The 55550-nt window shown below is 34.9% G+C and carries 75 protein-coding genes, 2 tRNA genes and 1 pseudogene (1 of these 78 cut by a window edge); 38 read left to right on the plus strand and 40 right to left on the minus strand.

Going from position 1 to position 55550, the window contains the following annotated elements; all coding sequences use genetic code 11:
* Positions 1-202: 202 nt before the first annotated feature.
* Positions 203-763 carry a hypothetical protein gene (locus GQ596_RS00535; RefSeq protein ID WP_160399744.1) on the plus strand — a complete coding sequence of 187 codons (561 nt, stop codon included), beginning with the start codon at positions 203-205 and terminating at the stop codon, positions 761-763.
* Between the two features lie 89 nt (positions 764-852).
* Here GQ596_RS00535 and priC read toward each other — a convergent pair whose 3' ends face one another.
* On the minus strand, positions 853-1362 hold the full coding sequence (priC, locus tag GQ596_RS00540) for a primosomal replication protein PriC (RefSeq protein WP_160399745.1): 510 nt from the start codon (positions 1360-1362) through the stop codon (positions 853-855).
* 14 nt (positions 1363-1376) lie between these two features.
* Complete coding sequence (gene yfbV, locus GQ596_RS00545) at positions 1377-1847, minus strand: terminus macrodomain insulation protein YfbV (RefSeq protein WP_370516471.1); 471 nt, start codon at positions 1845-1847, stop codon at positions 1377-1379.
* Positions 1848-2016: 169 nt separating this feature from the next.
* Between yfbV and GQ596_RS00550 the strand changes: the two genes are divergently transcribed.
* Both GQ596_RS00550 and pta read left to right on the plus strand, forming a co-directional pair.
* On the plus strand, positions 2017-3222 hold the full coding sequence (locus GQ596_RS00550) for an acetate kinase (protein WP_160399747.1): 1206 nt from the start codon (positions 2017-2019) through the stop codon (positions 3220-3222).
* A 65-nt stretch (positions 3223-3287) separates the two neighbouring features.
* The gene (gene pta, locus GQ596_RS00555; protein WP_160399748.1) at positions 3288-5438 is read left to right on the plus strand and encodes a phosphate acetyltransferase; all 2151 of its coding nucleotides are present in this window, start codon (positions 3288-3290) and stop codon (positions 5436-5438) included.
* A gap of 225 nt (positions 5439-5663) precedes the next feature.
* Here the strand turns inward: pta and GQ596_RS00560 are convergent, their stop codons facing one another.
* Positions 5664-6131, minus strand: coding sequence for a MarR family winged helix-turn-helix transcriptional regulator (locus tag GQ596_RS00560; RefSeq protein WP_160399749.1), 468 nt, complete (start codon positions 6129-6131; stop codon positions 5664-5666).
* A gap of 3 nt (positions 6132-6134) precedes the next feature.
* Positions 6135-6566, minus strand: coding sequence for a hypothetical protein (locus tag GQ596_RS00565; RefSeq protein ID WP_160399750.1), 432 nt, complete (start codon positions 6564-6566; stop codon positions 6135-6137).
* A 243-nt stretch (positions 6567-6809) separates the two neighbouring features.
* On the opposite strand from GQ596_RS00565, the gene guaA reads away from it, so the two are divergent.
* Complete coding sequence (gene guaA, locus GQ596_RS00570) at positions 6810-8393, plus strand: glutamine-hydrolyzing GMP synthase (RefSeq protein ID WP_160399751.1); 1584 nt, start codon at positions 6810-6812, stop codon at positions 8391-8393.
* A gap of 147 nt (positions 8394-8540) precedes the next feature.
* A complete protein-coding gene (locus GQ596_RS00575; RefSeq protein ID WP_160399752.1) occupies positions 8541-8732 on the plus strand; it encodes a thermostable hemolysin delta-VPH in 192 nt (63 codons plus the stop codon).
* A 38-nt stretch (positions 8733-8770) separates the two neighbouring features.
* Here GQ596_RS00575 and GQ596_RS00580 read toward each other — a convergent pair whose 3' ends face one another.
* From GQ596_RS00580 to GQ596_RS00590, 3 genes are all read right to left on the minus strand, one after another.
* On the minus strand, positions 8771-9925 hold the full coding sequence (locus GQ596_RS00580; RefSeq protein ID WP_160399753.1) for a sugar diacid recognition domain-containing protein: 1155 nt from the start codon (positions 9923-9925) through the stop codon (positions 8771-8773).
* Positions 9926-10161: 236 nt separating this feature from the next.
* Positions 10162-11307, minus strand: a complete 1146-nt coding sequence (locus GQ596_RS00585; RefSeq protein ID WP_160399754.1) for a glycerate kinase — start codon at positions 11305-11307, stop codon at positions 10162-10164.
* Positions 11308-11323: 16 nt separating this feature from the next.
* Positions 11324-12628 (minus strand): GntP family permease, encoded by a 1305-nt coding sequence (locus tag GQ596_RS00590; RefSeq protein ID WP_160399755.1) that lies wholly within the window; start codon positions 12626-12628, stop codon positions 11324-11326.
* Between the two features lie 313 nt (positions 12629-12941).
* Between GQ596_RS00590 and yegQ the strand changes: the two genes are divergently transcribed.
* Positions 12942-14285: a tRNA 5-hydroxyuridine modification protein YegQ gene (gene yegQ / locus GQ596_RS00595; RefSeq protein ID WP_160399756.1), complete on the plus strand. Its 1344-nt coding sequence runs from the start codon at positions 12942-12944 to the stop codon at positions 14283-14285.
* A gap of 58 nt (positions 14286-14343) precedes the next feature.
* On the opposite strand, the gene proA is transcribed toward yegQ, so the two are convergent.
* From proA to gpt, 6 genes are all read right to left on the minus strand, one after another.
* Positions 14344-15597, minus strand: coding sequence for a glutamate-5-semialdehyde dehydrogenase (gene proA / locus GQ596_RS00600; RefSeq protein ID WP_160399757.1), 1254 nt, complete (start codon positions 15595-15597; stop codon positions 14344-14346).
* Between the two features lie 304 nt (positions 15598-15901).
* Positions 15902-16321: a hypothetical protein gene (locus tag GQ596_RS00605; RefSeq protein WP_160399758.1), complete on the minus strand. Its 420-nt coding sequence runs from the start codon at positions 16319-16321 to the stop codon at positions 15902-15904.
* A 36-nt stretch (positions 16322-16357) separates the two neighbouring features.
* Positions 16358-16654: a hypothetical protein gene (locus GQ596_RS00610; RefSeq protein WP_160399759.1), complete on the minus strand. Its 297-nt coding sequence runs from the start codon at positions 16652-16654 to the stop codon at positions 16358-16360.
* A 12-nt stretch (positions 16655-16666) separates the two neighbouring features.
* Complete coding sequence (gene proB, locus GQ596_RS00615; protein ID WP_160399760.1) at positions 16667-17779, minus strand: glutamate 5-kinase; 1113 nt, start codon at positions 17777-17779, stop codon at positions 16667-16669.
* 25 nt (positions 17780-17804) lie between these two features.
* Complete coding sequence (locus GQ596_RS00620; protein WP_160399761.1) at positions 17805-19061, minus strand: alpha/beta hydrolase; 1257 nt, start codon at positions 19059-19061, stop codon at positions 17805-17807.
* 23 nt (positions 19062-19084) lie between these two features.
* Positions 19085-19618, minus strand: a complete 534-nt coding sequence (gene gpt / locus GQ596_RS00625) for a xanthine phosphoribosyltransferase (protein WP_160399762.1) — start codon at positions 19616-19618, stop codon at positions 19085-19087.
* Between the two features lie 148 nt (positions 19619-19766).
* Between gpt and GQ596_RS00630 the strand changes: the two genes are divergently transcribed.
* The 6 genes and pseudogenes from GQ596_RS00630 to serC all read left to right on the plus strand — a co-directional run bounded on the left by GQ596_RS00630 (position 19767) and on the right by serC (position 27517).
* Complete coding sequence (locus GQ596_RS00630; RefSeq protein ID WP_160399763.1) at positions 19767-21230, plus strand: aminoacyl-histidine dipeptidase; 1464 nt, start codon at positions 19767-19769, stop codon at positions 21228-21230.
* 237 nt (positions 21231-21467) lie between these two features.
* Positions 21468-22478, plus strand: a complete 1011-nt coding sequence (gene argC, locus GQ596_RS00635; protein ID WP_160399764.1) for an N-acetyl-gamma-glutamyl-phosphate reductase — start codon at positions 21468-21470, stop codon at positions 22476-22478.
* A 76-nt stretch (positions 22479-22554) separates the two neighbouring features.
* Entirely contained in the window at positions 22555-23334 is a 780-nt protein-coding gene (gene argB / locus GQ596_RS00640) for an acetylglutamate kinase (protein ID WP_160399765.1), read from the plus strand.
* Positions 23335-23438: 104 nt separating this feature from the next.
* Positions 23439-24656: pseudogene (locus tag GQ596_RS00645) on the plus strand (argininosuccinate synthase); the annotation flags it as partial.
* Positions 24657-24899: 243 nt separating this feature from the next.
* Entirely contained in the window at positions 24900-26273 is a 1374-nt protein-coding gene (gene argH / locus GQ596_RS00650) for an argininosuccinate lyase (RefSeq protein ID WP_160399767.1), read from the plus strand.
* Positions 26274-26431: 158 nt separating this feature from the next.
* Positions 26432-27517 carry a 3-phosphoserine/phosphohydroxythreonine transaminase gene (gene serC / locus GQ596_RS00655; protein WP_160399768.1) on the plus strand — a complete coding sequence of 362 codons (1086 nt, stop codon included), beginning with the start codon at positions 26432-26434 and terminating at the stop codon, positions 27515-27517.
* Between the two features lie 68 nt (positions 27518-27585).
* On the opposite strand, the gene GQ596_RS00660 is transcribed toward serC, so the two are convergent.
* Positions 27586-27945: a DUF4156 domain-containing protein gene (locus GQ596_RS00660; RefSeq protein WP_160399769.1), complete on the minus strand. Its 360-nt coding sequence runs from the start codon at positions 27943-27945 to the stop codon at positions 27586-27588.
* A 211-nt stretch (positions 27946-28156) separates the two neighbouring features.
* Here GQ596_RS00660 and GQ596_RS00665 point away from each other — a divergent pair.
* Positions 28157-28233, plus strand: a tRNA-Ile gene (locus GQ596_RS00665).
* A 26-nt stretch (positions 28234-28259) separates the two neighbouring features.
* Here GQ596_RS00665 and GQ596_RS00670 read toward each other — a convergent pair.
* The 26 genes from GQ596_RS00670 to GQ596_RS00790 all read right to left on the minus strand — a co-directional run bounded on the left by GQ596_RS00670 (position 28260) and on the right by GQ596_RS00790 (position 40688).
* Positions 28260-29306: a site-specific integrase gene (locus GQ596_RS00670; RefSeq protein WP_160399770.1), complete on the minus strand. Its 1047-nt coding sequence runs from the start codon at positions 29304-29306 to the stop codon at positions 28260-28262.
* 553 nt (positions 29307-29859) lie between these two features.
* Complete coding sequence (locus GQ596_RS00675) at positions 29860-30219, minus strand: hypothetical protein (RefSeq protein WP_160399771.1); 360 nt, start codon at positions 30217-30219, stop codon at positions 29860-29862.
* A gap of 98 nt (positions 30220-30317) precedes the next feature.
* Entirely contained in the window at positions 30318-30632 is a 315-nt protein-coding gene (locus tag GQ596_RS00680) for a hypothetical protein (RefSeq protein ID WP_160399772.1), read from the minus strand.
* 57 nt (positions 30633-30689) lie between these two features.
* Positions 30690-30992, minus strand: a complete 303-nt coding sequence (locus GQ596_RS00685; RefSeq protein ID WP_160399773.1) for a hypothetical protein — start codon at positions 30990-30992, stop codon at positions 30690-30692.
* Positions 30993-31062: 70 nt separating this feature from the next.
* The gene (locus tag GQ596_RS00690; protein ID WP_160399774.1) at positions 31063-31326 is read right to left on the minus strand and encodes a hypothetical protein; all 264 of its coding nucleotides are present in this window, start codon (positions 31324-31326) and stop codon (positions 31063-31065) included.
* 98 nt (positions 31327-31424) lie between these two features.
* Positions 31425-31985, minus strand: coding sequence for a hypothetical protein (locus GQ596_RS00695; protein ID WP_160399775.1), 561 nt, complete (start codon positions 31983-31985; stop codon positions 31425-31427).
* Positions 31986-31991: 6 nt separating this feature from the next.
* On the minus strand, positions 31992-32438 hold the full coding sequence (gene ssb, locus GQ596_RS00700; RefSeq protein ID WP_160399776.1) for a single-stranded DNA-binding protein: 447 nt from the start codon (positions 32436-32438) through the stop codon (positions 31992-31994).
* A complete protein-coding gene (locus tag GQ596_RS11145; protein ID WP_255475400.1) occupies positions 32428-32553 on the minus strand; it encodes a hypothetical protein in 126 nt (41 codons plus the stop codon). The genes ssb and GQ596_RS11145 overlap by 11 nt, the downstream gene beginning before the upstream one ends.
* Before the next feature lie 2 nt (positions 32554-32555).
* A complete protein-coding gene (locus GQ596_RS00705) occupies positions 32556-32882 on the minus strand; it encodes a hypothetical protein (protein ID WP_160399777.1) in 327 nt (108 codons plus the stop codon).
* Between the two features lie 2 nt (positions 32883-32884).
* Complete coding sequence (locus GQ596_RS00710) at positions 32885-33184, minus strand: hypothetical protein (RefSeq protein ID WP_160399778.1); 300 nt, start codon at positions 33182-33184, stop codon at positions 32885-32887.
* A 1-nt stretch (position 33185) separates the two neighbouring features.
* Positions 33186-33452, minus strand: a complete 267-nt coding sequence (locus GQ596_RS00715) for a hypothetical protein (protein ID WP_160399779.1) — start codon at positions 33450-33452, stop codon at positions 33186-33188.
* Between the two features lie 2 nt (positions 33453-33454).
* A complete protein-coding gene (locus tag GQ596_RS00720; protein WP_160399780.1) occupies positions 33455-33658 on the minus strand; it encodes a hypothetical protein in 204 nt (67 codons plus the stop codon).
* A 3-nt stretch (positions 33659-33661) separates the two neighbouring features.
* Positions 33662-33913, minus strand: coding sequence for a hypothetical protein (locus tag GQ596_RS00725; protein ID WP_160399781.1), 252 nt, complete (start codon positions 33911-33913; stop codon positions 33662-33664).
* Between the two features lie 227 nt (positions 33914-34140).
* Positions 34141-34368 (minus strand): hypothetical protein, encoded by a 228-nt coding sequence (locus GQ596_RS00730; RefSeq protein WP_160399782.1) that lies wholly within the window; start codon positions 34366-34368, stop codon positions 34141-34143.
* A 201-nt stretch (positions 34369-34569) separates the two neighbouring features.
* Positions 34570-35250, minus strand: coding sequence for a ribonuclease H-like domain-containing protein (locus GQ596_RS00735; RefSeq protein WP_160399783.1), 681 nt, complete (start codon positions 35248-35250; stop codon positions 34570-34572).
* Complete coding sequence (locus tag GQ596_RS00740; RefSeq protein WP_065560686.1) at positions 35237-36112, minus strand: ATP-binding protein; 876 nt, start codon at positions 36110-36112, stop codon at positions 35237-35239. Before GQ596_RS00740 ends, GQ596_RS00735 begins: the two co-directional genes overlap by 14 nt.
* Complete coding sequence (locus tag GQ596_RS00745) at positions 36099-36260, minus strand: hypothetical protein (RefSeq protein ID WP_160399784.1); 162 nt, start codon at positions 36258-36260, stop codon at positions 36099-36101. The genes GQ596_RS00740 and GQ596_RS00745 overlap by 14 nt, the downstream gene beginning before the upstream one ends.
* A gap of 5 nt (positions 36261-36265) precedes the next feature.
* Positions 36266-36442 (minus strand): hypothetical protein, encoded by a 177-nt coding sequence (locus GQ596_RS00750; protein ID WP_160399785.1) that lies wholly within the window; start codon positions 36440-36442, stop codon positions 36266-36268.
* Positions 36443-36856 (minus strand): hypothetical protein, encoded by a 414-nt coding sequence (locus tag GQ596_RS00755; protein WP_160399786.1) that lies wholly within the window; start codon positions 36854-36856, stop codon positions 36443-36445. It abuts the gene before it with no gap.
* Entirely contained in the window at positions 36856-37149 is a 294-nt protein-coding gene (locus GQ596_RS00760; RefSeq protein ID WP_160399787.1) for a hypothetical protein, read from the minus strand. The genes GQ596_RS00755 and GQ596_RS00760 overlap by 1 nt, the downstream gene beginning before the upstream one ends.
* Before the next feature lie 93 nt (positions 37150-37242).
* Positions 37243-37494: a hypothetical protein gene (locus GQ596_RS00765; protein ID WP_160399788.1), complete on the minus strand. Its 252-nt coding sequence runs from the start codon at positions 37492-37494 to the stop codon at positions 37243-37245.
* Between the two features lie 19 nt (positions 37495-37513).
* Positions 37514-37783, minus strand: coding sequence for a hypothetical protein (locus GQ596_RS00770; RefSeq protein ID WP_160399789.1), 270 nt, complete (start codon positions 37781-37783; stop codon positions 37514-37516).
* A 462-nt stretch (positions 37784-38245) separates the two neighbouring features.
* On the minus strand, positions 38246-38407 hold the full coding sequence (locus tag GQ596_RS00775; protein ID WP_160399790.1) for a hypothetical protein: 162 nt from the start codon (positions 38405-38407) through the stop codon (positions 38246-38248).
* A 2-nt stretch (positions 38408-38409) separates the two neighbouring features.
* Positions 38410-39456 carry a serine/threonine-protein kinase gene (locus GQ596_RS00780; protein ID WP_160399791.1) on the minus strand — a complete coding sequence of 349 codons (1047 nt, stop codon included), beginning with the start codon at positions 39454-39456 and terminating at the stop codon, positions 38410-38412.
* Positions 39453-39911 (minus strand): hypothetical protein, encoded by a 459-nt coding sequence (locus GQ596_RS00785; RefSeq protein ID WP_160399792.1) that lies wholly within the window; start codon positions 39909-39911, stop codon positions 39453-39455. The genes GQ596_RS00780 and GQ596_RS00785 overlap by 4 nt, the downstream gene beginning before the upstream one ends.
* Before the next feature lie 87 nt (positions 39912-39998).
* The gene (locus GQ596_RS00790) at positions 39999-40688 is read right to left on the minus strand and encodes a S24 family peptidase (protein ID WP_160399793.1); all 690 of its coding nucleotides are present in this window, start codon (positions 40686-40688) and stop codon (positions 39999-40001) included.
* Between the two features lie 115 nt (positions 40689-40803).
* Between GQ596_RS00790 and GQ596_RS00795 the strand changes: the two genes are divergently transcribed.
* The 25 genes from GQ596_RS00795 to GQ596_RS00915 all read left to right on the plus strand — a co-directional run.
* On the plus strand, positions 40804-41034 hold the full coding sequence (locus tag GQ596_RS00795; protein ID WP_160399794.1) for a Cro/CI family transcriptional regulator: 231 nt from the start codon (positions 40804-40806) through the stop codon (positions 41032-41034).
* Between the two features lie 5 nt (positions 41035-41039).
* Complete coding sequence (locus tag GQ596_RS00800) at positions 41040-41774, plus strand: replication protein (RefSeq protein ID WP_160399795.1); 735 nt, start codon at positions 41040-41042, stop codon at positions 41772-41774.
* Positions 41774-42454, plus strand: coding sequence for a replication protein P (locus tag GQ596_RS00805; RefSeq protein ID WP_160399796.1), 681 nt, complete (start codon positions 41774-41776; stop codon positions 42452-42454). Before GQ596_RS00800 ends, GQ596_RS00805 begins: the two co-directional genes overlap by 1 nt.
* Positions 42455-42931: 477 nt before the next feature.
* Entirely contained in the window at positions 42932-43093 is a 162-nt protein-coding gene (locus GQ596_RS00810; protein WP_160399797.1) for a DUF1187 family protein, read from the plus strand.
* Between the two features lie 2 nt (positions 43094-43095).
* The gene (locus GQ596_RS00815; protein ID WP_160399798.1) at positions 43096-43446 is read left to right on the plus strand and encodes a hypothetical protein; all 351 of its coding nucleotides are present in this window, start codon (positions 43096-43098) and stop codon (positions 43444-43446) included.
* An 8-nt stretch (positions 43447-43454) separates the two neighbouring features.
* Complete coding sequence (locus GQ596_RS00820) at positions 43455-43697, plus strand: DUF3310 domain-containing protein (RefSeq protein WP_160399799.1); 243 nt, start codon at positions 43455-43457, stop codon at positions 43695-43697.
* A 3-nt stretch (positions 43698-43700) separates the two neighbouring features.
* The gene (locus GQ596_RS00825; RefSeq protein WP_160399800.1) at positions 43701-44096 is read left to right on the plus strand and encodes a recombination protein NinB; all 396 of its coding nucleotides are present in this window, start codon (positions 43701-43703) and stop codon (positions 44094-44096) included.
* Between the two features lie 60 nt (positions 44097-44156).
* Entirely contained in the window at positions 44157-44444 is a 288-nt protein-coding gene (locus GQ596_RS00830; protein ID WP_160399801.1) for a DUF1364 domain-containing protein, read from the plus strand.
* A complete protein-coding gene (locus GQ596_RS00835) occupies positions 44441-44785 on the plus strand; it encodes a DUF1064 domain-containing protein (protein WP_160399802.1) in 345 nt (114 codons plus the stop codon). The genes GQ596_RS00830 and GQ596_RS00835 overlap by 4 nt, the downstream gene beginning before the upstream one ends.
* A gap of 9 nt (positions 44786-44794) precedes the next feature.
* Positions 44795-45400 (plus strand): hypothetical protein, encoded by a 606-nt coding sequence (locus GQ596_RS00840; protein WP_160399803.1) that lies wholly within the window; start codon positions 44795-44797, stop codon positions 45398-45400.
* A 110-nt stretch (positions 45401-45510) separates the two neighbouring features.
* On the plus strand, positions 45511-45924 hold the full coding sequence (locus tag GQ596_RS00845; protein WP_160399804.1) for a hypothetical protein: 414 nt from the start codon (positions 45511-45513) through the stop codon (positions 45922-45924).
* A complete protein-coding gene (locus GQ596_RS00850; RefSeq protein WP_160399805.1) occupies positions 45917-46240 on the plus strand; it encodes a DUF1870 family protein in 324 nt (107 codons plus the stop codon). Before GQ596_RS00845 ends, GQ596_RS00850 begins: the two co-directional genes overlap by 8 nt.
* Positions 46233-47165 (plus strand): hypothetical protein, encoded by a 933-nt coding sequence (locus GQ596_RS00855; protein WP_160399806.1) that lies wholly within the window; start codon positions 46233-46235, stop codon positions 47163-47165. Before GQ596_RS00850 ends, GQ596_RS00855 begins: the two co-directional genes overlap by 8 nt.
* A 205-nt stretch (positions 47166-47370) precedes the next feature.
* Positions 47371-47448, plus strand: a tRNA-Met gene (locus GQ596_RS00860).
* A 174-nt stretch (positions 47449-47622) separates the two neighbouring features.
* Entirely contained in the window at positions 47623-47919 is a 297-nt protein-coding gene (locus tag GQ596_RS00865) for a hypothetical protein (protein WP_065569028.1), read from the plus strand.
* Positions 47919-48299 carry a DUF5675 family protein gene (locus GQ596_RS00870; protein ID WP_160399807.1) on the plus strand — a complete coding sequence of 127 codons (381 nt, stop codon included), beginning with the start codon at positions 47919-47921 and terminating at the stop codon, positions 48297-48299. The genes GQ596_RS00865 and GQ596_RS00870 overlap by 1 nt, the downstream gene beginning before the upstream one ends.
* Positions 48292-48765, plus strand: a complete 474-nt coding sequence (locus tag GQ596_RS00875; protein ID WP_160399808.1) for a hypothetical protein — start codon at positions 48292-48294, stop codon at positions 48763-48765. The genes GQ596_RS00870 and GQ596_RS00875 overlap by 8 nt, the downstream gene beginning before the upstream one ends.
* Before the next feature lie 407 nt (positions 48766-49172).
* Positions 49173-49667, plus strand: a complete 495-nt coding sequence (locus tag GQ596_RS00880; protein ID WP_160399809.1) for a ParB/Srx family N-terminal domain-containing protein — start codon at positions 49173-49175, stop codon at positions 49665-49667.
* A complete protein-coding gene (locus GQ596_RS00885; RefSeq protein WP_160399810.1) occupies positions 49660-50730 on the plus strand; it encodes a DNA cytosine methyltransferase in 1071 nt (356 codons plus the stop codon). The genes GQ596_RS00880 and GQ596_RS00885 overlap by 8 nt, the downstream gene beginning before the upstream one ends.
* Positions 50717-51361, plus strand: coding sequence for a methyltransferase domain-containing protein (locus GQ596_RS00890; protein WP_160399811.1), 645 nt, complete (start codon positions 50717-50719; stop codon positions 51359-51361). Before GQ596_RS00885 ends, GQ596_RS00890 begins: the two co-directional genes overlap by 14 nt.
* 19 nt (positions 51362-51380) lie before the next feature.
* The gene (locus tag GQ596_RS00895; protein ID WP_160399812.1) at positions 51381-51896 is read left to right on the plus strand and encodes a hypothetical protein; all 516 of its coding nucleotides are present in this window, start codon (positions 51381-51383) and stop codon (positions 51894-51896) included.
* Positions 51841-53268, plus strand: coding sequence for a phage terminase large subunit (gene terL, locus GQ596_RS00900; protein WP_160399813.1), 1428 nt, complete (start codon positions 51841-51843; stop codon positions 53266-53268). Before GQ596_RS00895 ends, terL begins: the two co-directional genes overlap by 56 nt.
* Entirely contained in the window at positions 53265-54533 is a 1269-nt protein-coding gene (locus GQ596_RS00905) for a DUF1073 domain-containing protein (protein ID WP_160399814.1), read from the plus strand. The genes terL and GQ596_RS00905 overlap by 4 nt, the downstream gene beginning before the upstream one ends.
* A complete protein-coding gene (locus GQ596_RS00910; protein ID WP_160399815.1) occupies positions 54490-55329 on the plus strand; it encodes a phage minor head protein in 840 nt (279 codons plus the stop codon). The genes GQ596_RS00905 and GQ596_RS00910 overlap by 44 nt, the downstream gene beginning before the upstream one ends.
* A gap of 62 nt (positions 55330-55391) precedes the next feature.
* A protein-coding gene (locus GQ596_RS00915; protein ID WP_160399816.1) for a DUF2213 domain-containing protein crosses the window boundary here: on the plus strand, positions 55392-55550 show its start. Its footprint extends 975 nt past the window's final position; 159 of the gene's 1134 nt are visible here — the first part of the coding sequence; it begins with the start codon at positions 55392-55394; the stop codon falls past the right edge of the window.

Below are 55550 nucleotides of genomic sequence, written 5' to 3' on the forward strand. Positions count from 1 at the left end.
AATAAACACTAATTCCGTATAATGTTTTTTTAATTTTATTTTTATCATCATCTTAAATGATAGATTTTTTGTTATTATATTAACGCAATTAATAGATTAATTTGACCGTAGCTTAATGAGAAAACGACTAAAACCAACAAGATCAAAGCCAAAAATAGAAATATTAGGACCGTTCCAAAAGTCTTTAATTTGTACCTTGATAATGGCTAGTATTACAGGAATATTGTTAGGGGCTGTGTGTTGTGTTTTATTTATTTTTGTAATTGATTTTTATTTTGTCGATACTTTACTTTTTTTTGACGCAGTTAATCGTTTTTTAGGTTTGAATTTATTGAATTTTAATAGTTGTATATGTGGGATTTTTTTAATTACTAGTCTGTTGTATATAGTGAAAATGTTTTTTTCGCCAGTTTTTTCTATAGTTAGCAATAATAAAATTATTGTATCACGAAAATTTAGGCGAGATATTTGTTATGATATCAATAGTGATCTTAATGTTAAAATTACTATGCGATTATCTCGTCAGCATGATGGAATAAATAGGTATAGATCTTCAGCATTCGTAAATTCATGTTTGTTATGTTTGACTTTCAAAAATGATAAGCTTAAGTTAAATAAACGTTGGGTAAGTGGTTTTTATTCGTATGAGGAAACAAGCGCATTTATCTACGCTTTGAAAAGTCGTCAGGTTCAATTTTATTTTAAAGGCTATGGTGCTAAATATTTTTCTCAATTAATGGGTTTTAAATCATCAAATCATTGATAATGATTTATTAAAGGCTGGTATTTAATTTTATAATTTTATGCAATAGTTATGTAACTATTTTGTTTACGACATTAAATTGGCTTTTATTAGAAATCATTGATATCACTTTCCATCTCAAACTCAATTTTTTTAATTGCTTGTTCACAGCGGTAAATTCGATTATCAAGTGCAGCTATTTTGCTTTGATTAATGATGTCAGATGATAGTTCTAACTCGTATTTCATTTCTTGCAATCGACGTAAATAATCTAAATGGCGCATGTGTTTTTGAGCTAGGGTTTCTTCAATAATGATTTGGGGCTCTTTTTTGCGCAAATTGTGGGTGGCTAGTTCACGTGTTAGGGCTGTAATTTGGTTGACTAACATGTCTGATAAAAAAGTGATTTGTTCGACTTTTTCTGATTCGATATTAGCAACTAATGTTTGATAGGTGTGTTTTATTTTTTCAAGATAAAATGTTTTGTCTGTCACAATTTTATTGGTTTGAAATAGTTGTTCGTCAAAATAGGGCTCTTGATATTGCCTTTCGTTTGCTAAATTGATTTGTTGTTCTAGCTGGTTAATTTGATTTTGTAGTGTTGTGAGTAAATCTGCCATTATTGTCGGCCTTTTTAATAAGGTAAGGTATCATCTGAACCAAAGTAATCACCTAAGTGCAATTTGGCTAAATTTATAATTTTCATAAATGCTTCAAATGTTAGTTTATTGTCTTCTGAGCTATTTTCTGCGATGATTTTTTTAGCAATCAACTTTAATTTTAATTGATTATAACATTCAATTAAGTTAAGTGGTAAAGGTGATAGTGCGCGTCGTCCTAGCCAAAATATCCCTTGTAAAGGTAAACTTAAGGCAAATAATATGGTTATTGCTGTTACTGCAATTTGAGCAGGCAGGCAATATTGCCAAACTAGTAGGCCAATAATGATAGGGGGCAAGTATTTATTTGCGGTTTTTATGTGGTTAATGATTTTTAATTCAGGAAATGAATGCATTAGCTGTTTGTCCGTCGGACAAAGCTTCATATACCTTATCCCTGCTTTAATTGTGTTTATTAGGTTCATCTTTTGCGGATTCCTCGACATTCACTTCTTATTGTCTTAAAATAGTGTTATTCAAATTGGAGACTCCTCTATTTTATCTCAAAAAGCAAGATATCAGAAGTCACCTAGTGTAGTCACATTGATTTTATCATGTGCTGAGTTACCAATTTTGATTGGTATATGTCTTTTTATTCAATCTATAGGAATTACTATGTCATCAAGTAATAACGCTCTTGTTCTTAATTGCGGAAGTTCATCATTAAAATTTGCCATTATAAACCCTGAAAACGGTGATGAATTTTTATCTGGTTTAGCTGAATGTTTTAACCTTCCTGATGCACGTATTAAGTGGAAACTTGACGGTGTTAAAGGTGAAGCCTCTTTAGGTGCAGGTGCTGCACATAGTGAAGCAATTCGTTTTATTGTTAATAGCATCTTTCCACAAAAACCAGAATTATTAGATAGCATTAAATCGATTGGTCATCGTATTGTTCATGGTGGTGAAAAATATACTCAATCGGTAGTTATTGATGATTCAGTATTAAAAGGAATCGAAGAAGCAGCAGCATTTGCACCATTACATAATCCTGCTCATTTAATTGGTATTCGTGAAGCATTTGCAGCGTTTCCACATTTAAAAGATAAAAATGTAGCTGTATTTGATACTGCTTTCCATACTACAATGCCAAAAGAAGCATATTTATATGCTATTCCTAACGAACTTTATACTAAACATGGTGTTCGTCGTTATGGTGCACATGGCACTAGCCATTATTATGTTAGTCGTGAAGCAGCAAAATTATTAAATAAACCAGTTGATCAAACTAATGTTATCACTTGTCATTTAGGTAACGGTGCTTCAATTACAGCTGTTAAAAATGGTAAATGTGTTGAAACTTCAATGGGCTTAACACCACTAGAAGGTTTAGTAATGGGTACTCGTAGTGGTGATATCGATCCTGCTATTATGTTTTTCTTACATGACAATTTAAAAATGTCTGTTTCTGATATTAATAATCTATTAAATAAAAAATCAGGTTTATTAGGTTTAACAGGTGTAAGTAGTGACTGCCGTTATGTAACTGATAATTACGAAACAGATGAAAATGCTAAAAACGCTTTAGATGTTTTTGTTCACCGTTTAGTTAAATATATTGGTGGTTATGCAATGCTTTTAGATGGTCGTTTAGATGCTATCATCTTTACCGGTGGTATTGGTGAAAATTCTGAAGAGGTTCGTCGCATGGCGTTACAAAAATTAAGTATTCTTGGTTTTGAACTTGATCAAGAGCGTAACTTAGCTGCTCGTTTTGGTAAAGGTGGCACAATCACTAAAGATGGTTCAGCTATCGCAATGGTAATTCCAACTAATGAAGAGCTTGTGATTGCTCAAGATGCTGCGCGTCTAACTGCGTAATATTCAATAAAAACCGCCTTAATGGCGGTTTGTTTTTATTTAATAAAGAATTAAGAGGTAAAATTATGTCTCGTACAATTATGCTCATTCCAACCGGTACTAATGTCGGGTTAACCGGTGTGAGCCTTGGTGTTATTCGAGCAATGGAGCGTCAAGGTATTAACTTAAATGTGTTCAAGCCAGTAGCACAACCAAGATCTGGTGGTGATGCTCCAGATAACACAACAACTTTAGTTAGCCATAACACGTCAATTCCAACTTTGAAACCGCTTAAAATGAGCCATGTTGAAAACCTATTAGGTTTGAATCAACAAGATGTGTTAATGGAAGAAATCGTTGCGCTTTATGCTGAAAACACTAAAGGTTCTGACGTTGTTTTAGTTGAGGGTATTGTACCAACATCTGATTATCCTTTTGCTAATGAGCTTAATAATAATATTGCTAAAACACTTGGTGCTGAAATTATTTTTGTTGTCAATATGGGTAAAGATTCACCAGAGCAACTTAAAGATCGTATTGAAATTGCACGTTCTAATTTTGGTGGTATCAAAAATGAAAAAATCATTGGTGTTATTGTTAATAAAGTTAATGCACCAGTTGAAGAGCAAAGTCTTGCTCGTCCTGATGTTGCAGAAATTTATCATACGCCTAAATTTGACGGTAAAAAAGTCACAATCAAAGATTTAAATGAGTATAGCCCACTTCCTGTTCTTGGTTGTATTCCTTGGAATATGGACTTAAGTGCTTGTCGATCTGTTGATATTGCTAAACATTTTGATGCAAAAATTATTAACGAAGGTGATATCAAAAACCGTCGTATCAAACATATTTCTTTCTGTTCACGTAGTGTTCCTAATATTATCAGTCATTTACAACCAAATGCTCTTTTAGTAACATCAGCCGATCGTTCAGATGTATTAACCACTATTTGTTTAGCTGCAATGAATGGCGTTTCAATTGGTGGTGTTTTATTAACTGGTGGTTATGAAATCGATGAAAAAGTCGCAAAATTATGCCAACCAGCTTTTGATACAGGTTTACCTGTATTTACTGTTAAAACCAATACTTTCCAAACCTCTATCAATTTACAACAATTCAATTTAGAAATTCCTGTTGATGACAAAGAACGCATGGAAAATACCCAGAATTTTGTTGCTGATCATATAGATGCAAATTGGATTAAATCATTAAATGAAGTAGTGAATTCTGCACGTCGTCTATCACCACCAGCTTTCCGTTATCAATTAACTGAACTTGCGCGTAATGCTAAGAAAGTTGTTGTATTACCAGAAGGTGATGAGCCAAGAACAGTCAAAGCTGCGGCAATTTGTGCTGAACGCAACATTGCAAAATGTGTGCTTATTGGTAATCCTGATGAAGTACGTAAAGTTGCTGCTTCACAAGGTGTGACTTTAGGACAAGGGGTTGAGATCGTTGATCCTGAAAATATTCGTGAAAAATATGTTCCTCGTCTTGTTGAATTACGTAAAAATAAAGGCATGACAGAAGTGATTGCTCGCGAGCAATTAGCTGATAACGTAGTACTTGGTACGATGATGCTTGAAGCTAACGAAGTTGATGGTTTAGTATCAGGTGCGGTGCACACAACAGCTAACACTATTCGTCCACCATTACAATTAATTAAAACAGCACCAGGTAGTTCACTTGTTTCATCAGTATTTTTTATGTTAATGCCTGATCAAGTTTACATTTACGGTGACTGTGCAATTAATCCTGATCCAAATGCACAAGAATTAGCTGAAATTGCGATTCAATCAGCTGATACAGCTATCGCATTCGGTATTGAACCACGCGTTGCAATGATCTCTTATTCAACAGGTAGTTCAGGTCAAGGTGCTGATGTAGAAAAAGTAAAAGAAGCCACTCGTATTGCTCAAGAAAAACGCCCAGATCTTATGATCGATGGTCCATTACAATATGATGCAGCCGTAATGCCTGATGTGGCTAAATCAAAAGCGCCTAATTCGCAAGTTGCTGGTAAAGCAACTGTATTTATCTTCCCTGATCTTAATACGGGTAATACGACTTATAAAGCAGTACAGCGTTCTGCAGATCTTGTTTCAATTGGTCCAATGCTACAAGGTATGCGTAAGCCAGTTAATGACTTGTCTCGTGGTGCATTAGTTGATGATATCGTTTACACTATAGCATTAACCGCAATTCAATCGGCTCAAGAACAAAACGCTTCAAAATAAGTTTAGTAATACATTTTAACTATAGATAAAAGGTGATGAAATATCACCTTTTTTCAATTAAATTGAGCCAAGTAATAAGCTTTAAAAAGTTTGAGTTATAACGATTCAGTTTTAAAGTATTTTGTTCTAGAAATTTGAGAGAAGGTCTTCAAAAACTTATTTTGAGTCAAGTCTAAGCATTCAAAGTTGATAAAAACAATAAATAATAAAAAGTTATAAATGATTTTATCCCTTCATGTTGGTTTTTAATAGTGTTAATAACATTTTCATAAATTGTTCTTTATTACCTTGTAATGTTGAAAAAAAATCTTTATCTATTTGTTCAACCAAAGGTACAGTTTCATTCGCTTTATTCAATCCTTTTTCTGTTAATTGAATGGATTTTGCCCGGCTATCTTTAATTGAGCAAGAGCGTTTTATATAATCCTTTTTTTCTAAATTCTCTAATATTTGGGAAATTGTCATCACATCGATATTTGTTTTATTTGATAAAATAACTTGTGTTATTTCGTCTGGTTGCTGTGATAGATAAGCAAGTGTTGCAAGCACAATAAATTGAGGATGAGTGATAGACTGTTTTTTCAAGCAATTTTTGATATTCGTATGCCAGGACGAATAAGTTTTCATAAAAACAAAACCAATAGATTCAGAATCAGTTTGGAATTGAGTCAAAAACTTATTGTCCTTTGTCATAATTTACCCTTCAACTAAGCTATTTAATTTGTAAGCTTTATCAATAATATCATCTGAAATCTGTTTTATAAAATCATAGGATGCTTTAGTATCCATTTTTTTGTTCGGTTTTAGAGAAATTTCTGATTTTAATGCATATTGATTATGCGATATTTCAATAATTTGATGTGAGAAAAATAGTAAACCTATTTCAGGCATATCAAATTGTTCTGTAAATTCTTGCTCATCAATGATCTTTGATAAAGTAACTTCCATTTCTGGTATATTTTGTAATTTGAAAATACCTTTAGATCCTGTTTTTAAGTCACCAAATATACGAAATTCTTCAAGATCAGTTTCCCATAATTTTCTTAAATTAAGATCAGTATAGTATTGCCAAATTTGAGTTGGTTTAGCTTTGGTTGGTAATATGAAAGAAATTGAAATGGTATCCATAGCATCTCCTTTTAATAAGTTTACTTATTAACTGAGTAAAGGGAATTTAATTTTTTTGATTTGCTGACTTATCACAAGGTTAGTCTGATGACCATGATATTGAATTCTGTAATAAGGTGATTTGAAAATTATTGATGATATAAAATATTTATAATTGTTTTTAATTAATGCTCTCAATTTATTTGGTAAATGGTACAATATCACCCTAATTTTGTATTAGTTCATAGTTTAGGAATAAAATTGATGAAAAAAGACATCCACCTGCAACGCATTTTAATTCTTGATTTTGGTTCGCAAGTTACTCAGTTAATTGCTCGTCGTATTCGCGAAATTGGTGTTTATTGTGAACTTTGGCCGTGGGATGTATCGGAAGAAAAAATCAAACAATTTAATCCCAAAGGTATTATTTTATCAGGTGGCCCTGAAAGTACTACTGAACCAAACAGCCCACGAGCCCCCGGATATGTGTTCAATGCAGGTGTGCCAGTATTGGGGATCTGTTATGGCATGCAAACTATGGCAGTTCAAGTAGGTAAAGGAGGGCAAGTTACCGCTTCTAATCAACGAGAGTTTGGTTATGCCAAAGTGGATATTGTTGGATCATCTAAGTTAACTGATGGCATTTTAGATAATACGACTGATACAGGGATTAACCAACTCGATGTATGGATGAGCCATGGCGATAAAGTCACAACGCTACCAGACAGTTTTACACTTATTGGTCGTACCGAAACATGTCCATTTGCTATTATGGCTAATGATGAAAAACAATTTTATGGTGTGCAATTTCACCCAGAAGTGACGCATACGATTAAAGGTTTTGAATTACTGCAACGTTTTGTGATCGACATTTGTCACTGCGAAAAACTTTGGACTCCATCATCAATTATTAGTGACGCTATTGCTCGCATTAAAGAAAAGGTTGGTAATGACAAAGTGTTACTTGGCTTATCAGGTGGAGTGGATTCTTCTGTAACTGCATTATTATTACATCAAGCTATTGGTGATCAGTTAACTTGTGTATTTGTTGATCATGGTTTATTGCGCCTGAATGAAGCGCAGCAAGTTATGGATATGTTTGGTAATAAATTTGGCTTAAATATTATTGCTGTAAACGCCGAAGATCGCTTTTTAGCTGCACTAAAAGGTGAAGCGGATCCGGAAGCTAAACGTAAAATTATTGGACGTGAATTTGTTGCTGTATTCGATGAAGAAGCAGCAAAACTTAAAGATGTAAAATGGTTAGCACAAGGTACTATCTATCCTGATGTTATTGAATCGGCAGCAGCCGACACAGGTAAGGCTCATGTGATTAAATCACATCATAATGTTGGTGGTTTACCTGAAGATATGAAAATGGGCTTAGTTGAACCATTAAGAGAGCTATTTAAAGACGAAGTACGCAAAATAGGTTTAGAACTTGGCTTACCTTACGATATGCTTTATCGCCATCCATTCCCAGGACCAGGTTTAGGTGTACGAGTTCTTGGTGAAGTTAAAAAAGAGTATTGTGACTTATTACGTCAAGCTGATGCTATTTTTATCGAAGAACTTTACAAAGCTGAACTTTATCATAAAGTTAGTCAATCCTTTACTGTGTTTTTACCTGTACGTTCAGTAGGTGTAATGGGGGATGGGCGTAAATATGATTGGGTTGTTTCACTGCGGGCAGTTGAAACGGTTGACTTTATGACTGCTCATTGGGCTCACTTACCATATGAATTCCTTGGGCGAGTTTCTAACCGCATTATTAATGAAGTTAACGGAATATCCCGTGTTGTGTATGATATAAGCGGAAAACCACCAGCTACTATTGAGTGGGAATAATCCCAATTTAAAGTAGATATATTTTATAAAAACCTTGTTAATCAAGGTTTTTATTTTATACCACTTAAAATAATATTTGATAGGTTTTAGAGTATGGTATGTTTATATTAAATTGTTATTAAATTCGCCAAACGGAATCATAAATCTATGGGGTATTTTAATTATCATGCGAAAGCAAAGAAGTTAATCAAAGATGGGGAGCTTGTTAAATATGAATTTGTTGATAATTGGAATGGTATTAAACCGGCTTTAGTTTTATATTTTAAAAATACTAACCCTATGCCAATTAGAGAGTATCGATGGGATGAATATTTACCATTGTTGAATAATAGCGATTAATTTTATGCAAAAAAATAGTTTAGGATTTTTTTAAATAATTATTTGTCTAGTTGAAGTGCAATATATAGTAGTACTCGATCATCAAATTTAGATAGATTTAGTCCAGTTAATTTAGAAATACTATTTAGACGATATTCTAATGTATTACGATGAATAAATAATGTGCTAGCTGTTTTGCTATTTTGTAGATTTTGATTAAACCAAGTTGTGAGTGTTTTTTGTAATATTCCACTATGGTCAAAAGATTTTAATTTTCTTAATGGTGATAGCAATTCTTCTGCCTGCCAGTCATGGTTTAAACTATCTAAAAGAACAGGTAGAATTAATTCTTGATAGTAAAAATGACGACAATTTGGCATTCTTTTTTTCCCAACCAACATTGCTATTTTAGCAGTTTGATAAGAGCGGGCAATCATATCAATACCGTGATGGAAGTAGTTTCCTAAAGAAATTTTAACTAAAACTTGGCAAGACGTTTTAATATAATTGACCAACTTTTCTAAGTTACTTTTGTGTTCAGCAAGGTCCCAGCGATTAAACTTATTTAATGCAGGAATCAGCATAACAATTTCGGTTAAAGACTTTATAGCAACTAGTTTACTTTTTGTGATAATTTGTAGTTCATTTTGAATATGTTGCAATTCACTCATTGCTGTTTGAATACCTAATTGTCCACTATCTATTTCGATTATAACAGCTACATGAGGTAGAGAAATATTGATATTGAGTTTTCTACTCCATTCGGATAGATCCGAAACTTTATTATCCGATTGGATAATGGATAAAATAAACTCTTCTTTTAAACGGTTATCTTGAGATAATTGTTTTAATAAATGCTCCTGTTCCATCATCATTTCTGCTGACATGCAAACTAATTTTGCAAACTGAATGATTTTTTTAGGTTCTCCTGTAACGCCAATTACTCCTACGATTTCATCATTTAATTTAAGCGGAAAATTGACTCCTGGTTTTACTCCTTTTAATTTTTTTGCTGTTGGATTATCAATTGTTACAACTCTTTTTTGTGAAATGGCTAGCATAGCTCCTTCATGTAATTCCCCAATTCTTTCTATATCTCCACTACCAATAATTTTGCCACTATTATTCATTACATTAATATTACAATCAATAATCTTCATTGTGCGATCAACAATATATTGGGCAAGTTTAGGGGTGATACTTATAGATTTCATTGATGTAGATTCCTAATTTTATTGTTAATGAAACGATTGTTTTTAATACAATGACTGTGATTTTAACTTGTTATAACTAATTATTTATATCGTTTTTATAATTAAATTTTTATTAATCAAAATTATTAACTGATTATAGTGAACTAAATTTAGTTGATATTATTATTTTAAATAAAAAGAGGAATAGTATTGTCAGTATGCTATTCCTCTTTTGCTATTAATTTATTTTTAGGATGTTAGATTTGAGTTATTTTAATTAAACGAGCTATGTTTTCGCTAGTTCGTTCTATATTTTTAAAACCGTTATTTAGTAATTCTTCTATTGTGGAAGCACTAGGAATGATACCAAAAATAGTATCTATTCCTTCAGGATATAGCTCTTCAATATTTTTTCCAATTGTGCCAGCTAAAGCAATTACAGGAACTTGCTGTGCTTTAGCTGCTTGAGCTACGCCAAAAGGTGTTTTGCCAAATTTAGTTTGGAAATCAATTCCTCCTTCACCGGTAAAACAAAAATCAGCACCTTTTAATTTGCTTTCTAAATCACTATATCGAATAACAATATTAATTCCTTTTTCCATTTTGCTGTTAGTAAATGCCATTAATCCGGCGCCCAATCCACCAGCAGCTCCTGCGCCAGGAATGGTTGAAACATCTTTTCCTAATTGTGATTTTATAACAGATGCATAATGCTGTAGATTTTTATCTAATTGCTTAACCATTTCAGGTGTTGCCCCTTTTTGTGGACCAAAAACGCTTGATGCTCCTTTTTCTCCACATAATGGGTTTGTGACATCACTAGCAACAATAAACTCTACATTATCAAGTAATGAGTTAACTTCTGATACATCGATTTTTGCTAATTTATCTAAGCTCCCACCACCTTTGCCTAATAATTGATTATTTTTATCATAAAATTTGACGCCCAAAGCTTGTGCCATTCCTGCACCACCATCATTGGTGGCGCTACCGCCAATACCTAAAATGATTTTTTTTACCCCATGTTTTATACAAGCTAAAATTAATTCGCCAGTTCCATAAGTGGTAGTTATTAATGGGTTACGGCTTTCTTTGGGTACAAGTTGAATTCCACTTGCTGACGCCATTTCAATCACGGCAGTGGTTTTATCTCCTAAAATACCAAAATGGGCAATCACTTTATTACCTAGAGGCCCAGTTACTTCACAAGTATGTAATGTCCCATTTGTGGCATCAACTAATGATTGTGTTGTGCCTTCGCCACCATCGGCCATTGGTACATGAACAAATTTAGCATCAGAAAATACTTTTTTTATACCTGATTCCATTGCTTCACAAACTTCTTTGGCTGTTAGACTTTCTTTGAAAGAATCGGGTGCAAGTACAAATGTTTTTTGTTTCATAAAGTTATTCCTGATATTAAATAATGAAGCCATATAATAAAGTTGCAATAATTGTCATTGTTCCACCAACAAGCGCTTCGTATGGGATTAATTTCATACGCTGTTTAATTGACATATTCATGCTGTTACCAGTGACATGGAAGTAATTTCCTTGAGGTAATGAATCAATAACTGTAGCACCTGTATGCATCATGACAGCAGCACTAATTGCCGGTATACCCATATTAGTAATTGTCGAGCCGAAAGTTCCTGTTGCTAAAATGACCCCAGTTGAAGTTGAAGCAGTAGCTGCAGCCATTAGGACGCCTGAAATTGGTGATAAGTAATAACCGGAAATGCCCATTGATTGAATTATATGAATAACTTGGCCAGCAAGATTCGATGCACCAATTAAACCTGCAATTGCCCCTGCGCCGATTAAAATAAGAACAGTAGGTGTCATCTTATCTATTCCTGATTTTGTGTACATTGCTATTTTACGATGTTGACCCATAGCAAACATTCCAATCATTCCTGCTATTGGTAGTACATACAATGCGTCAATTTTTAAATTAGCTAAAAAATCAATATGACAAATATTACCAATTGGGCTAATCATTAGCAGAATTATTGCTGTAACTGGAGCAACAATAGCTTTGATTAAAGATGGCGTATTGCTTTTATTTTCTGGTTCATCTTTTTTTAAAGCAAGCACTTCTTGCTCAACGATTTTGTCTCCTTTATTCTTGATTAATGAGGCAATAACAACAGTTGCAGTTAACCCAAATATAGCTGGAATAAAACCACCTATCATGACATCACTTAAACTTAAGTTAAAACCATTTGCTGCGGCGATGGTATTAGGGTTAGGTGATATAATATTTCCTGCCTTACCACCACCAGATAAAGCTAGCAATAGTGCCAATCGTGATATGCCCATTTTATTCCCAACAGATAAAGCAATTGGTGCAACGATTAGTACCGCTACAGGAATAAATACACCAGACGCAGTAATGATTCCTGTTGCAAGAGCTAAAGCTAATAGCGCTTTCTTTTCCCCTAACTTTTTGACCACTGCTTGAGCTATAGTTTCGGCGGCTCCTGATTCCATCATAACGCCAGCTAAAATACCTGCAGCCAATACTCGAATGACTGTGCCCATAATACTTTGTGTTCCACTAACTAAAATAGATACAGTTTGAATTAAATTAGCACCACCAATAAATGCTCCAATTATTGCGCCAAAAAATAACGAATAAACAGGATTTATTCCTCGCAATATTAAAAATATTGCAAGAAATAATCCTATTAGAGCACCATACCAAGAAATTATTTCATTCATTAGATTTTCTCTTATTTCTATACAGTTAATTTATAAGATTGACTAATTTTATTATTGTACTAAGCATTATGCTATGTAGTTTTGCATAAAAATTTTATTTTAAAATTAGAAAAAATTAGGCATAGTTACAAAATGGTGTGAATTTAGTCACACTATTTGCTAAAAAATGTTCATAATGATTATGAATAGTTAATTATTTAGCTAAGTTATTTAATTAATTTGCCAACTGACAAGCTAAAGCGTAAAATCCCCATCCTATTTTGCTTAACCTATTACTAATAAGTAATACTGACTTGAAATCAGAGGCATTTTAATGACAACTTTATATACAAAACCAGAGTTACTTTCTCCTGCTGGTTCTCTTAAAAATATGCGTTACGCTTTCGCTTATGGAGCGGATGCGGTTTATGCTGGTCAACCTCGTTATAGTTTACGTGTACGGAATAACGAATTTAATCATGAAAATTTAGCTATTGGTATCAATGAAGCTCATGCTCAAGGCAAAAAGTTTTATGTGGTAGTTAATATTGCTCCTCATAACTCTAAACTAAAAACTTTTATTCGGGATTTAGAGCCTATTGTAAATATGAAGCCAGACGCCTTTATCATGTCTGATCCAGGCTTAATTATGTTAGTTCGTGAACATTTTCCTGAAATGGAAATTCATTTATCGGTGCAATCCAATGCGGTTAACTGGGCAACGGTAAAGTTTTGGCATCAAATGGGATTAACTCGTGTTGTGTTATCCCGTGAATTATCACTTGATGAAATTGCTGAAATCCGTGAAAAAGTCCCTGAAATGGAATTAGAAGTGTTTATTCATGGTGCACTTTGTATGGCTTATTCTGGGCGTTGTTTATTGTCCGGTTATATTAACAAGCGTGATTCAAATCAAGGTACTTGTACTAATGCTTGCCGTTGGGAGTACAAAGTTGCTGAAGGTAAAGAAGACGAAGTAGGGCAAATTGTTCATAAATGCGAACCAATCCCCGTACAACAGGTTGAACCAACTTTAGGCATTGGTCAAACCACGAATAAAGTGTTTATGCTTGAAGAATCGGGTAGGCCTGGTGAATACATGCAAGCTTTTGAAGATGAACATGGTACGTATATCATGAATTCAAAAGATTTAAGGGCGGTTGAACTTGTGAATGATTTAACCAAAATTGGAGTACATTCTCTTAAAATTGAAGGACGTACTAAGTCATTTTATTATTGTGCAAGAACTGCACAAGTGTATCGTCAAGCCATTGATGCAGCGAGTGAAGGTAAGCCTTTTGATCCTCGGTTATTAGCAGAACTGGATTCGCTTGCGCATCGTGGTTATACCGAAGGTTTTTTACGTCGCCATAAACATGAAGATATGCAAAATTATGTACATAGCCATTCTGTGTCTGAGCGGCAACAGTTTGTCGGTGAATTTAGTGGTCAACATTTAAATGGTCTTGCTGAGATTATTGTTAAAAATAAGTTTTCAGTCGGTGATAGCGTTGAAATGATGACACCAAAAGGCAATAAGACCTTTATTATTGAGCGTATGGAAAATAAAAAGGGACAGCCAGTACCTTCAGGGCTTGGCGATGGTCATATTGTTTATATTCCAATTCCTGAAGAAATCGATTTAAATTTTGCATTATTAATGCGTAATTTTGATTAGTTTTATTCGGTTTAAAAACTGTTCAGCTAGTCTGAACAGTATATTCACTTTGATTTTGTTATTGGCGAATTAAATCATCACCATAACCAATCCATTTATAGGTTGTTAGTGCTTCAAGTCCCATCGGTCCGCGGGCATGTAGTTTTTGTGTACTAACTGCAACTTCTGCTCCTAAACCAAATTGTCCACCATCAGTAAAACGTGTTGATGCATTAACATAAACTGCAGCCGCATCAACTTGATTTACAAACTGTTCAGCATTAAGTAAGCTACGCGTTAGAATTGATTCTGAATGACCTGTTCCATATTCACGGATATGCTCTATAGCCAGTTCAAGCGAATTAACAATAATCACATTCAAATCTTTTGATAACCATTCTTGCCGTAATTCTTCATTTTTAACGGGAACGACAGTTGCAGGTTCTGTTTTTAATATGTCATAACAGCTTGGGTCGGCATGTAATATAACGTTATTATCTGCCATAGCTTGGCTGAGTTTAGGTAAAAATTGCTTTGCAATATTTCGATGAATTAGTAGCGTTTCAAGTGTATTACACGTGCTTGGGCGCTGAGTTTTGGCATTAACAATAATTGGTAGTGCTTTATCAAACTCAATCGTTTCATCTACAAAAATATGACAGACACCAATACCACCTGTAATAACGGGAATTGTTGAATGTTCACGGCATAACTTATGTAAAGATGCACCTCCACGGGGGATAATCATATCAATATACTTATCGAGTTTAAGTAATTCATGAATATATTTACGATCAGGATTATTAATACATTGGATAGCTGTTTGAGGTAATCCGACTTGTTTTAATGCTTTTTGGATCACAGAAATTATGGCAACATTGGTATTGATTGTTTCTTTCCCTCCACGAAGTAGTGCTGCGTTGCCTGTTTTTAAACAAAGGGCAGCAATATCAATCGTGACATTTGGGCGAGCTTCATAAATCACACCAATAACGCCTAAAGGTACTCTACAACGTTGTAACTTTAATCCGTTATCTAAAATTGAACCATCAATCATTTGTCCAATGGGATCTGCTAAGGAAACTACTTTGCGGATATCATTGGCTATAGATGATAATCGCTCAGGTGTTAAAAGTAGACGATCTAAAATGGCTTCGTCTAAACATTGTTCTTTCGCTGCTTGGATGTCCTTTTCATTTGCAATGAGTATATTTGCGCTATGCTGTTCTAATAAATCAGCCATAACCATCAACGTGTTATTTTTCATTGCGGTTGGACATTGTGCTAGTTGATATGAAGCAAGTTTAGCAGTTTTTCCCATTTGCTGTAACATTGTTATTGTCTCTAAAGTTTATTTTTAATAATTCTACTTGTTTAAGCATTATTTTTATAAAATAATTTCTTATATAACGTTAATATTTTGTTGAAATTTAACAATAAATTTTTATTTCATTATTTACTCAGTATTCTCTTACGTTCTATTTATCTTTAATGATGATAGATATCAAAAGTATACTTTTGCTGAAAAGAAGTAAAATCTAAGTAGGATATAATAATGTTTTCTATTTAAGTATTGCAGCTGTATAAATAGAAATAAGAGCAAAGAACTGTGCTTCTTTGCTCTTGTAAACATCAATTTATGACTCTTTATCTTTTAAAACTGTATGTAAAGTATTTAAAAGTTCTGCTTTTGTAGCATTATCTAAAACATTTAAATATATTTTTAAGGTAGATTCCTGTTTACTTATTTTATTACAATATTCTATAAATATTTTTTGAGGTTCATATCTAACTGATTTAACTTCATCAAAAAGTACGCTTATATTACTTCTTATTGGTGCAGGTTTAAGTGTAATAAAATCTTCACCAATAGTAATATATACCATAAAATATTGCCAAATGGATATGACTAGTACTAATAGTAATAATATAATGTTATACCATAATTCTGGAGCTATGACCAACATTGCCATGATAACAATAATACAAACGACAATACGAAGCATTGATAAATATCGTGCATAAAATTGTTTAGTAGTTTGGTTTTTTGATTCCACTTTTTTATCCTAATTAATGTAATATTCTTTTATGTTCTAGAAATTGCGTCTTTCATCTAAAGATTTGGCATTTTCTTGACTTACAACTTTTTTTCCACCAAAAACACCAATTAACCCTAGAGGTATAAAAAATATACTTCCTATAATGATTAATATACCTCCAATTTTTTTATTGTTTGTTGCAACAATTAACCCTAATGTAGCAATCAAAGCAAAAATAATTGCAAATGGTAAAACTATTTGTGATGCCTCATCACGGTTTAATGAAGAGTTAAGATAAAATATTAATACTGCAAACCAATTCGCAATTATACCACCAATAGCTAATCCCATGATTTTCTTTCCTTATTGTTTAATTATCATATCGTCACGGTGAACAGCAACATGACCATATTCATAGCCAATAATTTGACTAATTTCTTGAGAATGATGCCCAGCAATTTGCCTTAAAGCATCACTGTTATAACGACTGACACCACGCGCAATGCGTTTGCCAGATTTATCGCAAATATCAATAACTTCACCACGAGAAAAGTTCTGTTCTACGTTGATAATACCTTTAGGTAATAGTGAACTCCCATTATTTAATATTGCATTAACCGCACCATCATCTAATTGTACTATTCCAGCTTTTGGTGCACCAAAAAGCCAGTGTTTTCGATGTTCTAGTGGGGTTTTTTGAGGTATAAATCGTGTACCGACAGATTGATTATTAACAATATCAATAATAACGTTGGCTTTGCCTCCTGCGGCAATTATAACTTCAATACCAGCACTACCAGCGACCTCGGCCGCTTGTATTTTTGTGCTCATACCTCCAGTACCAAGTCCAGAAACACTATCACCAGCGATGCTTCGTAAATTATCATCAATATGATCAATTTCATGAATCAATTTGGCACTTTTATCTGATCTTGGATCGGTTGTATAAAGACCTTCAATGTCTGTTAATAAAATTAGTTTATCAGCTTCGGCTAAAATAGCAGCTAGCGCTGATAAGTTATCGTTATCACCAACTTTAATTTCTGCGGTTGCAACAGCATCATTTTCATTAATAATAGGAATAATATGATTATCTAACATTGCTTTTAAAACGTCTTGCGCATTTAAAAATCGTTCACGATCTTCCAAATCGGCACGAGTAAGTAACATTTGACCGATATAGATCTTATAGATAGAAAATAGCTGTTCCCAAAGTTGTATTAATTTACTTTGTCCAACAGAGGCAAGTAATTGTTTGGATGCAACGGTGTTGGGTAGGGGAGGAAAGTTAAGATATTCGCGACCAGCAGCAATTGCGCCAGATGTAACAATAATAATTTTATGTCCATCTTGATGTAAAAATGCACATTGTTGAATAATTTCAATTATTTTTGCTTTATCTAATTGCTTAGATCCACCAGTAAGCACACTAGTACCTAATTTAACAACAATTGTCTGTTGTTTTTTATTAGTCATAATATTACTCTTTTTTAATCGTGAATTATAGAACTGACTCCATCCATTTTACTGATTGTGCTAATGCCTGATGCAGGCTTTTTTGTAATTGCTTTTTAGATACAGTTATTACTTTGTTTTGTTTAGTTGAATGAATCAATTTTGCCTCGCAAAGGTTACTTAGTTTATCATCTTCAAAAATGATATTCATAACAGGAACTTGGCAAGCATGATTTAAAAGCCCTTGATTTTTTAGCGAAAAGTAGTTCAACTCAGCTGCTAATTGTTGATTGGATATTGACGGTAATCCTAAACGACTAGCAAGCATATCTTTGTAACTATTAGGTAGGTTTTTTTGTAACGTTTTATCAACAAAGATCTGATGGATTAGTGGAGTAAAATTAAACAATCCTTTTATTTTGTTTGGCATCAAATAAGCTAAACGTGTTGCAATATGCGAACCAAACCGAAACCCTGCAACAATGATACGATTATTATCAATCCAAGGTATAGATGGAAGCTGTTCTATTATGGCTTGATGAATTTGGCTACTATTTTGAGATAAAGCAAAGTTACGGCTATAACCTACAGTTGGCAGATCAACCGTTAGCATAGCAAATCCATAAGGTGCTAAAAATTCACTAAAATAACGGTAATAATCAATTTGTAAATTACCTAATGCATTACAAATTAGTACAACAGGGCAAGTTCCTTCTGTTTTTGGTAAATGTAATATTGCTTTGACATTACGATTATCAACTTTAAATTCAAGTTCTTTAGTCAAAAATGCTGAAAAGTTAAGTGCTTTTGTATAACTTTGGTAAGCACAAGTTTGGGCATACATTGCAAGTTCGTCATTTTTAAAATGTGGATAGCTAGCAATACTTGATAATTCACTGGCAATAAGATAATAATTGAGTAAATTATTTTTATCTTCGTTGGTAAGATTTGTTTTATCAAACGATTCAGCTTTAGTTTGCCATATTGCTGCTTGATTTAAAAATTCATAAACCCAGTTACCTGATTGGTAACCAACGACTGTATCTAACCATTTATCATTGGTGTGATGCTTAGTTGAAGCGGCAATTTTTGATAAAACCGCTTCAGCCTCTAATTTTGGTAACCCCCGCCAATGCCACAAAACAGCATTAATAATTCGATACCATCTTGAGTCAATTTCACCATCTAAGGCACTAATGCTACTACCATCGCCACTATCGATACGCTTAATAAGCGTTGATGTCTCGGGGTAATCAAATTGTGGCTTAAATATTTGTGCTGTTAGATTTTCGGTAGCTACCATAACAAATTTAATGCTCTTCTTGATTATTTATGATCACAAATCGGTTTAACAAACATGACACCAGTATCCCAAGGCTGTTCGATCCAAGTATCTTGTGCAATATCAATTACATAATCATCAACAAGAGGTTTACCAGCAGGTTTTGCAAAAATAGTGACAAAATGAGCTTTTGGGTACATTTCGCGGATGGTATGAGCTGTGTTACCCGTATCGACTAAATCGTCAACTACGATAAAGCCTTCACCATCTCCATTGGCTTGTTTTAATATTAGTTTTTCACGCTGGTGGTCATGGTCATAGCTTGAAATACAAACTGTATCGACATAGCGAATACTTAATTCTCGCGCTAAAATAGCAGCAGGAACAAGTCCACCACGACTAACGGCAATAATGCCTTTCCATTGTGTTGCAGGTAATAAACGCTCTGAAAGCTGACGACCGTAGGATTGTAACATTTCCCAGGTGACGTTGAATTTTTTCTTTTCAGCAATAAGTTCTGCTTTTTGTTGTTTTTTGGCTTTAATTTCTTCTTCTGTTAATGTTTGTTCTATTGACATGAGTAACCTGCAATTTTAATCGGATATACGAATATAATAAATTAATATTAATGGACTAAAAATAGATGTAAAATTGCACCTTATTATAGAGTGATTAGATAAAAAAAACCACTCAAATTTATTACTTACTTAATATTGGGGTTATATTATGCTTTCTACACTAAAACCGAGATCTGTTTGGCAAATTTTTAATGATATTTGTAATATTCCGCATCCGTCTCATCATGAACAAATGATAACTAAATATATTGTCGATTTTGCCAATACACATCATATTGATTGTAAGCTTGATAAAGTGGGTAATATTTTATTAACTAAAGCAGCTACCAAAGGTATGGAAGAATGCCCATCCATTGCTTTACAAGCACATATGGATATGGTGCCACAAAAAAATGAGGGTACAATTCACGATTTTTTAACCGACCCAATTCAAGCTTATATTGATGGCGAATGGGTAAGAGCCAAAGGTACTACATTAGGTGCAGATAACGGTGTTGGACTAGCATCTGCACTTGCTGTTTTAATTGATCCAACAGTTGAACATGGACCAATTGAAGTATTAGTAACAGTATCAGAAGAAACCGGTATGCACGGTGCTTTTGGTTTACAACCTAATTGGTTAAAAAGCCAATATTTAATTAATACCGATTCTGAAGATGAAGGTGAAATATTTACAGGGTGTGCTGGTGGCGTTGACTTTACTACTACCTTTGCTGTTACTTATGCTGTAATGCCAGAAAAGCATGATTGCTATATGAATCTTTCACTTAAAGGGTTAAAAGGTGGGCATTCAGGCTGTGATATTCATCTTGGTCGAGGTAATGCAATTAAATTGATGGCTCGCTTTTTAGCTCAATATGCACCAGATATTTCATTTAGATTGGCTGATATAAAAGGCGGATCATTACGTAATGCGATTCCAAGAGAAGCCTTTGCTGAAATCACACTAAATAAACAAGATTTACCTAAATTAGAAGCAATTGTTCAACAATATCAAACTATTTTGCACAATGAGTTAGGTCATGTAGAGCCGACTATTGAAATCACATTATCAGAAGTTCAGTCCAATAAAGTAAAACGCGTATTAACTACTGAGCATCAAAATAAAATCATCAATTGGTTAAATACAGCACCTAATGGTGTGGTTAGAATGAGCAACCAATTAGACGGTGTGGTTGAAACATCACTTAATTTAGGTATTGTCAATATTGAAGATAATCAACTAATTGTTCATTTTTTAATTCGTTCTCAAGTTGATAGTGCAAAAGATGCTGTTGTATCGACATTGATATCGCTTAGCCAATTGGCAAATGCTAATTATGAAATTAGTGGAGGATATTCTGGTTGGGAGCCTAATTTAGATTCACAATTGTTACAACTTGCAAAAAATAAATATCACGAAATATTTTCTCAGCAAGCGAAAATAATGGTGATTCATGCAGGGCTTGAATGCGGTTTATTTAAGCAGAGTTATCCAAACATGGATATGATTTCAATTGGACCAACAATTGTTTCACCACATTCTCCAGACGAAAAAGTCAATATTCAAAGTGTTTACCGATATTGGGAATTATTAATAGCGATCTTAAAATCGGCCAGCTGCCTAAAATAATTTTCTAGTATCTGCTGTTTTTTTCGGCAAAAAATTAACATGTTGAGTTATCTTATTAAAAATCATTCAAGACTATGATGTTTTATCTTTGAACATCATAGTCAGATAACAAAAAAACACCTGCAAGATGAAATTAAATTCAAAAAAAGTGAATAAAAATTCATTTTGTACTTGTAATAGCTTTATAAATAACCTACTATATGAACATTATTGCATAAAAAATAAATAAGGGTTGGTATGTTAAAGGCTATTATTGTTGGTGCGAGTGGTTATGCTGGTGCGAAATTAGCTTATTATTTACACAAACATCCACATATTGAACTTATTGCATTAACTGTATCAGAGAACAGTCAAGATGCTGGTAAACTGATTTCTGATTACGATTTACATCCCCAATTAAAAGGTATTGTTGATTTACCTCTTATTGCTACAGCAGATTATTCCTCTTATATTAATAATGTTGACGTTGTTTTTTTAGCAACTGAACATGCTGTCAGCCACAATATTGCACCTTATTTTTTAGATCATGGCTGCGTTGTTTTTGATTTATCAGGTGCATTTAGGGTCAATTCGGCTGCTTTTTATTCTGAGTATTATGGCTTCACACATCAACAGCAAAAATGGTTAGACAAAGCTGTTTATGGTTTAGCTGAATGGAATAGCGAACAGATCAAAGGTGCACAACTCATTGCGGTACCAGGATGTTATCCTACGGCTTCTCAATTACCGCTTAAACCATTAATTGAAGAGGGGCTATTAGATAATTCGCAATGGCCAGTCATTAATGCTGTAAGTGGTGTGAGTGGTGCAGGGCGAAAACCTTCGCATAATAATATATTTTGTGAAGTAAGCTTACACGCTTATGGATTATTTACGCATCGTCACCAACCTGAAATTGCAACACATTTAGGTCAAGAGGTAATTTTTACACCCCATTTAGGCAGTTTTAAACAAGGTATTCATGCCACAATAACTTGCCGAGTAAAAGAGGGGGTAACATCACAAGACATTCTAACTGCTTTAAATAAATACTATCAGAATAAACCGCTAATTAGAGTTTACCAGAAAGATTGGCCTGCACTAAAGTCTGTAATTGGTTTGCCTTATTGTGATATTGGTTTTGTATTAAAAGATCGTCATTTAATATTAATTTCTGTTGAAGATAACTTATTAAAAGGTGCTGCAGCGCAAGCGGTGCAGTGCATGAATATTCGATTTGGTTTTGATGAAACAGCATCATTATTATAAAAAAGGGTTAAATTATTTTAATTTTACCCAAAATTTTGAACGTATTAACAATAAGTTAAATTAATAGGGAACTAAAATGAAACCATTAGTTATAAAACTTGGTGGCGTATTACTTGATAACAAAGATGCCTTAAGTAAATTATTTGTTGTCATTAGTGAATATAAAAAGAATTTTCAACGTTCATTAATCATTGTTCATGGCGGTGGTACGGTCGTTGATTCTTTGATGGATAGACTCTCCTTACCTGTAGTTCGTCGAAATGGGTTACGTGTAACACCCGCTGACCAAATTGATGTTATTGTCGGTAGTCTTGCAGGTAGTGCCAATACCACATTATTGTCAGAATCAAAAAAACAAAAAATAGCTAGTGTTGGGCTCTGTTTAGCTGACGGTAATAGTGTGGAAGTTAAACAAATTTCAGAAGATTTAGGTTATGTTGGTGAAGCTAAAGCTGGCGATCCTACGTTAATAAACTTACTTACTAATGCTGGTTACTTACCTATTATCAGCTCCATTGGTATTACTGAAGAAGGTAAGATGATGAATGTCAATGCCGATCACGCTGCTGTTGCTCTTGCTAAAACTTTAAATGCCGATTTAATATTACTTTCTGATGTGGTTGGCGTACTTGATGAAAATAAACAACGTATTGAAGCACTAACACAATCGCAAGCTGATCAACTAATTGCCAAAGGTGTTATTACTGAGGGGATGATAGTGAAAGTCAATGCTGCTTTTGAGGCAGCTAAAGCCTTAGGACGAGCTATTGATATTGCTAGTTGGAAAGAATCTGACAAATTGATTGAACTATTTAACGGACAATCAGGTATAACAGGCACAAGAATCATTGCTTAAATATTGAGCTGCTAGTATATTAATTTGGCTACCTCTATTTGAATATTAAAAGTAAACATCTTTAACTCATTTATTTACGTAAGTTAATTTAGAAAGGGTATAACATGAAAAAAAGTGGAACAAAAAAAGTTGTGTTGGCTTATTCGGGCGGTTTAGATACATCAGCAATTATTCCTTGGTTAAAAGAGAACTATGGTGGATGTGAAGTTTATGCATTTGTTGCCAATGTAGGTCAAGACCCCAAAGAATTAAAAGATGTCGAAAAGAAAGCTAAAGCATCAGGTGCTGTTGCTTGTAAAGTGGTTGATTTACGAGAAGAATTTGTTAAAGACTATGTATATCCGGTATTAAAAACTGGGGCACTATATGAAGGTACTTACTATCTTGGAACCTCCATGGCTCGTCCAATTATTGCAAAAGCACAAGTTGAATATGCATTAGAAGTCGGTGCAGACACACTTTGCCACGGCGCAACAGGTAAAGGTAATGACCAAGTACGCTTTGAAACCACTTATACTGCACTAGCCCCACAACTTAAAGTTATCGCACCTTGGCGTGAGTGGGATCTACGTTCACGCGAAGCGTTAATTGATTATTTAAAAGCCCGTAAAATTCCAACTACCGCAACCGTTGAAAAAATTTACAGCCGTGATGAAAACGCATGGCACATTTCAACCGAAGGTGGTGTTCTTGAAAGCACATGGAACCAAGCTAATGCTGATTGTTGGGCTTGGACTGTTTCGCCAGAAGATGCGCCAAATAAACCAGAACTTGTTACTATTGGGATTGAAAAAGGCGAAGTTGTTTCAGTCAATGGTAAAAAACTATCACCTTATAACTGCGTTGCAACATTAAATAAAATTGGTGCTAAGCATGGTGTTGGTCGAGTCGATATTATTGAAAACCGCTTAGTTGGTATCAAATCACGAGGGTGTTATGAAACCCCTGGTGGTACCATAATGATGACAGCATTACGAGGCTTAGAACAATTAATATTAGATCGTGACAGTTTTAAATGGCGCGAACAATTAGGTTTAGAAATGGCTTATGTTGTTTATGATGGTCGTTGGTTTGCACCATATCGTCGTTCTATTCAAGCTGCAGCCGAAGTCTTGGCGCAAGACATGACCGGCGAAGTTGTGGTCAAACTTTATAAAGGCAATGCAACGGCAGTACAAAAGAAATCGCCAAATAGCTTATATAACGAAGAATTTGCTACATTTGGTGAAGATGAAGTTTATGATCACAGCCATGCAGGTGGGTTTATTCGTCTATTCTCATTGTCATCACGCATACGTGCCTTAAACGAAGAAAAGAAAAAGCAACCAGCCCAAAAGGCTAAAACAGCTAAAAGTCCAAAAACAGCGACTAAAAAAGCAGTCACAAAAACGAAAAAATAAGCGCTAGTATCAAAAAATCAAACTACTATAATAAATATATACAGGTTAAACCCTGTATATATTATTTTTATTGTTGATAAAATCAAATTTTATTATAAATATAAACATATAAAAACGATAAATTAAAATCGTATAACTAATCATTAAAATAATATTGAGGTAATTATGGCATTATGGGGTGGACGTTTTAGCCAAGCGGCAGATCAAAGGTTTAAACATTTTAATGACTCATTACGCTTTGACTATCGTCTTGCTGAGCAAGATATTATCGGTTCGATTGCTTGGTCAAAAGCATTGGTGACCGTTGACGTTATATCTTATGATGAGCAAAAAAAACTAGAAAAAGCCTTAAATGAATTACTACTTTCAGTTCAACAAGCTCCTCAACAGATTTTACAAAGTGATGCTGAAGACATACACAGCTGGGTTGAACAAAAACTGATCGAAAAAATTGGTGATTTAGGTAAAAAATTACACACAGGACGAAGTCGTAACGACCAATCGACAACTGACCTAAAACTATGGTGTAAAACGCAAGTTTCTCATTTAATTAATGCAATTGATCAGTTGCGACAATCACTAGTTACAACAGCAGAACAACATCAAAATGCGATTATGCCTGGTTATACCCACTTACAACGAGCCCAGCCAATAACGTTTTCCCACTGGTGTTTAGCCTATTTTGAAATGCTTAGTCGTGATGTTAGTCGCTTAGAAGATACATTAAAACGTCTTGATGTTAGTCCTTTAGGTTCAGGTGCATTAGCAGGAACAGCCTATCCAATGGATCGTGACCAACTAGCGCATTGGTTAGGGTTTACCCAAGCAACTAATAACAGTTTAGATTCTGTGTCTGATCGTGATCACATTCTTGAACTATTAAATGATGCTTCAATAGGTATGATACATCTATCTCGTTTTGCTGAAGATCTTATTATTTTCAATAGTGGCGAAGCCAATTTTGTTGAACTATCCGATCGTGTGACTTCGGGATCTTCACTTATGCCACAAAAAAAGAATCCCGATGCATTAGAATTGATCCGTGGCAAAGTAGGGCGAGTTGTCGGTGCGCTAACAGGAGCATTAGTGACTTTCAAAGGATTACCTCTGGCTTACAATAAAGATCTACAAGAAGATAAAGAACACCTATTTGATGCGCTTGATACTTGGCTAGAATGTTTGGATATGGCTACACTAGTGTTAGAAGATATTAAAATTAATTACACAAATTGCGAAGAAGCGGCCAAACAAGGCTATTCTAATGCGACCGAACTGGCTGATTATCTCGTTGCTAAAGGCATACCATTTCGAGAAGCTCACCATATTGTTGGTGAAGCGGTAGTAGAGGCTATTGCAAAACAAAAAGCACTTGAAGAACTCTCACTTGAAGAATTACAGAAATTTAGCTTAGTGATTGAAAGTGACGTTTACCCAGTATTATCATTAGAATCCTGCCTAGCTAAACGTTGTGCTAAAGGTGGTGTATCGCCACAACAAGTAAAATCAGCAATTGAAGTTGCAAAACAACAATTATCATAATCAACTAAACTCCTCAATAACGTTATGCCAGCATCTGCTGGCGTTTTTATACTAACGTATTCACTTCTATGCGATTTTGTTATAAAAAATCTGATTGTATATCTGTGCAGACAGTGTAAGAATAGAACTCTTTTTTGAATGGATTAAAGTGAATTGCAATGAATAAAAGTTATAATTTTAGTGCAGGTCCTGCAAAATTACCTACAGATGTATTAAAACAAGTTCAAGCTGAATTATTAAATTGGCATAATACTGGCGCATCGGTCATGGAATTAAGCCATAGAGGTAAAGATTTTGATGCATGTGCTATTGAAGCAAGCAATGATCTGCGTCAAATCTTAAACATCCCTAATAATTACAAAATCCTTTATTGTCAGGGAGGAGCCAGAGCACAGTTTGCCGCCGTACCACTAAACATTTTAGGGAATAAAACCAGTGCAGACTACATTAACAGCGGTTACTGGAGCCAATGTGCCGCCAAAGAAGCTAGCAAATATTGCCAAATTAATGAACAAAATGTTATTGTTAAACAAGATGGATTAACCGCTATCAAACCCATGTCAGAATGGCAATTAAATAATGACGCTGCTTATGTACACTATTGTCCAAACGAAACAATCGACGGCGTTCAAATCTTCGAAGAACCTAATTTTGACAACAAAACTGTTGTTGCTGACTTATCTTCGTGCATATTATCACAACCTATTGATATAAGTAGATATGGCATCATTTATGCTGGTGCACAAAAAAATATCGGCCCATCAGGTATCACTATAGTTATTGTGCGTGAAGACCTAATTGGCTATGCACAAAAAATCCTACCATCAATATTAGACTACAAAATCTTATTAGACAACGACTCCATGTTTAACACACCGCCTACATTTGCATGGTACATGTCTGGTTTAGTTTTTAAATGGATTAAAAACCTTGGTGGACTAAAAGCAATGCAACAACGAAACCAGGCCAAGGCGCAATTACTTTATCAATTTATCGATCAATCCGGTTTTTATAGAAATACGGTTTCTAAAGCTAATCGATCAATAATGAACGTCACCTTTTTATCACCAAATGAACAATTGGATAAAAAATTTGTAAGCGAAGCAACCCAAGCTAACATTATAGGAATAAAAGGTCACCGAATTGCTGGAGGAATGCGTGCATCTATTTATAATGCCATGGATCAAGATGGTGTAAATTATTTAATTGATTTTATGCGACAATTTGAAAAACAAAATGGTTAATTTAAGATTTTACTAAGAAATATCAATAACCAAAAGGGAGGAAAAACCTCCCGCTTTTTAGTGACAAATTATTTACAACTATAAACCTCACCAACCATAACTGCATCTGTTGGTGCAATATCTGAAATGTACTGCATAGACGTATCTTGTGCATTGTAAATCACATTTCCTCCCATCTCAGCGGCCTTATTCATCAGTTCTGTCGCGGCATCACGAATAAGCTCGCTATGCGTTTTTACTCCTGAAAAGAAACTACTACGACGCCCCTCAGCCTTACCTAATAATTGACAAGAAGCGGCAGGCTTTGTATCGATGAATTTAACCTGACTACCAGCAGAGGTAAGTTGATGATTAGAGTTACTACAAGCACTTAAAAGCAGCGTTGCTGATATTGCAACGCCGATAACTAGTGATTTTTTGATAAACATAATTTCCTCATCCAATATAACAACGAATAATAACTTAAATTATTGTATCAGTTTAGTTAAACAAAAAATATCAGTAATTAAATTAGCATAAAACTTAATAAAATGCAGATTAATAAATAGCCAAATCAACTTGTTTTATTAATTAATTGTAGCAAATTCAATTTAACTCTATTATAATCGCAACCCTACTAACTCAGTAGCACATCCAAATGGCCCCTTAGCTCAGTTGGTCAGAGCAGTCGACTCATAATCGATTGGTCACTGGTTCAAGTCCAGTAGGGGCCACCATTAAACACCATGATTTATATAAGTTTTTAAGCATTTCTTACATTTTCCATTGTGTCATCGAATGAGCCTTGTGCCGTAAATGTGACATTGTTTGCAAATTCAAGCATATGATCCGCGTTTAGGTGAGCGTATTTATTCACCATCTCTAACGTTTCCCATCCACCAAGATTTTTGAGCGTATAGAGTGGTGTACCTGCTTGAACATGCCAGCTTGCCCAAGTATGGCGCAAATCATGAAAATGAAAATTATCTATTCCTGATAATAGACAGGCTTGCTTAAAGTCTCTTCGATCAATATCATAAACTCGCTTTTTAGTTGAACGAGTGAATACATATTCACAATTATCTCTAAATCTTAATTTGCGTATTAACTCCATTGCATCATGATTTAGTAATAAAGCTCTTGCTTTTCCTGATTTTGCGTTTTCGTTAGTGACGGTTGCTACACGATTAACAAGATCAACATTGTGCCACGTTAGTGTAAATATCTCACTCATACGTGCACCAGTTGATAGCGCAAAAAAACAAACATCTTTCATCCATTGTAATTTCAGATTCTGGATGAGTAAGCTTGCTTTTTCTTTTGTGATCCACCTTACTCTAACTTTCGGCTCACCATAACGAGGAATGTACGGGACAGCATCAATCCAATTCATTTTATGAGCTAAACTAAAAGCCCTTAAAATCGTAGAGCGATAACGGTTTTTTGTACCATTTGCTATCGGTTTCTTAGTTTTTGCATGAAATTTTGGTATACTATTCGTTAACTCCTCACCAGTAATAGTTGATAAATCTCTACCCGAAAAGATATTTAAAAAATATTCTGCGTGAGCCTGTTTATAGTCAAATCTTGCTTGATGTTCTCCATCTTTTAACATCAATATAATAGCTTCCTCAAAAAGCCTTGTTGGCTTTTTGTTGATTCTTGACGTTTCCCACAATTCAACTTTTAGCCGATCGTGATATTCTAACGCCTGCTTTTTGTCTGCCGTACCAGTAGAGCGTCTAATTCTTGAGCCATCTGGCGCGACGATGTCAATATGCCAGACGTCGCCACGTTTTTTAATTGACATTTTTTTACCTCCTTTTCAGAGGTTAGCCGATTTGCATTATGATTTGCTTTGAACTTTTCTTCAAACTCTTTTTTATCAGCTAACCATTTTCCAACTCTATTTTTTGATTTAGATTGAAAAGAAAATCCGTATTCTTTTCTTTTTTCATAAAGATACGTGTAAGATAATTTTGTTATTCTTGCCGCATCTTTCAATGTAATCATTTCCATAATTACCTCTGGTTTTCTCTCATCAATAAATAACACTCAGTAATAGCAATTATTGCTATTTGCTTTCGTTAAGACGATTCCATTAATGAATAAATATTATCTACACTTTCGTATGTAAAAATATCGTCAGCATCTTTTAAAGTTATTCTAGTAAAAAAAATCCATTGACCCGTACATGGGTGCCTAACTTCTTCTCTATTAATGGATACAATTAAATCAGTATTAATAACAGTTGGTGAAGTTAATTCAATTATTGAATTACGCTTAAAATCAATACAGTGTAATTTTATAAATTTTTTCATAAGCCCTCTTAAAAAATCATCTCTCGCTGTGCTTTAGTGTAGTTAGTCATTTTTACCCCTTAAGTTATCAGCAAATACCAGAATTTCAGCCCTGTATTGTTTTTGTGGCGGAAATTCACCATCAGTAACACCGATGTACGTTTCGTTATCAGCGTTGTTTACAGCTTCCTCAATACCCATTGCTTTGATTTCGTTGATGTGTTTTTGTGATTTTAATTCTGCTATCTCTTTACGTAGTTCATCAATTAAATCAAATTTAGGAGGTTTACCAAGAGGAGGTGTCCATTCTTCTCCGCCATTATCCGTATATCCAAGCCGTGATAGTGTTCGTTGTGCTGACGTCTCAGAATTATTCTTGTGTACTGACAGTCCAGTTTCTGTTAACAAATTACCTAATCTCATTTGTCTCTGTACATCCTTATCGACGTTGGGATGTAAAATTCCGCTATTTATCCCGTCCAGCCATTTTTGTATGGCATCAGTTGTTTTTAGTGATTTTTTCATTTCTCACCTCTTAATAATTTTGTTACACGCGTTAACTCGGCTTTAAATTGATCAACGGTTACGGGTATTTCAAAATATGCATCTACAGAATTAGCCCAACGGTCGAATGTCTTTTTAATACCGATTTGAACGACGTTTTCCGTCGGTAGAACTCTCACGCGAAATAAATCATTACGACCTTGTATCTCATAACAACCATCGCAATAACATTCTGTATCGTAACCAAGAGCAATTAGTACATCATTAATCTTTAGAGTTCGTTGTTTCATTAGCTTGCTAAATTTTTCACCTTTCATATTTTCACCTTTCATATTTTTCGCCAATTTGGATGTTAATTCATTAGAGTCACCCCCAATGGAGGATATTGTTTAACACTCTTCGATTTTTATGTCATCTGGGCATTCAATTTTTAATGTTGGGCTGTAATTGTGTCCATTTGTCAACTGAATACTCCAGCTTGGAATTTGTATACCTGCGTTTACTTGAGCAACGCCAATCATCCAAACTCCCGGGGCAACGAATTCGCCAATAACATAAAGTTGATTTTTGCCAGCGCTTACTTTGTATCTAGCTTTTTCATCGAAACAGTCTATTTCTTCGACAGGTTTTCCGTCGATTGATACACTAAAAATATCGTCGCTGTGACCCATGAAAGTTAATTGTTTTGTCATAATTGTTTCCTTTAGATAATAGAAATCGCACGCCAAATAGTCAGCGTGATGTAGAATTAAGGAGGGATTATTATTTTCTTTTAATTACAGCTTTTACTGGTTCAACCATACAGTTATCAGCAAACACTTCTCCTTGACCGCTAATAAGATTGATTGCGCCCCCGCTAGTTATTTCATGTACACCTTTAGATGAGCATTTGAAAACAAACGACAGAATAATCGGGTCTAATTCAATCTTCATATAAAGCTCGTTATCAAACAAGAAAACATAACCATAGTCGATATGTTGAAATTCGATTTCGCCGTGGTTAAATACGGATTCATCAATTTGCATAATTATTCCTTCAATATTCGCCAAATAATCAGCGCAGATATTTGTAAAATTAATAGGATAGGGTGGTTGTTCAGTGAGTTATTGGAAGAAGTATAGAGTTAAGCTGCTAATTGCTTAAAAAATCCTGCAAGTTCATTTTCATTAACTTTATAATCGAACCATTTGCTTTTTCCTGATTTTGGTATCGATATTGTTGTTGCGTTTGTGACTATCTCATTTGGCATGAGAAAAACATGTTCTGTTTCTAGCTCGTCATTTAAAGCATAAAAGACAAATAAATCGGCAATATCCTTTTGTTTGTTTATGCAATAAGCCCACCTATCAGATGATCTTGTATTTATCTTTTTATGTTGTAATTTTGAGGTTTTTACATCAACAGTTAGATTGAATACGCTAAAATCTACTGAGGCTTGGAATTGCAGGTTATTGTTATCTATTGCGAAAGGCACCGCTTTATAAAAACGTTGCTCACCGATGATAGCTATTCTATCTGTAGCTGAACCGTATCTGGCTTTATCGCCAGTAACTGCTATTCCCTCTCGTTTTAGATATACATAAACGGTCTGCCACGGAATACCAACTTCAAGCCCAACTAATTTTAAATTTTTTAGTCTTGAATAAGACTCAATACACTTTTTAATTATTTCTTGTTTATCCATATTTACCTACCAAGGAATATCATCATCAAATGTATCTTGCTGAGCCTGAGCTGGTGCTGTTGCTTGCGGTTTAGATTGTTGCTGACTAGTGCTATCACTATCACGACTACCTAAAATTTGTAAAGTACCACCAATTGGGTTGATCACCACTTCTGTTGTGTAACGATCTTGTCCTGACTGGTCTTGCCATTTTCGAGTTTGTAATTGTCCTTCAAGATAAACTTGTGAACCTTTTTTTAAGTACTCGCCCGCAATTTCAGCTAATTTACCGAAAATAACAACACGATGCCATTCAGTACGATCACGGTTTTCATTCGTTTGTTTATCTTTCCATGTTTCTGATGTTGCAATACTAATATTGGCAACGGCGTTCCCATTAGACATGTAACGAACTTCGGGATCTTGACCTAAGTTACCAACTAAAATGACTTTATTTATTCCTCTATTTGCCATTTTTTCGCTCCAGTCGTTTATCAATTTGTTTTTGCATTTTTTCAATTTCTTTAACGCAAGCAATTGCTTTTTTTAATAGTTCAGTTCGTGTCAATGAGTTTTCACCTGTAATCATAATTACTCCATTTTTTCATAGCTCTTTGTAAAAAAAGCTTTATTAGACTCTATTTCGTTTATTTTTTTACGTAATTCTTCTTGTTTTTCTGACAAAAAATTAATTCCATATTTGTAAGCATCGTATGCATTAGTAAACAAACGAGCAGATTGAGATTTGTTATAAGTCTGAACATACAAACGCTCGGCATAACCTAACTTCATTTGTGCTTTTGTGATTTTTGATATAGTTGCTTTTTGTAAAAAAATGTCATCAGCATAAAAAACATCACTCACAACATAGACAACACCACCAACTTTTAGCTTTTTCCATTCTTCATCTGTAATCATAATTACTCCGTTTTTTCAGTCCAATAACATGCTGAATAATAGCCGTTATTCGAGCTTTCACAATGCACATAACCTGTCACGCCAAGTTTTTTATTAACAATAGCGATCCTATCTTCACCATCTTTAGCGCCCAAATCTGGAAATTCGCAAAATTCCCAATCTGTCAAATCGTCATCCGTTATATCATTTCCGTCATTATCATAAACAGTGATATCAGCCCAGTCACAGCAGTCACCACCACGTTCAAAACCGACTAAATATTTGTTTTTATCATCTATTAAATTGTTGTCTATCCATTTCATTTTATTTAACCTTGTTCATGTTTTTAATAAACCCCAGAACGCTTTTAGCACCTCCGCAATAAATCTTGTTTTTTATCATAAACTTATTTTTGGTGGGATAGAATGAAAGAGTACCATTTTGCGTTTTGAATAAAACTGTGTAATTTGTATCGATTTTGTATTGAAGATTACATTGTTCGATTATCTCCATGTTTTTGTCTAATCGTGCATGACGTTTTAATTTGTAATTTTCGCGCATTTCACGAAAAGCGTCACCCATATCACCCATGATCATTCCTCAATTGCTTTTAACTCAAGCACTGCATCATTTGAATGCACAGACTCTTTTATCTCACCCCAGTAAATATCAACGAAATCATGATTGTCGTTTTGCAGATAAAAATCTAAAGACTCTTCAGCGTATTTTTTTGCTTCTTCTGCCGTGTTGTGATATTCAAAACCATCGCCATTGTGGTCATACGTAAAATATTTCATAATTTACTCCTCTGGTAGTGGTAGCTCATCTGCATAAATCCAGTGCGTGATTTTAGCAACTTCATTTTCATTGAGATACTCATCAAACCAACCACGATAATGATTATGAGTTTGTCTGTAAAATTGCTTTTTAGCAGTATCATAAAAAGCGTGTTCATAAAACAGCTCATCGCCATCATACCGCTTTCGAATGATGATTGCCGCACTGCTCTTGGGTACTTCATCGGGAAATTTACGCCAGTTCAATTTAGTCATTTCTCACCTCTATTAAATATTGATTTAATCCGCATAACTGTATTAACTCATGCGTGTAAACCCACACCAAAACATGACAGCCATTAACATGCCCCCATTTATCGCTTCTTCTGTAATAACATGAGTTCTGAGTGCTAGTTATAATTTTTCCGTCTTGCGAAAATGACCTAGTAATTACGATGCAATCAGTAAGGGCTTCTGGCAACTCTTTACTAGCATCACGCCAATTAATCATTACTCACCCCCTTTAAATCTGTTTCTGGTACTAATTGAATGCTAATAAACCCGTCCATAAAAATTGGGATGTAATACCAAGGGCACATGACACCCGATTCATCATATGCATAATAAAAATTGTTATTTGCTATTTCTGTTCTCATGCCGTCATAAAAAACGGGGTCGAACATTCCGAACTTGGGAGATGGCAAATCAACGTCATATACTTTTTCGCTCACTTAAACCTCTCTGATGTAGTGATTTGGGTGGGTGTCACTCTGTCGCCAACGGCGTGACTACCGTCATCTCAAACAGTACGGCTTGTATATTTCAAACTAGTGCGCTAACTGAAAGGAGGACAGGTCTCTGCTAACACTAATCATCAACGCATATACCAGACGTTATTAAAAACCGTAACTTGGACGGTTATGCTGTTTAATTTAAGCTACATCTTGAAATGTTATTCTTTTATGAATTGCTCTAACTTTTTCAACATCATCAGCACAGTAGTCTGCAACTTGTTTTAATTTTCCATCCTGCACAAAATCCCAAACTTTAGAGCCGTCTATTTCGTCACCTTTTGGCTGCATACCGAGCGACAAACAAATTTCATTCAGTGATACGTAATTACGTTTACCTGCCCATTCCGTCATTGTGTCGAATATATACATATTGTTATATGATTTACTGTTGAGCGGTAAAAACGCCGGTGGTTTTACACCTAACACGATTGCACGTTGATAAATAAAGCGCAGGTCAAAGTTTTCGATATTGTGACCAATAAAATGTGGTGTTATGTCTGCACTTGGTCTATAACACTCAATCAAGTCATTAAAAAATGATTGTAATATTTGTTTTTCAGATGATGCCCAGTTATCAAAATGAATTACTTTCACATCTCCGTCATTGATTGCATAACCAATGCAAACAATTTGACCAAAACCGCCATTTAATGCGGTTTTCCGATAAGCTGGCTCTTTATTTTCTTCGAGCCAAGCATTTATCGATTCAGGCTTCTTGTAAGAAGCTGGTGCTGTTAAATTACTTTGAATATAGTTTTTTATATTGCTAGACTGAGTTGGAATTGTTTCTATATCGAAATAAATATTAAACTGTCTCATTATTTTCACCTTCTGAAAGCTTTATCTTTAACTGATTGTAGTGCTCTATAACTTCTTCTTGCTCACTGCATCCACGTAAGTTATTAAAACTAATAGCGAATAATTTCTGCAGTTCATCCAAAGATGAAATATTAGAGGTCTTTTCTTTGAAATTATTAACTTCCGCCTGCTCTTTTGTAACACCGTTATTTAACCACGCTAGCAATTGCTCGCCAGTTTCCGATGTAATCTTAAAAATTTTGCCGTCAAATAACCGCGTTCTATCTTTTGTTGATGTTGCATTGTGATTAATATCAATATCAAACATGACAGTGAATTCATATTCCATGCCATCGCGCTGAATAGGCGCCATGCCAACTTTTTTGGGAGCTTGTTTACCGTTATCATTAACTTGTAGAACATATTCTTGCTTACTTCGCATTGTTGCGATAATGTGACATGGACTTGCTAGCATTGCATTAACTAGCGCATTATGCTCCGGCGTGATGCTTCTCCAAGCTGTGTAGCCATTTCCCTTACCGCTATCTGCGATTTTCCCTTGTTTATCCAATAAACCGCCATCGCCTGCCCATGCGTGAGAAAGACTATCGATAATAATTACGTCATAATTAGCTTGCTCGAACGCCTTAATTGCCTGTAGATATTTATCAATAGTGTAGGGGGCTTCAATTTGAATAATGTCATAGTCGCCCAAATCAGCATATAAATCACCGCTACCTTGTTCTGTGTCAATTAACCCTACCTTTTGACCCAGCCCAAAAGCTAACAGCAATGATGAGTAAGTTTTACCTGCGCCACTGGGTGCTGCTATACCCAATCTTAATTTTGCTTTTTTTCTAACCGCTTTTCTAATCTCTACCATATCGAACCTCATTTAAATGCGTGTCGTTTTCTTGTTTTTGAACTTGTAAATTAGCTAATTCTGTTAAATCAACCTTATACGCTTCTGCTATATCAATAATCATTCTGGCTTGAATGGGTAGTGAGCCATATACTTCTTCCCATGTCATTATCTTCACTCCGTTGCCACTTCTAACATCCAACGAATCAGCTCAAACAGTCCGCCTAATGTTAAAATATAGGTACAAAAAAGGGCGTATATTTGCTCGCCCTTAGTCATTTTGTAATTTAGCCTGAATCGGTCTGTGTCATGTACATTACAGCCGACGTAATCAATCGGTATTGTGCTCATTTAGACGTCCTCTGGTCGTTTTGTGAGTGGGAGACGCCAGTTAATGCCGGCGGTATTTACTGCTAGCAAATCAGTTACATCAATTGTTTCAGCGTCGTCAGAAACTGACCACTGCTCATAACACGGATTAAGAAATGACGTTTGTGTATGTAAAGAGATGCTTTCATCTCTATTCATCGTCGCTAATTTCCATTTTTTATTAAACATTTGCCACATTTCACGTGAAAAAGGCAGCGGTGTTGGTTTTGGTACAATGCGATATTTAGTGTTTTCTTTGAGAATTAAAAAAGAGTTTTTTAACTCTGTCCAATCATTACTTTTACTTTTATATTCAACTGGTATACCTTGTAGTATTGCTAATAAAACCTGCACCATGTGTTCTTCACGGTCATTCTGTGGTGTTAATTTTTCCATTATTCATTCCTCAACTCTTCGAAAAACCAATCTGTTATGTCTTGATGTTGCTTTAAAGCTTCATCAGTTAAACCAACATAAAAACCCAGATTATCATTCCGGTGTTTTGACGATCGTCCGATTGGAGCAGGAAATGGGTCACTGTCTACAATCTCTGTAGCATTTCCTCCATCGTACCAGCCAACACCAGCATCTAAACAAGCATTTAACAATAACGCTAATTCATGCTCAGTTTTATATTCAACATACCAATCTAGCTGTTGTAATCTCTCAATAATCTTTTTGCTTGTCATTGTTTTATCCCCCTGTCTATCTGCTAATTCTGTAAAAAAGCCCTCAAAAGAGGGCAAGTGGAATAGCACTCGTTTCCGAGCTGTCAAAATCTTTTATTTGTGAGTTAAGTCATCAGGATGATGCGGACACCAATAAGCTGTAGTATGTGCTTCATTGTCTAGATGAATAAATTTTCCGTATTTGAACAATTCACACACTGAGAAACCGATTACTTTACATTCAAATTTGACGCCAAAGTTGTTCGTATAGATAACAATGTCGCCAACTTTAAAATCGCATGGTTTAGGTGGTTCGATTGTTAATTCTTTTTTTACATAATCTTCAATTTCAAGTTTGCGGTTCATAATTTATCCTTAAAGCCTGTTAATTGCAGGCTTGGTCAATAAGCATTTGCTCGTTATTTTCAATTTTTTTCTTTGCTTCTATAAATGCTTGTTTGTGAGTTAATCTACACACGAATTCATGGATTTCTTCTCCGTCGATCTCATCAACATTCATCATTCTAAGTAATAAAGCTGTTAACTCATCAAAGTCGATTTTGCCATATAGTCGATCCTCTTCGTCCCAAATAAAGTTAGAGACATTAAAAGAAGCCCGTTGTTGTAGCTTTCTTATTTTGTCTTGTTCTGTCATGTTAGAATCTCCCTTTATTTCAAACTCAAGCGCACTCTATGAATGCGCTTTGATTTGAAACTGGTACATACCCCAGCAGGTGTTGCGCTCCCTTACTCCGTGCTATCCGTTCATCAGCTTAGAGGGAGCTAGGCATTTCGTTCTAAGATGAGCTTCGCTTTCACACTGTCTACTTGAATAACACTTTATAAGTTGTCCCGACTTTTCTAATTTTTAAAGAGCTTCAACTTTTTGGTTAAGTTGATTTGTTTTGATGTGTGTATACTACTGTAAGTAGTTTAAAAATGCAACTAAAAGTAGTATTTATTTTTAATGAAACGCTACTTAAAGTAGTATGCTTATGTTTTTTAATTGGTTTATTGTTATTCGTTTGCTTATTTTTTAATCAATAAGGTGTTTTAAAGTTGTGGGGATTTTAGGCGTGAAAAAACCCGCACTGGGCGGGTTAGGGTTAATTAGTATTTATAATTTAAAATATTTATCTTTCAATGGAGATGAACAGAATTTATTTAACCTTTCTTTTTTTTCAGATTCTGTCAAATTATCTTTTTCTGTATAAGGCAAAGCTATCGCCGATTCCCTTCTGCGAGGATGTGAATTACATGCTAAATCTCGCTTTTTCACAATCAACACTCCTTTAGTATTGAATATAATTTACTTTCTGTACAATTATCATTGCATGCCTTGCTATATTTCCTTTTAGTCCCAGCAGAATCAATTCTGTAACAAATACTTTTTTTATTATCTATGTTATAAGTTAATTGTAGCTTAGCATCTTTGGTATCTTTATGCCATTCATATATATTGTCCTTGTCATTTTCTACTTCTCTCCAATCTAATGCGCCATCAATTTCTTGTATAGCTGAAAGGTCGTTCAAAATATCAAGAGCTGCTTGATACCGATTATTAGGTTCTAATTCTAAACATTTATCAATTATATTTCTTAATTTTTTAGGTATATGACTAGGATATTTTTTTTGAGGAAATTCTCCAGATATTATTGAGTCTTTCAATTGATCATTTGTTTTAAACACATCTTGTTCTTTCTTAAATCTTACACATCCAACTGCCATTCTATATAATGTTAATCCTGTTTGATATATATCATAAGTATAGTTAAAACCTTCTTTTGCACTAGTAAAATATTCTGGTGGTATATGAAATGTATATGCTAGATCCGGAATAGCTTTCAAGGAATTGTTTACTAATTTCGCTAAACCAAAATCTGATAACATAGCTTCATTTCGATTTGATAACATAATATTATTAGGCTTAATATCAAAATGCATTAGTTTTTGCGTGTGTATATGATGAAGCCCACCGATAAATTGTATGCCATACCTAATCAATTCTCTAGGAGTTAGGTTCTTTTTTTCTAATAATTGGTTAATTGTACCGTTATGATAAAACGGCATTGCAATGTATATATTATCGTTATCTTCAGCGGCATATTGAACTTGAACAATATTCGGATGAGCATATTTATATAAAAGCCTTGCTTCTGAAAAAAACTCATCTCTACTTTTTTCTTTTTCTTTTTTTATCTCTTTAATTATAAGCTCATGTGCTAGATTTTCATCATATGCTAAATAAACTCGGGAAAAACAGCCTTGTTCCTTCATCTCTCTAATTTCAGAAAATGTTATATCAGCTTTTTTATATGGAATGATCATGATTTAAACTCCGATGCAAGTGCTGCTAGTAATGCCTCATTAGTTTCTGGTGAGAAGGACGCGTTATCTATACTGTGTATTCTTTCTTTGGAATTTAAAATTGATTTATATTTATCCTCATTGAGATTTAATGCAGACTTAATTCCAGTTTTTCTGATTGTATAATATTTTTCTACTTCACTGCTAGAAAATGCTTCTTGTATAACGGCCTCAATATATAATCTATTAATATTTAAATTTTGGGAGTTTGCTTCTGCCACTCTTATAGCAGCAATATCTACCTTATAAAGTCTCAAAATATCTAATATATTATTACGGATATATTTTAGTTTTTCTGGCATATCTAATGTTGCCGGAACCTTAATAACATCAGTACAATGCAGTTTTTTTGATTCCGTGCAGTAAACAACAAAAGATGACATTTTTGGTGAAACTCGGACTCCTAATATCCTCATTGTATCTTCCTCTTATTATTAATATTAAATTTACCTTATCCACTTATCCCACTTACCTATATTTCACTCTCAAAACCGCCGAAGCGGTTAGCCGTGTTTTCTTAATAGCATTGATTGACTTAACATTACCTTGCCGTGTATGTATAGCTGATCAAACTCATCTTCATGTATTTCCCACGAGTCGTACAGTTTATTGTCGGATTTTACTCTAATAATATTTTTGATTATCTGTAATCTTTTGACATATAGATTACGTCCAAATGTGAACACATAAATACCATCACCCTCAAACGCTCGCTTTGACACATCAACATATATAGCATCACCACTTTCAAAGGTTCCTTGCATACTATCCCCGCTCACATTGATAACTTTTAAATTATTTGCATTAACCCCTTTAAATAATGTCTTTGCTTGCTCTGAATCATATTCCACTAATTTAATCACTTCCATCACATCCGAATTTAGATAACCAGAACCTGCACTAGCAGTAATATCTAATACTTCAATGTAGAATGAGTTTTCATTTTTATTTGTGATAGTTTCTTTTACGTTGCTATCTCCATTACCAAAAAGCAACCAACTTTTATCAACGTTCAAAAATTTAGAAATCTTATCTAAATTAGAGTTTCTCGGTATAGCAGTACCCTGCGCATATCTGCGAATCATTTCGTAGTTTATGCCTGTCCCTTTGCTCACGTCACCCATTCCCAAGCCTTTTTCGATCATTACTGAATGCAGTCTGTCTTTGAATTTATTATTTATAGTCTCGTTCATGTTTCTTTCCTTTTACTACTTTTAGTAGATTTTAATGTTAAAAAAAATTTGCGCAACACTATTTAAAGTAGTATCATTTTAATAAAAATACTACTTAAAGTTGTTTGGAGGTTGAATGTTACCAATTCAAAGAGCATTTAAAATTTTGGGAAATGAAAAGGGGCGAGGTGGAATATCAAGGTTAGCTAAGCATTTTGGTATAACGTCTTGGGCTGTTTCTAGATGGCAGTATGTTGCTGTTCCTGCTGAGCGTTGTCCAGACATAGAGTTTTTAACAGATGGACAGGTAACGTGCGAAGAACTCCGTCCAGATGTCAACTGGTCAGTAATTAGAGGTCGCTCATGAGCACATTGAACAATGAAAGCACACAAAGCCAATGCAAAAACATTTTTATATCTAACTCATTTCAAGTTCCCAACGCTGTTATTGATGAATTAATGGCTGATATGTCAGCTAATGCGTTACGTTGTTATTTACTGATTACTCGCAAAACCACGGGGTGGGGCAAAGCGAGCGATAAAATCAGTATATCTCAATTTATGCAATATTTAGGGATAAAAGACAAGCGCACTATTTATGTCGCTCTATCTGAATTAACAAATTTAGGTTTGATCAATGCAATTAAAAATAATGGTGAGATTACTGAATATTCACTAGTGTTGGAAACGTCAGAACCAGTGACAAAAAATGCTACTGGTAGCAAAAAATGCATAGAACCAGTGACAAAAAATGTACCCGCCACCAGTAACAAAAAATGTCACTCTACAAAAGACACTATAAAAAACAATATTACAAAAAAAAGGAACAATGATTTTGACCCTATGACTGCCAAACCAAAAAACGTGAGTGTTGACGTTTGGAAAAACTGGATTGATTACAGAAATTCGTTAGGTAAAAAACTACAACCACAATCGTGGGTAAAACAATCTCAAATGCTGGAGGCACAAGCAAATCCTGAATTGATAATTAACCAATCGATTATGAATGGTTGGCAGGGTCTGTTTCCTATCAAGAATAACACTGCTGTTAGCAATCATTCAAGCGACACGTCTTGGATAAACAACCTTGATGGAGAAATGTTCTGATGAAAAATATTGCTGAATTAGTTCCGCAAATCAACATCGTTAATGCCGTTGACAACTCAAAAAAGCAACAGCAGCAGGAACAAGTCGCTGAGGTTGTAAATAAATTATTTAGTCAACTGAGAGCCGCATGCCCTGCGATGTTCCATACTCTAAATCATAACGATGAGAATGCAATTAAACGCCAATGGATAATCGGTTTTGTTGAAAATGGCATCAATCCAGCAATGATTAATGCAGGTATGCGTATAGCCAGACAGCAAAATAACCCGTTTATGCCATCGGTAGGGCAATTTATCGGATGGTGTGAAAAAGGGTTGGCTGAACAATACGGATTACCAACCGCAGAAGGTTTGACTAAAGCCGTTATTGAATTTGGTAAATACAAGGGTTTTGATGATTTTTGCAATTACGATTACGGAAGCGATGCTAATTACTGGTTAATAAACGATCTCCACCGATTAATGCTGGATGAAAATTTGGGAAAAGAAAAATTATTAATCAGAGCAGAAAAAATGATTGCCGAAATGGCAAAAAGAATAATGATAGGTTGGGTAATACCAACACCGAACAAGGCGCTACCTAAAACAGTTCAAGGAAAACCGTTATCTCGTGAGGGGCAATTATCAAAGCTTTACGAAATAAAACAAAAATTTGGTTTTGGTCATGTCACGTCGAGTTAACCACTGCCCGCTCGGACTCAATCACATGCTCGACAAAATAGCATACGACTATGTGAGAGCGATAATAGAGCGTGGAACGAATACGGCAAAGATTAAACAGCAGTTAGCAGAGCGAGTTAAAAAATATTCAGAAGAAGATAAGGCAAAATTGAGGGAGTTGATACAGAAATGGCTAGATTATTAAAAATGTATGAGTGTGAGCACTGTAATAAAGTTCTCAGAAAAACAAAAAAAGGCATTGATAATCATGAAGCTAAATGTTTTTCAAACCTCGAAACTAAATCATGCGTTACATGCGATAACTTTTACGACGGGGGTCTCGCAATTTCTTTTGATGAGCGAAAAATCAACAGAAGATGTCATAAAGGCGTTTGCATAAAAGAACGGCTGCAAACTAATTGCAACCAATGGAACGAGCAAGACTGCATATTGGTTGATGATGACAGTATTTAGATTTGGCAAATGGAGGTATTAAAAATGGCTTACAAAATAACAGCAACAATCATAAAAAAATGGCAATCACCGACGAGCTGGACTCATTTTACCGATGAAGAATTAACAGTCGAACAATGCATTAAAAAGCTATCAAACGGTAAAGAGCCAGTTCAGCTTGATAATTTTGAGTGTGTGAGGGTTTAGGGATGAGATATGCGATGTACTTTTTAAAGCGATTTTTTGTAAGTCATTTAAATAAATTTAATAAAGACTGGGACAGAAAACTCAATGAAATTCTTGATGATTTTGAGATTGTAGAATCGAATCGATATTATGTAACACTTCAACACAACGGTGATAGTTATCAAGTTTGGATTGCTAATTACCCATACGGTTCGTACACACTCAAGGCAAAAAATGGAGCATATCTAAGCGATAAAGAACAGTTTAGACCATCAATTCGCACTCAGTATCGATTTGATAATTTAGTTTTAAACCCTGTTTTAAAAGAGATGGAAAAGCAAAAACAACAAAGAATTAAAAAATTTTATGAGTGAGATAAGTGATGAACGACAACGTAAAAAATCCAAAGCATTATCAAATAATCGAGGGTATCGAATCTATCGACATCATAGCACGAAGCATGACTGTAGAGCAGTTCAGAGGGTTTTGCCTAGGTAACATTCTGAAATATCGAATTAGAGCGGGTAAAAAAGATGCGTTAGAGCAAGATATCGCAAAAGCAAACGAGTACGAGAAGATTTTTGAAAATAAAAAACATATGTGCATTGATTTGGAGAGTAACTAAGTAATGGCAAATAAGAAAATATTTAAACTAGTTAGCGAAACAGTAAAAAACAATTTAATTAATTTTATTCGCTCATTGCCTACAGACAGTAAAAATCCATTAGTAGTTTGTATTCAAGAGATGACTAGAACTTTAGAGCAAAACGCCCGCATGTGGGCAACATTAACGGATATATCGAAACAAGTTAATTGGCACGGATTAACGCTAACTCCAGAAGAATGGAAGCACGTTTTTACAGCAACACTAAAAGGACAAAAAACGGTCCCCAATTTGGATGGGACAGGCTTTATTGTTTTAGGTCAATCAACAAGAAGAATGAGTAAAAAAGAATTAAGTAATTTGTTGGAGCTAGCATATGCATTTGGAGCCGAGAAAGGCGTTAATTGGAGCGAGCAATAGCAATAGTTAGAGAACAACGCAGAGAATACATTAATCAGCATAATTTAAACAAGGTTAACGATGAGCAGGCTAACTAAAGAAGCAAGAGGGCGAGAGTGCACGGTTCGACTACCATGCTGTAATCATAATCCAGAAACTACGGTGCTAGCACATTATAGACTGGCAGGAACGTGCGGAGTAGGTATGAAACCAAACGACTTACAAGGGGCATGGGCTTGCTCGGCTTGTCATGACGAAATCGACCGCAGGACAAGAAATCATGAGTATGAATTCGTTAGATTAGCGCACGCTGAGGGAGTAATCAGAACTCAGGACATACTAATCAAAGAAGGGAAGATTAAATTATGAGACCTGCAACGTTTGCGCTCGGTAGATTGAAATCTGGGCAGATGAATAAAACTGAAACCGAGTATTATCAGTATCTGAAAACACTTGAACAAGCTAACGAAATAATCTGGTTTAAATTTGAGGGCTTAAAATTCAAATTAGCAAATAACACAACATACACGCCTGATTTCGTTGTAATGAATAAAGATGGATTAATTGAATTACACGAAGTAAAGGGTTTTTGGATGGATGATGCAAGAGTAAAAATAAAAGTAGCTGCCGATATGTATCCATTTAAGTTTTTAGCGATAAAAAAGAAAGCTAAAAAACTAGGTGGCGGTTGGGAAGTCGAAGAATTTTAAGGATAACAAATGCTAGCAGAATATGTATACGTTGATGATGAGCCAGAAAAAATTATCAAGCAAATTAAAAGCGTGAGATTTAAAGCGGATTATGATATTACCGAGGTTTGCACTCGGTTCGGCAACTGGTCTAGAAAAAATCTATATTTAAAGCAAAATACGCCATCTTATTATAACTCTCAACCAAAAAAAATGAGAGAAATCTGCTCCGACAGTGATGCTCAAGTAATTAATCAAGCTTTTTTGTCTATTTTGGTTTTAAGTGGTCAGCAATCAAAAGATATTTATGACACTCTTATATTATCCTATTTCGGTGAAAAACAGGTAATTACGGATTATATAGTAACGGAGGGGTATGTAAGAAATGAATGGAAGAAGCAGGCAAGTGGTATTCATAGCGTGCCGTGTAAACAACTGTCTAAAGGTATTAGAGTTGACAACATCTATATAGTTAAACCTCAGTCAGTACAAGATATTGCAAGAAAACTTAATACAAACTGGAATGCGGTAGACAAGCTTAAAAAAAGAGGTGAGGACTACTTGCGGGGTTATTTTGCATCTTTAAAAGTTCAGTCGGGATTTGAGTTAGAGATGGTTAAAGACAGAATTATTTAATAGCACAAAAAGATAAAAATAATAGTTGACTTGGTCGCAAATGCGACCTATAATACTTACATAGATTCGGAACTGGTTCGAATCGAAACCTAAAGAAGAGGGATTTTAAAATGACTACATTAAATATTCAAAATATCAATATCGAAATTCAAGACTTGAATGAAAATTCTGATTGCCCACAACTGGGGATGATTCAAGTTAGTATGTCTTTTTATTTCAAAGATAAACACTATTGTTTTAGTCTTCAAACATCAAATACTTTTGATGCTGGTGCCGTAAGTTCATCTTTAGTTGTATATAAAGATGAAGATCAATATGATGAATTTGTGGAAGCTGTTTCAAAAGACAGCGAGGTAGATTCATGGGATGCGGAAGAATTGGTTGAGGAATTTTTTACTAAAGAAATCAGTGATCACGCTCAAGAGTTATTTGATTCTTATGTTAATAAAAATTATTTAACTCAAGATTTTAATGGTATGGACGCTAACTCTTTATCAAATGAGTTAAGGAGAGTTCATGACTAATACTGAATTAAAGGCGCTTAGGCGCCTGTTCTTTTTGGATGTGACAGAGGCTGCTCAATTCATTGGTAATTGTCATGTTCGCACATGGCAAAGATGGGAGCAGGGGACAAGAAGTATTCCGGATGATGTAGTTAAAATGATGAATCTTTTAATAGAAGAACGTCAAGGAATATTAGCTATGTTAAGCAACAACAGTTATGTAGATGCTACAACTGATAACATTTTATATTCTAGATTAATAGAATCTGTTAAAGCTGAGCTGTTTGCTAAGGGAGTTATTGATCATATTGTTAACACAGGAGTTGGTTGTGATTAAAGAACATTCTGCACTCAAGCATTTTAAATTAATAACGAAAAAATATCGCGGTTGCATTGAATCAATGTTAGAAGCTAGAGCCAATAACAAGTTCGAAAGCTGGCAATTTTTGAGTGAAACTGAAATAGTTGATATATTATTATCAAAATCATCGGGATTGAGCGAGGATAGATATCATGAAGTATTCGCAGATATGGCAATAGCTACTTGGGGAATTACAAAAGGCATTTACCGTTTTGATCAAGATTCATTTAATGCAGTTATTGACACAGAGCAGAATGACAAAATACCAAAAGATATTTTACTAAAATCTCCTGAATGGAGTATTTATATTGAATCTCCAAACCTAACATTATATGAAAGAGAAATAAAAGGCTTTTTTGTTTATATATTGGGAAATGAAATTCCAGAATATTTAATTATTGTTGGTGATTATGGAAATAATAAATGCGAAATTTGCACGCTAAGCTTTGCTAAAGATAATGTTAGTGAAATGCTATATGATGTTTTACAAAAGTATCGAGAGCATGAGAAATTCACTGTATTAGTGTCTGAGTTAAATAAAATTGTTTCGCTGATTATTTTTATTTGCACTCAGCAACAAGAAATAAATGGGACTCCAAAAAATCCAGTTGCAAGAAAAACAAAGCTTGGCTATAGGGTTGATGTTCGTGACACTACGCAGATTTGGGATGTAGGGCAAAGGATAGGAGCCGCCATACGATTATCTGAAAAACAAAAAAAATCGCATGTAGTTGATCATGATATTGGTAGAAACATGCCAAGACCACATATTCGACGAGCGCACTGGCATGGGTACTGGGTAGGTAAGGGGCGATCCGACTATAAACTCAACTGGGTGGCCCCTGCGCTTGTTAATATTAGTGATGATATTCCAGCGGTAATCCATAAAATAAAAAAATAACTCATTTAAAGCTTGATTTCTTAAGAGTACAGTGGTATAAAGTATCCAGACTGGAATTTTTGTATCCAAACTGTTTTTAAATAAAAGCCCGACTTTAAGTTGGGTTTTTTTGTGTCCAAATTTCATGCATGTCGGCGACATTAATGTCGTTGAACCGTAACCGTGCCTAAACCTTGTATATCACGTTTAGGTCAATCATTTTCAAGGGTCTAAAGCTCATACGGTATGAGCGGTCAACTCATAATTGAAAGGTAGCTTGGTTCGAGTCCAGCTAGACCCACCATAACAGTCCCCCTTGTACCTCTACTTATTTTGGTCAAGTAGCAGTAATTCTGCTTAATGCTGAGATTTGATACGTTTGGGGGCATCTACAGAATCGACAGCAAAGCTAGACACACACATAACTAACATTTAGCTAGTACGCTGTCACCTCATTAACTAACAAGAAGAATTAATTATGCCAATCAAAGATCCTAATAATTATGATTGGCTATACCAGTTAATAGCTGCTGTTGTCGGCTCTATTGCAAAAATAGCGTTTGATATTTTAAGCGGTAAATCATTCACGCTAAAAGTAGTCATTTGTCAAGTGATAGTCGCATTATATGCAGGGCAGCTAATGGCTTGGATAGCTACAAGTAGGCACTGGATAGATGAAGAAAAATATTGCGCTATAAGCATTGCAAGTTGGCTAGGTGCTGAAATGATAAAGAATATTGCTGATAGATTCAAAGATAAAACAGGAGGGAATTAATGAAACTAACAAGATTAAAAACAAGTGAGCATGGTACGTTTGGTAAACTACAACTACCGTCGGGTACGATTTTATCAACATTAGAGCTACTGTGGAAAGATAATCAGCGTCAGATTTCATGTATTCCAGTCGCTATATATCAATGCGATATTGTTAACTCACCAAAGTTTGGTCGAGTATATCAAGTTAAAGACGTTCCCAATCGTTCACATATTTTAATTCATGCAGGTAATTGGACCAAAGATACACAGGGCTGTATTTTAGTCGGCATGAGCAATAACGATACACAGTTATTTGAAAGCAAAAAGGCATTAAATTTGCTAATGAGTGAACTTAATGGTCAGTCATTTAAGTTGGAAATTATAGAAGCTTATGAATAAATTAAAATGCTATGGTTTAAAAACAATTAGATTATTTTTGTTTGATTGGATTGATTTTTTTGTTTTTCTTGTTGTTTTATGTGCTTTTTCGTATGAGGTAGGCGGTATGCCAAAATTAAACATCGCAGGCATAGTATTAGTCATTGTTGGGTTTATCTCAGCTATACATTTCGGTTGCAGCAATTATCAAGAAAAAAGGCGGCTACAAAAAGATAAAGCTGAACTGTTCGGAAAAATCGAACAGTTGAACCAGGATATCGCTAAAAACAACCAAATCATAGCTGATAACGAACAAAGCAAACATGAGTTAGAAAATAAATCTATCGAAAGGCAGGAGCAAATCAATGAGCAACTCAAAAATAATGGCTGTGCTAGTCAGTTTGTGCCTGTGCCTGTTTCTAACAGCTTGTACAACAGAGCGAAAGATTTACGTCAATCGACCGATACCAGCAAATTTACTCAGTGATTGTCTACCAAACTTACCACCTAAATCAATGACTTTCGGCGATAGCATCAAATATAACGAGCATTTGCTAAATGTTATTGAGAAGTGCAATGCTGATAAAAGGGCGATAAGAGAGATTGGTGGTGAATGAAACTTGACGGTATTTTGTGTGTGAGTTATTCTATTAGTGTTATTAAACAATTTGTTACATTTCTATCTGTATCATGTTTAATTTCTTTACTCAAAGGGGGTCTGGCTTCTAAGTTTGCCGACCGTGAGCCAACTCCCCTTAAAACCACTAACTTAGATACTCATCATTAATAGCTTTTCAATAATAAATAACTATTCACTTTTACCGCATAAAGTATAAAAAATCCTGGGCACTTATAAAAAATAACTGCATATTTAATCAAATTAGCGAAATCCAAATGAATTCATTAAAAATTACTTATAAAAAAGTTAGTGACTTAAAAAAACATATCAAAAATTCAAGAACGCATTCAGACGATCAGATTCAGCAAATAATTAATAGTATTATAGAGTTTGGTTGGACAAATCCGATTTTAATCGATGAAAACGATATTATAATTGCTGGACATGGACGTCTAGATGCAGCAGAAAAACTTAATCTTGATGAAGCCCCTTGTGTTGTTTTGAGTGGCTTAACTGATGTGCAAAAAAAGGCTTACTTAATCGCTGATAACCAGTTAGCTCTTAATGCTGGATGGGATTTTGATATTTTGCAAGCTGAGATTGCTGAATTAACACTGAGCGATTTCGATATTAGCCTGCTTGGATTCAGTGATAGCGAGCTAAATAATATGAATTCAAAAACAGAAATTGATTATCCAGACTCGTTTTCTGAGTGCGATGAAACAAACTTAACTCATAAGTGTCCAAGGTGTGGTTTTGAGTATGACTAATTATAAAATACCATCTGTAGCTGAACTAAAATTACAAACTGAAAATAATAATCACAAGTTCGAAGTAGTTAGTTTGTTTGCCGGAGGCGGGGGGAGTTCAACTGGTTATAGAATGGCTGGTGGCAAGGTTTTGGCTGTTAATGAATTTATCCCAGAGGCTCAAAATACGTACGCCAGCAACTGGCCAACCACTCATATATTCAAATGTGATATAAGAGATCTAACGGGAAGCGACATTTTAAACAAAATCGGTAAGAAAAAATTTGAACTAGATGTATTGGACGGTTCACCGCCTTGCTCTGCGTTTTCAACCGCAGGGAGTAGAGATAAAGGCTGGGGTAAGGTAAAAAAATATTCTGATTCTACACAAGCAAATGTGGAAGATTTGTTTTTTGAATACATAAGGATATTGAGAGATGTGATGCCTAAAGTTTTTGTTGCGGAAAATGTATCTGGTTTAGCTAAAGGGGTTGCCAAGGGATATTTGAACGAAATTTTAAGGGAATTAAAATTATCAGGCTATCAAGTTAGCTGTAAAATCCTTAACGCAAAATTTCTTGGTGTGCCTCAGTCTCGCAATAGAGTTATTTTTGTTGGCGTTAGAAATGATATCTGGCGAGAATCAATGAAAAACAAAACTCATCCAACACCTTTTAATTATATTGTTAATTTAAAAGATGCGTTTGAAGGATTAATTTTCACTAACAAAGATAGATTAGAAACAGATTTAACAAGATACAAAGTTTATGAGCTACTGAAAGCAACCCCCATTGGCAAATCACATCATAAAGCATTTACATTAGCTAAAGCGTCACCAGATGACGTCTCTCCCTGCATAAAGGCGACAACAGGAAAAATAGGCGCAAGAGAATCCTACCACTGGGATAACAGAGCGTTTACTGTGTCAGAAATTAAGCGAATCATGTCGGTTCCTGATGATTATATCCTTACAGGATCATATCAACAGCAGGTTGAACGACTTGGAAGAATGGTGCCACCTTTAATGATGAAAGCTGTTGCGGAAAATATTTATCGAGAGATTTTAAAGTATGGAAATACCTGAAAACTGGTCTTTTAAAAATAAAAATGTTGTTGATAATTTTGACTCGCATGTAACCGAACAACTCCCTTGGTATCCTTTAGCTACAAAAATGGTTGAGCATTTAATAAGAGCTTATTTGCCTCACGACGGGGTGTTAATTGATTTTGGTTGTTCAACTGGGAATATTACAAAAGAGTCAGAATCTGTACTAAAAAGTAGAAATGCGAAAGCTATATCAATTGATAACTCAAAGGAAATGGCTAACGCATTTAAAGGTTATGGTGAGTTAGTTATAGATGACATGGAGAACTATTCTTTACCTTGTTTTGATGTTGCTGTTTGCTTTCTTTCGATTATGTTTATGAAAGTTTGTAATAGAGAGCGGTTTATAAATTCATTGATTGAAAAATGCAACAAAGGTGGCGTGATTATCATTGTTGATAAACTACAATCATTTAACGGCTATCTAGGTACCGTAATTAGTCGATTAACTCTATCAAACAAAATCCTGTCAGGTTGCACTCACAAAGAAATTATTGAAAAAGAGTTAAGTATATCGGGTGTTCAAAGACCAATAGAGAAAAGTGATGTGAATAAATTCACTAAGTGGTTGCAGATTGGTGAGTTCGCAGGGTTTATTTTCGAAAAATGATAAATTATCAGGACAGAATATGGCAAGACCAACAAACTACAGAGAAGAATACGCTGAACAGGCTAGAAAGCTGTGCTTGTTGGGTTATACAGATAAACAATTAGCGGATTTTTTTAATGTTTCAGAGCAAACCATTAACACATGGAAAACTAAGCATCCACAGTTTCTTGAGTCCATAAAAAAGGGTAAGGAGATTGCAGATGTTGAGGTAGTTGAATCATTATATAAAAGAGCCATTGGTATTGAATATGAAGAAGTTGAGTTAAAAACCGATGGGAAAAATAAATCTAAACGAGTGATTAAAAAATTAATTCCACCCGATACAACTGCTCAAATTTTCTGGCTTAAAAATCGACAACCGCATAAATGGCGAGATAAACAAGAAATCGATCACCAGTCATCAGATGGCAGTATGTCACCAAAGCAAGTAAAAGATTTAACTGACGAAGAATTAGAAGCGGAGCTGGCAAAATATGGAATTGAAAAACCAGAGGTTAGCCGAGCTACTGCTAGAACAAAAAATAAGGCGCGCTAGAAGTTCATTTTGGGAATATAGGACGCTTATCAACACAAATTTAAAGCAAGGCTGGTGGCAACAAGAAATAGCAGATAGATTACAGCAGTTTTATAATGATTTAATGTCCGGTAAGCGTCCAAAGCTTGTTATACAAGCCCCCCCACAACACGGTAAATCAGTTCAGATCATTGATTTTATATCTTGGTTAGCTGGTAAATTGCCAGAATACAGAACTATCTACACATCTTTTTCTGAACGCCTTGGGATAAGGGCTAATCTACGATTACAGCGCGTTTATGATAGTGATATTTATAGCAGAGTTTTTCCAAACACTAAAATATCGAGTAAGAACGCTGTAACAATATCAGCTCAGCGGTTAAGAAACAGAGAAATAATCGAATATATTGATCATGAGGGTTATTTCAGAAATACAACTGTTAGAGGGTCTATTACTGGTGAGTCGTTAGATCTGGGTATTATCGATGACCCAATCAGAGGCAGGCAGGATGCTAATAGCTTGGCAATTCGTGATGCGACGTGGGATTGGTTTACTGATGATTTTTTTACGCGATTTAGTGAAGAAGCTGGGTTGTTGGCAATATTGACTAGGTGGCATGTTGATGACCCTATCGGACGTTTAATTGATGCGGACCCTACTGTTAAGGTGTTGAGCTATCCAGCTATTGCGGTTCATGATGAAAAACATCGTAAAGCAGGAGAGGCATTATTCCCAGAGCATAAGAGCCTTGAGTTTTTACTTGAACGTAAAAAAATAATGCCACCTGCTAATTTTGAAGCGTTATATCAACAAAATCCATTTATTACCGACGGTGGCATATTTAAAACCGAATGGTTCAAGTCATATCGTGTATTACCCAAGCTTAAATTTGCCGTTATTACGGTTGATACAGCCCAAAAAACGAAAGAGCAAAACGATTATTCGGTATTTGCACTCTGGGGGCAGGGTGAAGACGGTAACGCATATCTAATTGACATCTTGCGTGGTAAATGGGAGTCGCCCGACTTAATCAAAATGGCTAAAGCTTTCTGGCATAAGCACATTCCTATTTTCAATATTCGGTCTATGAATGTGGAAGATAAAGTCAGCGGAACAACACTGATTCAAACGCTATCTAAATCAGTTGACCACGTTATACCGATCAAAGCTGTTCAACGTAACATTGACAAAATTACACGCGCCAACGATGTAGCACCTTTCATCGAAAGTGGTAGGGTTTATTTACCGGAAAAAGCGGAGTGGTTAAATGATTTTATTGTTGAACATGCACAATTCCCCAACGGCGCACATGACGACCAAGTGGACACTACGTCAGATGGTTTGAATATTATTTTTGGGAAATCTATTACTAGTATCTGGGATGTTTTATGACAAAAATTAACTATCTTACGGATTCATTAGAAAGCCTGTACACATCACTAGGCAATAAAAACGATTCAGTGAGATATTCGAATAAGAAAATATCTGACAGGCAATTGTTAAACATGTATAGCAGTTCGTGGCTGACAGGCAAATACATCGATAAAACAGCAGATGATATGCTTAAACTGCCAAGAGTGTTTAGCGGTGATTATGATGAAAATCTGCTAAAGCTTGTTATTGAAAAGGAAAATCGATTGAAGCTAAACGAGATAAAAGAAAAATTTTTGGCGTTTAGCTCACTACTAGGTGATGCGTTAATTGTCGCTATTACTGATGCTGATGATTTGTCACAACCGCTATCAGATGTCGAAGATATTCAGCGTTTCATCGTGTTAACTAAAGGCGAGTTTAATCCAGATAGTAATATTGATGATGATTTAAAGTCTGCGAATTTCGGTAAACCAATTTACTACACAATCGGGAAGAATGATAAGGTCCATCATTCGCGCTGTCACAGATTGAAACTTGGTAAATCAAAACTGACAGATAGAAACCAATTCGGCATATCGGACTTGCAAAACAAATACAATGCTATCCGCTTATTTGACACAACAATTACATGTATCGGCGATATTATTCAAGATAGTAATGTTGATGTATTGTTTATTCCTGATTTGATAGCAAAAGTGGCACAAGGCAAAGAAGATGATATTAGAAAGTTCATCAATCTAATTAATCATACAAAATCATCTATGAATGCTATTGCGCTTGATGCGGGAAATAGTGAAGCTCAAGGGCGTTGGGAGCAAAAAACAGCAACATACGGCGGATTATCTGAGGTTTTAACAAAACTCATTACTGTTACAGCAGGTGCGCTAGATAGACCGATTACTGTGTTATTTGGACTATCTGCGAGCGGATTTTCAACTGGTGAAGAAGATTTAGAATCATATCACGGCACAATCAACGCATTACAAGAAAGCAGATTGCGACCAGCTCAAGAATTTATCGATAAATTCATTCTCGATAAGATGATGCCTAACCACGGACTAACGTTTGAATACCCTTCTATCAAGGTTATCAACGAGGATAAAGAGGCAACAAGGTTTAGTCAGTTTGCTTCTGCAATATCTGGGTTAGTAACAGCAAATGTTATATCAGATAAAGTGGCTCAAACTGAGCTAATCGCGCGTAAACTCCTAATCAATACGACTGAGGAGGATTTGAAAGATGGAGATTTATTCTCTGCTGAAGAATTCGCTACAGGGGCGTGATAGGTTTTTACCACCAACAACGCCAAGTAAAAGAGCTGAGGTTTATTATCGTGATGCGTTAGCTGATTTTATCCGAGCGATGATAAACCGAATTACTGATGCGCTGAGCAAAAAAAACTTGGTTGATGCTGTTGCTATTAGTGATGATGATTACATTAACTCGTTAATTGAAGTGCTAGCGTCAATTGCTGGCGAGCGCATTGAGGAAAGAGCTAAATTACTGGCTACTCGATTCGTGACTAAGGTCCACTATCAGAACAAGACACAATTTACTCGAAACTTTAAAAATGCTTTTGATGTTGACCTCTCAAGCATTATCGAAAAAGAAATTTTGGGCGATACGTTAGCAGTAGCTATTCAACAAAATGTAGAGCTTATAACATCAATCAAAAATGACTTTATCAATGATATCGGTTCAAACGTTTTCACAAACTACAAAAAGGGTTTTAGGCACGGCGAGCTAATTAATGAAATTCGTGCTAGAGGTAATGTCTCTTATTCTCGTGCAAAACTCATTGCAAGAGACCAAACAGCCAAGATTAACGCTGATTTTGAAGAAGAGCGCAATAAGAAGCTAGGTTTTGATGTCTACAAATGGAAAGGCACTGGTGACGCACGAGAGCGTGAATCGCATTTAGTTTTAAATAACATGCTGTGCAAATATTCTGATCCCACTGTCTATTCAGATGATCAGGGTAAAACGTGGAAAAAGCGCAAATCAATTGGCGGATATATCGGTAAATGTGGGGAAGATTATCAATGCCGATGCTTAGCTATTCCTTACATTAAATTCTAATCAAAATTACTAACTTAATGCTCTTAACTGAGTAGGATTATTTACGTCTAAAAGAGGGCTTTATGGCTTGGGAAATAACACCGCAGGGCTACTTAAAAACAACCGCCAAAATTACAAAAGGAACTGTATTGCAGTACTACGGGCATGAAATTGGATTAACTGACAGCAGAGCAAATAGGCTTATTGATGTTAACCGCACAATTGAGGAGCTTAGTAAAGCT

It is taken from the genome of Gilliamella sp. Pra-s60 (assembly GCF_009795755.1).
Taxonomy (GTDB): Bacteria; Pseudomonadota; Gammaproteobacteria; order Enterobacterales; family Orbaceae; genus Gilliamella.

Bases quoted from the DNA above. Each gene is read 5' to 3' on its own strand.
- GQ596_RS00535 (WP_160399744.1), top strand. From the start codon at position 203: ATGGCTAGTATTACAGGAATATTGTTAGGGGCTGTGTGTTGTGTTTTA.
- priC (WP_160399745.1), bottom strand. From the start codon at position 1,362: ATGGCAGATTTACTCACAACACTACAAAATCAAATTAACCAGCTAGAA.
- yfbV (WP_370516471.1), bottom strand. From the start codon at position 1,847: ATGTCGAGGAATCCGCAAAAGATGAACCTAATAAACACAATTAAAGCA.
- GQ596_RS00550 (WP_160399747.1), top strand. From the start codon at position 2,017: ATGTCATCAAGTAATAACGCTCTTGTTCTTAATTGCGGAAGTTCATCA.
- pta (WP_160399748.1), top strand. From the start codon at position 3,288: ATGTCTCGTACAATTATGCTCATTCCAACCGGTACTAATGTCGGGTTA.
- GQ596_RS00560 (WP_160399749.1), bottom strand. From the start codon at position 6,131: ATGACAAAGGACAATAAGTTTTTGACTCAATTCCAAACTGATTCTGAA.
- GQ596_RS00565 (WP_160399750.1), bottom strand. From the start codon at position 6,566: ATGGATACCATTTCAATTTCTTTCATATTACCAACCAAAGCTAAACCA.
- guaA (WP_160399751.1), top strand. From the start codon at position 6,810: ATGAAAAAAGACATCCACCTGCAACGCATTTTAATTCTTGATTTTGGT.
- GQ596_RS00575 (WP_160399752.1), top strand. From the start codon at position 8,541: ATGGGGTATTTTAATTATCATGCGAAAGCAAAGAAGTTAATCAAAGAT.
- GQ596_RS00580 (WP_160399753.1), bottom strand. From the start codon at position 9,925: ATGAAATCTATAAGTATCACCCCTAAACTTGCCCAATATATTGTTGAT.
- GQ596_RS00585 (WP_160399754.1), bottom strand. From the start codon at position 11,307: ATGAAACAAAAAACATTTGTACTTGCACCCGATTCTTTCAAAGAAAGT.
- GQ596_RS00590 (WP_160399755.1), bottom strand. From the start codon at position 12,628: ATGAATGAAATAATTTCTTGGTATGGTGCTCTAATAGGATTATTTCTT.
- yegQ (WP_160399756.1), top strand. From the start codon at position 12,942: ATGACAACTTTATATACAAAACCAGAGTTACTTTCTCCTGCTGGTTCT.
- proA (WP_160399757.1), bottom strand. From the start codon at position 15,597: ATGTTACAGCAAATGGGAAAAACTGCTAAACTTGCTTCATATCAACTA.
- GQ596_RS00610 (WP_160399759.1), bottom strand. From the start codon at position 16,654: ATGGGATTAGCTATTGGTGGTATAATTGCGAATTGGTTTGCAGTATTA.
- proB (WP_160399760.1), bottom strand. From the start codon at position 17,779: ATGACTAATAAAAAACAACAGACAATTGTTGTTAAATTAGGTACTAGT.
- GQ596_RS00620 (WP_160399761.1), bottom strand. From the start codon at position 19,061: ATGGTAGCTACCGAAAATCTAACAGCACAAATATTTAAGCCACAATTT.
- gpt (WP_160399762.1), bottom strand. From the start codon at position 19,618: ATGTCAATAGAACAAACATTAACAGAAGAAGAAATTAAAGCCAAAAAA.
- GQ596_RS00630 (WP_160399763.1), top strand. From the start codon at position 19,767: ATGCTTTCTACACTAAAACCGAGATCTGTTTGGCAAATTTTTAATGAT.
- argC (WP_160399764.1), top strand. From the start codon at position 21,468: ATGTTAAAGGCTATTATTGTTGGTGCGAGTGGTTATGCTGGTGCGAAA.
- argB (WP_160399765.1), top strand. From the start codon at position 22,555: ATGAAACCATTAGTTATAAAACTTGGTGGCGTATTACTTGATAACAAA.
- argH (WP_160399767.1), top strand. From the start codon at position 24,900: ATGGCATTATGGGGTGGACGTTTTAGCCAAGCGGCAGATCAAAGGTTT.
- serC (WP_160399768.1), top strand. From the start codon at position 26,432: ATGAATAAAAGTTATAATTTTAGTGCAGGTCCTGCAAAATTACCTACA.
- GQ596_RS00660 (WP_160399769.1), bottom strand. From the start codon at position 27,945: ATGTTTATCAAAAAATCACTAGTTATCGGCGTTGCAATATCAGCAACG.
- GQ596_RS00670 (WP_160399770.1), bottom strand. From the start codon at position 29,306: ATGTCAATTAAAAAACGTGGCGACGTCTGGCATATTGACATCGTCGCG.
- GQ596_RS00675 (WP_160399771.1), bottom strand. From the start codon at position 30,219: ATGAGATTAGGTAATTTGTTAACAGAAACTGGACTGTCAGTACACAAG.
- GQ596_RS00680 (WP_160399772.1), bottom strand. From the start codon at position 30,632: ATGAAAGGTGAAAATATGAAAGGTGAAAAATTTAGCAAGCTAATGAAA.
- GQ596_RS00685 (WP_160399773.1), bottom strand. From the start codon at position 30,992: ATGACAAAACAATTAACTTTCATGGGTCACAGCGACGATATTTTTAGT.
- GQ596_RS00690 (WP_160399774.1), bottom strand. From the start codon at position 31,326: ATGCAAATTGATGAATCCGTATTTAACCACGGCGAAATCGAATTTCAA.
- GQ596_RS00695 (WP_160399775.1), bottom strand. From the start codon at position 31,985: ATGGATAAACAAGAAATAATTAAAAAGTGTATTGAGTCTTATTCAAGA.
- ssb (WP_160399776.1), bottom strand. From the start codon at position 32,438: ATGGCAAATAGAGGAATAAATAAAGTCATTTTAGTTGGTAACTTAGGT.
- GQ596_RS11145 (WP_255475400.1), bottom strand. From the start codon at position 32,553: ATGATTACAGGTGAAAACTCATTGACACGAACTGAACTATTAAAAAAA.
- GQ596_RS00705 (WP_160399777.1), bottom strand. From the start codon at position 32,882: ATGATTACAGATGAAGAATGGAAAAAGCTAAAAGTTGGTGGTGTTGTC.
- GQ596_RS00710 (WP_160399778.1), bottom strand. From the start codon at position 33,184: ATGAAATGGATAGACAACAATTTAATAGATGATAAAAACAAATATTTA.
- GQ596_RS00715 (WP_160399779.1), bottom strand. From the start codon at position 33,452: ATGGGTGATATGGGTGACGCTTTTCGTGAAATGCGCGAAAATTACAAA.
- GQ596_RS00720 (WP_160399780.1), bottom strand. From the start codon at position 33,658: ATGAAATATTTTACGTATGACCACAATGGCGATGGTTTTGAATATCAC.
- GQ596_RS00725 (WP_160399781.1), bottom strand. From the start codon at position 33,913: ATGACTAAATTGAACTGGCGTAAATTTCCCGATGAAGTACCCAAGAGC.
- GQ596_RS00735 (WP_160399783.1), bottom strand. From the start codon at position 35,250: ATGAGACAGTTTAATATTTATTTCGATATAGAAACAATTCCAACTCAG.
- GQ596_RS00740 (WP_065560686.1), bottom strand. From the start codon at position 36,112: ATGGTAGAGATTAGAAAAGCGGTTAGAAAAAAAGCAAAATTAAGATTG.
- GQ596_RS00745 (WP_160399784.1), bottom strand. From the start codon at position 36,260: ATGACATGGGAAGAAGTATATGGCTCACTACCCATTCAAGCCAGAATG.
- GQ596_RS00750 (WP_160399785.1), bottom strand. From the start codon at position 36,442: ATGAGCACAATACCGATTGATTACGTCGGCTGTAATGTACATGACACA.
- GQ596_RS00755 (WP_160399786.1), bottom strand. From the start codon at position 36,856: ATGGAAAAATTAACACCACAGAATGACCGTGAAGAACACATGGTGCAG.
- GQ596_RS00760 (WP_160399787.1), bottom strand. From the start codon at position 37,149: ATGACAAGCAAAAAGATTATTGAGAGATTACAACAGCTAGATTGGTAT.
- GQ596_RS00765 (WP_160399788.1), bottom strand. From the start codon at position 37,494: ATGAACCGCAAACTTGAAATTGAAGATTATGTAAAAAAAGAATTAACA.
- GQ596_RS00770 (WP_160399789.1), bottom strand. From the start codon at position 37,783: ATGACAGAACAAGACAAAATAAGAAAGCTACAACAACGGGCTTCTTTT.
- GQ596_RS00780 (WP_160399791.1), bottom strand. From the start codon at position 39,456: ATGATCATTCCATATAAAAAAGCTGATATAACATTTTCTGAAATTAGA.
- GQ596_RS00785 (WP_160399792.1), bottom strand. From the start codon at position 39,911: ATGAGGATATTAGGAGTCCGAGTTTCACCAAAAATGTCATCTTTTGTT.
- GQ596_RS00790 (WP_160399793.1), bottom strand. From the start codon at position 40,688: ATGAACGAGACTATAAATAATAAATTCAAAGACAGACTGCATTCAGTA.
- GQ596_RS00795 (WP_160399794.1), top strand. From the start codon at position 40,804: ATGTTACCAATTCAAAGAGCATTTAAAATTTTGGGAAATGAAAAGGGG.
- GQ596_RS00805 (WP_160399796.1), top strand. From the start codon at position 41,774: ATGAAAAATATTGCTGAATTAGTTCCGCAAATCAACATCGTTAATGCC.
- GQ596_RS00810 (WP_160399797.1), top strand. From the start codon at position 42,932: ATGGCTTACAAAATAACAGCAACAATCATAAAAAAATGGCAATCACCG.
- GQ596_RS00815 (WP_160399798.1), top strand. From the start codon at position 43,096: ATGAGATATGCGATGTACTTTTTAAAGCGATTTTTTGTAAGTCATTTA.
- GQ596_RS00820 (WP_160399799.1), top strand. From the start codon at position 43,455: ATGAACGACAACGTAAAAAATCCAAAGCATTATCAAATAATCGAGGGT.
- GQ596_RS00825 (WP_160399800.1), top strand. From the start codon at position 43,701: ATGGCAAATAAGAAAATATTTAAACTAGTTAGCGAAACAGTAAAAAAC.
- GQ596_RS00830 (WP_160399801.1), top strand. From the start codon at position 44,157: ATGAGCAGGCTAACTAAAGAAGCAAGAGGGCGAGAGTGCACGGTTCGA.
- GQ596_RS00835 (WP_160399802.1), top strand. From the start codon at position 44,441: ATGAGACCTGCAACGTTTGCGCTCGGTAGATTGAAATCTGGGCAGATG.
- GQ596_RS00840 (WP_160399803.1), top strand. From the start codon at position 44,795: ATGCTAGCAGAATATGTATACGTTGATGATGAGCCAGAAAAAATTATC.
- GQ596_RS00845 (WP_160399804.1), top strand. From the start codon at position 45,511: ATGACTACATTAAATATTCAAAATATCAATATCGAAATTCAAGACTTG.
- GQ596_RS00850 (WP_160399805.1), top strand. From the start codon at position 45,917: ATGACTAATACTGAATTAAAGGCGCTTAGGCGCCTGTTCTTTTTGGAT.
- GQ596_RS00865 (WP_065569028.1), top strand. From the start codon at position 47,623: ATGCCAATCAAAGATCCTAATAATTATGATTGGCTATACCAGTTAATA.
- GQ596_RS00870 (WP_160399807.1), top strand. From the start codon at position 47,919: ATGAAACTAACAAGATTAAAAACAAGTGAGCATGGTACGTTTGGTAAA.
- GQ596_RS00875 (WP_160399808.1), top strand. From the start codon at position 48,292: ATGAATAAATTAAAATGCTATGGTTTAAAAACAATTAGATTATTTTTG.
- GQ596_RS00880 (WP_160399809.1), top strand. From the start codon at position 49,173: ATGAATTCATTAAAAATTACTTATAAAAAAGTTAGTGACTTAAAAAAA.
- GQ596_RS00885 (WP_160399810.1), top strand. From the start codon at position 49,660: ATGACTAATTATAAAATACCATCTGTAGCTGAACTAAAATTACAAACT.
- GQ596_RS00890 (WP_160399811.1), top strand. From the start codon at position 50,717: ATGGAAATACCTGAAAACTGGTCTTTTAAAAATAAAAATGTTGTTGAT.
- GQ596_RS00895 (WP_160399812.1), top strand. From the start codon at position 51,381: ATGGCAAGACCAACAAACTACAGAGAAGAATACGCTGAACAGGCTAGA.
- GQ596_RS00905 (WP_160399814.1), top strand. From the start codon at position 53,265: ATGACAAAAATTAACTATCTTACGGATTCATTAGAAAGCCTGTACACA.
- GQ596_RS00910 (WP_160399815.1), top strand. From the start codon at position 54,490: ATGGAGATTTATTCTCTGCTGAAGAATTCGCTACAGGGGCGTGATAGG.